Here is a 52,381-nt window from a genome sequence, read left to right as displayed (position 1 = left end):
CCCATCAGCCATCGCATCAAGAAATGCGCCTGGAACGACGACTATCTCATCAATGCCATCACTCATATGCGATAGCCCTGCCCTCGAGAGGGGGGAGATTTGCGCTCAGCCGCTTTCGCTAACAAAAAAGCCGCCAGGTTTCCCAGGCGGCCTTCGATGAATTTCTCGACGACGTCGCTTAATTCAGCTTCGACTTCAAATCCTGCAGCGAGGCGTTGAAAAGGTCGGCGCCGGCCTTGGCGTCGATCTTGCCGGCCAGCAGCGCGCGCGCGGCTTCGACCGCGATGTCGACGGCGCTGGCGCGCACTTCGCCGATCGCCTCGCGCTCGGCCTGGCCGATCTTCTGCTCTGCCAAGGCGGTACGCCGGGCGACATAATCCTCGGTCTTCTTGTGCGCCTCGGCGGCGAGCATGTCGGCTTCGCGCTTGGCGGCGGCGACGATGGCCGCGGCCTCCTGCTCGGCTTCCTTGCGCTTGCGCTGATATTGGCCGAGCAACTGCTGGGCCTCTTCGCGCAACCGGCGCGCTTCCTCGAGTTCGCTGCTGATCTTGTCGGCACGGGCATCGAGCGCCTTGGCGATCATGCCCGGCACCTTGATGTAGATGGCAATGCCGAGGAAGATTATGAGGGCAACGGTTGCCCAAAGCGTCGCGAGAGATGTGGCGTCCATGATGCGCTCCTCACCCGGCCACGGATTTGACCGCGGCCGCGATCTCGGCCTTGCTGGCCTTGCCGCCGACCAGCGCCTCGACGATGGCCGAAGCGGTGTCCTCGGCGATCGTGCCGACTTCCTTCATGGCATTGGCCTTGATGGAAGATATGCGCGCCTCGGCCTCGCCAAGCTTCTGGTCAAGCGCTGCCTCGATCGTCTTGCGGGCAGCCTCGGCTTCCGCCTTGGCCGCATCGTTGGCCTGCTGGCCGATCGCATTGGCCTTGCCCTTGGCTTCCGCCAATTCCTGCTCATAGGCGGCAACGGCGGCATCGGCCTCGCCTTTCAGCCGGGCAGCATGATCGAGATCCTGCGTGATGCGGTCGTTGCGCACGTCGATGATGCCGCCGACGCGCGGCATCACTACCCGCTTCAAGAAGAGGTAGAACAGCCCGAAAGTGATTGCCAGCCACAGCAGCTGTGACGGGTACGTCGCCGGATTGAATGGCGGGAACGTGCCGTGCGCCTCGGCAGGAACGCCGGTGGCGGCGTGCGTTTCGCCTTCCGTTGCGGCGGGCGCGGACTCTTGCGCAAAGGCAGATGTCACGAACATGGACTATCCCCGAAATTCAGACCCGCCGCAGGATCGCGGCCGGCCTGTTCAATTCTTCCCAATGTTCAGCCGAACAAGTATTCAGCCGAACAGGGCGAGAAGCGCGATGAGAAGCGAGAAAATACCCAGCGCTTCGGTCACGGCGAAGCCGAAAATCAGGCGGCCGAACTGGCCGTCGGCGGCCGACGGGTTGCGCAGCGCGCCCGCCAGATAGCTGCCGAATATGTTGCCGAGGCCAATGCCCGCGCCGCCCATGCCGAGGCATGCGATGCCGGCGCCGATGTACTTTGCTGCTTCTGCGTCCATTTGTTCAACTCCTTTGGATCTAAAATTCCGTTGCAAATTCGATCCGGCGGCAATGCCGGAAACCTTGTTAGTGCCCGGGATGCAGGGCGTCGTTGAGATACATGCAAGTCAGCACGGCAAAGACGTAGGCCTGCAGGAACGCGACCAGCAGCTCCAGCGCCGTCAGCGCCACGGCCATCGCCAGCGGCAGAACCGAGCCCGCCACGCCGACCGCGCCGAGCGCGCTCAGGCTGACGACAAAGCCCGAGAACACTTTCAGCGTGATGTGACCGGCAAGCATGTTGGCGAACAGACGAACCGAGAGGCTGACCGGACGCGAGACGAAGGAAATCACCTCGATCAGCACCACCAGCGGCAGCAGGTAGACCGGCACGCCATGCGGGACGAACAGCTTCAGGAAGCCAAAGCCGTGCTTGGTGAAGCCGTAGACGACGACCGTTCCGATCACCAGCGCAGCGAGGCCGAAGGTGACGATGATGTGACTGGTGATGGTGAAGAAATATGGGAACAGGCCAAGCAGGTTGGCGACAAGCACGAACATGAACAGCGAGAACACGAAGGGGAAGAACTTCATGCCTTGCGTGCCCGCGGCGTCCCTCAGCATATTGCCGACAAATTCATAGGCCATTTCCGAGACCGACTGAAGGCGGCCGGGAACGAGGCTGCGGCTCGACGTGCTGAGGTAGAGAAACGCCGATGCAACAGCAACCGTCGCAAGCATAAACAGAGCCGAATTGGTGAAAGACAGGTCGTAGCCGCCGATGTGAATCGGAATGATCGGCTGAATCTGGAACTGGTGGATCGGATCGACCTTGTCAGCAGCCACTTTAAATCCCCATCGAAGCCGCAGACGGCTTGAGTATCCTGTTCAATGCGCCGGCATGCGGCGCCTCAATTCATTCTTTCGGATCGCGCGGTTTGTCGCCCGTTCCGAATTCCGACACAAGCCCGGCTGAACGCAGGACATTGAGCACGCCGGCGCCAAAACCCAGCAACAGCCCGACTATCAGACCCCATGGCGATGTCCCCGCCACGCGATCGATAAACCAGCCGAGAGCCGCGCCGACCACTATCCCGGCGATGAACTCGCTGGACAGCTTGAGCGCCTGGCCGTACCCGGCCACACTGCCCGCTTTCGCGTCGTCTTTCCCCTCGAGCCGGTCCGGCCGCCTTGTCGCAAGCGATGCTTCAAGGTCGCGCCGACGGCGCTCAAGATCGTCGTCGCGGATGTCGGCTTCATGCTGCTTGCCGCGGCCGGTTTTTCCGGTTCCGTCTGGCCCATTCTTGTCGGCCACGCAACCCCCCTGCCCGGTCAGACCGTCACCGTCCGTCCGCTTCTTAAAGTCGCCGGCAACATAGTTAGAGGGTCCGCGCCCGTCAAGCCACGAGCGGACGTTCAAGCTCAAGTATTTTTTCGTTATAAATCAGCTACTTGCTTGGGTGCGACATCGTGCCCGACGCGGTCTCTGGCGGGCTGCGGCCGAATCCCCACGACGACGGGTCTTCGATCGGCCGCTCTCCCGCGAAAGATGCAAGGGCTGCCCGAGCACTCAGCTCCAGCCGCCGCCATAGGTGCGGTAGAAGATATGCAGGCCGATCCTGGTCATTTTCTTCATCGTCCTCGCCCAGCCCGGATGGACGTAGTTGGCGTAATAATGGGTCGACGAGCCGACTTCCGGAATGAATATCTTGCCGGCTGTGACGGCCATGGCGACATCCTGGGCGGTCTTGTAGGCGGCGGGATTGTCGATGCGCTTCTTCCTGCCGTCGCAGGCGAAGGAAAACTGGCAGCGGTTGAACCAGTTGTCGTTCTGGTAGACGACGCCGCAGATCGAGTTCGGATAGGCCGGGTTGCGGACGCGGTTGAGGATGACCTGGGCGACGGCGGCCTGGCCGCGCACGGATTCGCCGCGCGCCTCGAAATAGATGCCGTTGGCGAGACAGGCCTGCTCCGGTTTGGAAAAGACGCTCGCCGGCAGCGGCGTCTGCATCCAAGAATGATCGCCCTTGCTCAGCGGTGGAATGAAGCGGCCATCGTTCGGGTCCTCGTCCTGCAGCAAGGCCTCGAAAGGCGATGCCTTGGCATAGTCGGGAGCCGACGAGGCATAGGCGGTCGCCAGCACGTCGGGATGATCGTTGTTGACCAGCGCGGCAAGCATCGCCGGCACGCCGGGATCCGGCTTCTTGTCGACGCGCGTGTGGAAGGCGGCGGCGATCTGGATTTCCTTGCCTTTGATCTCGGGCTTGGCGAAAGCCATCCTCAGGCCGCTGTCCATGCTTGGGCGGAGCAGTGAGGAGGTGCGCTCGAAGATCGAGCCGGCGTTGAAGTTCTTCGGCGGCGAGACGGGCGAGACCTGGATGATGCGGCCCTTCTTGTCGGCACGCGTGATACGGTTCTCGTCCGGCGTCGTGCCGGCGATGCCGCCCTTGCCGCGAAACGAGACGGAGCCGATGCCGGGCAGTTGGACGCCGGAGCCGGAGAGCGAGCCGGTGCTGCTGGAATCGAGGAAGGGCATTTCGGCGGCGTGAACGGAGCCGGCGACGGACTTCTCGACATAGGCGTTCCAGCGGACGCTCGGCGCCTCAAGGCCGGAGACCAGGCTTGTCATGTCCTGATAGGCAGCGACCGTCGGAAAGCCGATCCAGATGCCAAGGCCAATAATAAACGGAGATAGGAAGGAACGTTTTTTGTCACCGGCGGCGGCGACAAGCCGCGTCAAAACACGTCGATGCACGGAACTCTCCAGAAACGCAACGGACCCCACTGGAGAGCTACAATGATGCATTAACCTTGATGGGGCGTTAACAGCTTAGAACGTTGTTTTCCCATCTCATGTCGAAGTCAGGCGCTTTTGCGGCCATCGCTTGACGGAAGAAAGATCGGCCAGGCGATCAGTGCGCAAATAGCCGCACCCAGCCAGACGCCTGCCCACGAGCAGAGCACGAGAAGTCCGGGGATGGCGATCGGCACCAGGAAGAAGGCAATGAAGACCAGGCTGTTGGCGAGGCCGAGCGCCGTTCCGGCCTGGCTCGCGCCGGCCAGCGTCGCAAGCTCGGTGTAGGCGACGCCATGCCAGGAGGAGACGCAAATGCCGGCCACGACCAGCATCGCGACGATCGCCGGCGACAGCATCGGCACTTGGCCTGACAAGAATTGGGCCGCCAACAAGACGAGCGCCGCAAGCACGGTGAAGGCGATCAGGCTCAACAGGCTGCACAGACGCAGGAACGACCGGCGGTTGCCGTGACGGTCGGTGTAGCGGCCGCTCCAGACGCGCATGACCATGGCGCCGACCTGCACGGCGGCGAGGCTGGCGCTGATCACGGCTGTTCCCATGCCGGCGAAATCATGCAGGAAGACGGAAGCAAAGGTGAGCACCGCCACCTGCGGAAAGCACAGCAGGCCGATGGCTGTTGCGATGCGCCAGACGGCCGGGTTGCGCAGCGGCGCCGGGCCGGCCGGCAATGCCGTGCTGCTCGAATTGGTATCGTCATGCACCGGTGGCTGATGCAGCCAGCGCCAGGCGAGAGAGGTCGAGACGGCGGATGCAGCCGCCAGAAGTCCGAAGACCGCCGTGAAGCCATGGGCCGAAGCGAGCGACGGCAGCACGAGCGCGCCAAGCCCGCCGCCAAGCGGCACCGCTGTCTGCCTGATGCTCATGGCAAAGCCGCGCTCGCCTTCGCCGAACCAGCCCATGATGGCACGGCCGCTGGAGCCGTTGACGCTGCCGCCGAGCAATCCGGTGACCAGCAGGGCAGCGGCGAGAAGCGCGATGCCAGGAATGTGGGCCGGTGACGGCACGATCAGCGCGGCCATGACAAGCAGCCAAACCGCGGTTGCGCCGAGCCCGGTCAGCAGCACGCGGCGGTCGCCCCAGCGATCGGTCAGCAGTCCCCACGGCAATTCGCTCAGCGCTACGCCCAGGCCGAGAAGACCAAGCGCCATGCCGAGTTCGCCATTGGAGAGATGATAGCCCGAGCGCAGGAACACCGCCGTCGCCGGAATGCCGGAGAAGGTCGCGGAAAAGCAGGCATTGGCGGCGACGCCGATGCCCAGCACCTTCCAGCGATGATTGGCTCGAAGTGCCGCCGCTTCCGACGGGGCGGCAACGGCGCCTGGGCGAAGCGGTTTGCAATCTGGTCCTGTGGCGACAGCAGACATGGTTCAGCTCCTGCATGGGCTGGTTGCGTTCGGTCTTGACGCGCTGTCTCTATCGCCATAGCTTCGTCCTGAATATCAGGAAGTTTTTGACGTAATGTCCCAAATATCAGGATTATTGCCATGCGACGCGTGACATTCGATCTCGACGTCCTGCGCAGCTTCGTCACCGGTATGGAGTTGGGCAGCTTCGCCAAGGCCGCCGACCGGCTCGGCCGCTCGACCTCGGCAATCGGCGCACAATTGAAGAAACTGGAGGAGCAGGCGGCGACGCCGATCTTCCGCAAGTCGGGGCGCAGCCTGGCGCTGACCGAGGCAGGCGAGACCATGCTGGGCTATGCGCGGCGGCTGATCGAGCTCAACGACGAGGCCGCGTCCGCCATCCACGACGTCGAGCTGGAGGGCTGGGTGCGGCTTGGATTGCAGGAGGATTTCGGCGAGGCGGTCCTGCCGGAGGTGCTCGGGCGCTTCGCCCGCGCCCATCCCAAGGTCAAGATCGAAGCCAGGATCGCACGCAGCCACGAGCTTGCCGAACGGATCATTTCGGGCAGCCTCGATATCGCGCTTGCCTGGCACAATGGCGCGACGCTGCCCTACAGCCGGCATGTCGCCGACGTCCAGATGCGCTGGATCGGCCCGGCAAAACAGATCGAGACCAGCCTGCGCGATGGCGAGCCTTTGCCGCTGGTGGCGCTCGAAGCGCCGTGCCTGCTCCGCAGCGTGGCGACCGAAACCCTGGACCGCGCCGGTCTGGCATGGCGGATGGCCTTCTCCAGCCCGAGCCTTGGCGGTATCTGGGCAGCCGTCGCCGCCGGGCTCGGACTGACGATCCGCACCGATATCGGCCTGCCGGCCACCGTCAGGGCGATGACGCCGGGGATCGCCGGGCTGCCCGCTTTGCCCAAGATGGCGCTGTTCCTGCATCGCAAGGAGGCCGAGCCCGACCCGGTGGCGGCGCGGCTTGGCGACATCCTGCTGCAGGCGGCGCTGGAAGCGTTGCCGCAGACGCAAACAGCGCCTGTCCTGCGCAACGTGGCGTAGAGGAGAAGTGGCGCTCAGCGGCGCTTCTTTGCCTTGCTGGCGAATGGGTTGTCCGAGGTGCGCAAGGCGATGCGGATCGGCACGCCGGGCATGTCGAAAGCCTCGCGCAGGCTGTTCGAGAGATAGCGGACATAGGATTGCGGCATCGCGTCGGGCCGTGAGCAGGAGACGACGAAGCCCGGCGGCCGCGTCTTGGCCTGCGTGACATATTTGATCTTCAGCCGGCGTCCGGCGACGGCGGGCGGCGGGTGATGCGCCAGGATGCCTTCCAGCCAGCGGTTGAGCTTGCCGGTCGACACGCGGCTGTTCCAAACGCGATGCGTCCTGATGACAGCATCCATCAGCTTGTCGAGGCCACGCCCGGTCTCGGCCGAGACCGGCACCGCCTGCATGCCGCGCGCCTGCGGCAACAGCCGCTCGGTTTTTTCGCGCAGCTCGGCCAGCAACTCCTGGGGATGGTCGACAAGGTCCCATTTGTTGAAGGCGATCACCGGGGCACGGCCCTCGCGGATGATCAGGTCGGCGATCTGCAGATCCTGCTTCTCGAAGGGAATAGTCGCGTCGAGCACGATGATGACGATCTCGGCAAAGCGGATGGCGCGCAAGCCGTCCTGCACCGACATCACTTCGAGCTTTTCGTGGATCCTGGCCTTGCGGCGCATGCCGGCGGTGTCGAACAGTTTTAAGCGGCGGCCATGCCAGTCCCAGTCGACCGAGATGGAATCGCGGGTGATGCCGGCCTCGGGGCCGGTCAACAGCCGTTCCTCGCCGATCAGCGCGTTGATCAGCGTCGACTTGCCGGCGTTGGGACGGCCGACGACGGCGATGCGCATCGGCTTGGTGTCGTCATAGCTCGGCTCTGCGTCCGGGTCGGTGATGTCTTCGCCGATCAGCACCTCGCTGGCGGCGACCTCCTCCTCACCGGCCTCTTCGTCCTCACCGAAGGCGCGCGCCTCGCCCAGTGCCGCGATCACCGCATCGCGCAGATCGGGCAGGCCCTGGCCGTGCTCGGCCGAGACCGGGATCGGTTCGCCAAGGCCGAGCTCCCAGGCCTCCAGCATGCCGCCCTGGGCGCCGCGCGCCTCGGCCTTGTTGGCAACGACGACAACCGGCTTGCCGGACTTGCGCACGATTTCGGCGAAGGTCTTGTCGTCGGGCATCAGCCCGGACTTGGCATCGATCGTGAAAAAGATCAGGTCGGCCTCGCGGATGGCGATCTCGGTCTGCGCGCGCATGCGGCCGGGCAGCGTCGAGGCGGCCGCATCCTCGAAGCCGGCGGTATCGATGACGTCGAAATGCAGATCGTAGAGTTTTGCGGCATGGACGCGTCGATCGCGGGTGACGCCCGGCGTATCGTCGACAAGCGCCAGCTTCCTTCCCACCAGCCGGTTGAAAAGGGTCGATTTGCCGACGTTAGGCCGGCCGATGATGGCGACTTTGAAAGTCATCCGGCCCTGCTATGCATGTCGTTGCCCCAAAACCGCTGCGCACTTTTGGGCGACATGCATTACGATACACCGCCCGAGCCGCGGATCAGCTCGGACATCAGTGTCGCCCGCTCGCGCGTGTTGCGCGGGGCGCCGTCATCGGCGGCGATCTGGTCGAACAGCTTCAATGCATCCGCCGCCTTGCCTTCCTTCCAGGCGGCAAGGCCAAGTGCTTCGCGCGCCGTATGGCGCAGCGTGTTGGTGTCGGCGGTAAGCGCCTCGACGCGGCTGGAGACATCGGCGAAAGAGCCATGGTCGACCAGAAGCAGCGCTGCCCTGAGGCGCGCCATGTCGCGAATGCCGGAGGGAATCTTGGTGTCGGCGGCGACCTCGTCGAAATCCTTGACGGCGGCATCGACGTCGCCCTTGTCCGCCTTGACGGTTGCCGCACGCATGCGGGCGAGCAGCGGATAGGCGCCGTAGCCGTCCTTCTCAAGCCCCTCCAGAGCGGCAAGCGCCTCGTCGTTCTTGCCCTCATTGGCAAGCTTTAGCGCTTGCGAGAAGGCATCCCCCGAGCGGTTGGCGCGGGTCTCGTCCCAATAGCGGTAGCCGACGACAGCAGCCGTGCCGAGCACCACCAGCACGGCCAGCACAAGCACGGCGGGACCGAAACGGTCCCACAGCGCATGCGCCTGATCGCGACGAATCTCTTCGTTGACTTCGCGGATAAAACTGTCGTCCGACATGGATCAAAACCATTCATGCCCCGGCCGGGGCGGTTGATGAGCCCGCGTTTTAGCGAAATTTTGCCGGCATGGAAGGGGTTCGGCAGGAAAATCGCCTATTCACGAGGCTGTCGCCGCCAACGGCGGCCGCACAGGTCGATCGTATCCGTGCCATATTTCACCGGTAGGCGGTGCTTCTACATTCCTTGATCCGGTCAGATGCCTTTGCCTCGTTTGTATCGCGCTGTTGCGTTTTCCATTGCCGCATTTGCTGCCGGCACGGCTTTTGCCGACCCGCCGGCGACGCCGGCAAAACCGAAGCAGATCGTCATCATCTCGTTCGACAGCGCCCGGGACATTTCGCAGTGGCAGCGCAGCCGGGCGCTGGCCCGGCGCACAGGCGCGCATTTCACCTATTTTGTCTCCTGCGTGTTCCTGCTCTCGCCCGAGACACGCAAGGAATATACCGCGCCAGGCAAGACAGAAGGCAAATCGAACATCGGCTTTGCCGCCTCCAAACAGGAAGTCGCGGCCCGGCTCGAGCAGATCAACCTTGCCGCCTCGGAAGGCCACGATATCGGCAGCCATGGCTGCGGCCATTTCGACGGCAAGGACTGGAGCAAGGCCGACTGGCTGAGCGAGTTCGGCTCGTTCAAGCATATTCTCGAAAACGCCTATTCGATCAACGGCATTGCTCCTGAACCGAAGGGCTGGCGCGATTTCGCCCGCCAGTCGGTGGTCGGGTTTCGCGCGCCCTACCTGTCGGCAAACAAGGCGCTTTACGAGGCGCTGCCCGCGGCCGGTTTCCTGCTCGACGCAAGCGGCGTCTCGCGTGGACCGGTCGAGCCGCCGACCGTCAACGGCATCACGCGCTTTTCGCTGCCGCAGATCCCGGAAGGGCCGAGCTCAAGGCGTGTGATCGCCATGGACTACAATCTCTATGTCAGGCATTCCGGCGGCTTCGAGCGGCCGAGCATGGCAGAAGAGTTCGCCGATCGGACCTATGCCGCGTTCCGCGCCGCCTTCGATGCGCAATACCAGGGCAAGCGCATTCCGCTTGAGCTCGGCTTCCACTTCACGCTGATGAACGACGGCGCCTACTGGAACGCGCTGGAACGCTTTGCCGGCGAAGTCTGCGTCAAAGCGGACGTCGGGTGCATTAGTTTTCGCGATTATGTTTCACGGCGTGGCGAAAGGCAGGCGGCGGTGGGCGGCTGAGCCCAAGTGACCGCCGCCCGCCATCATCAGCTTACCGGTTGATCCTCAGGGCGCAAGCCGGCTTGCTCACGTTCCAGATAGCGCTGGTCGATTTCAGGCAGCGGTTCCCCTTCCAGCGTCGCCTCGAAGGCGCGTAGGCGTTTGTGCACCGACTGCAATTCAACGATGGTCGACCAGGATGTGAGCAGGAACTGGAGCGATCCTGTTACTCGGCCGAACGCATTGGAAATCTGCTGGAAGGGTCCGAAAGTTATCCTGTGAGCCACGAAGGATGGCCCAAGGATCAGCATGGCGAAGATATTGTCGGCCTGCAGGTAGGTGTAACGCACCACATTGAAATAAATATAATGAAAGTACAGCCGGAAATAGTTGTGACGGACCTTGGAAAACAGCTCGGCAGTGGTTGCAGGCTGAGCCCTGTCCGCATGATCCTCGCCGTAGACGAGTTCCTTGCGATAAGCAGCCTCGACACGTTGGTTGCGAAATTGCAGCCCAGGCAGCTTCAAACCCGCAACCATAACCGAAATCGTTCCGAACAGGCACCAGGCAAGCGCGGCAACGACCAGTGGCTGCGGAATCGCACCGACGATTGGCAGTTCGCTGATATGGCTCTGCAACTGGATCATCACCGGCAGGAATGCGATCAAGGTCATGATCGACTGGACAAAGCTGGAACCCAGATCTTCCATGATCTGCGAGAACCGCATCGTATCCTCCTGAATGCGTTGTGAGGCGCCCTCGATGTGGCGGAGCCTGCTCCAGTTCTCTACAAAGTAATTGTTCATCGCGGTGCGCCAGCGGAATATCCAGTGACTTACGATGAAGGCATTGACGACCTGCACATTCATTCCTATCAGCGCGAGCCATGAAAAGCTGGCCAATCCGGCATAAAACTCTGCGTCGGTGGATTTAATAGTCCCCGACATCAATCCCTGGATATAGTCGAAGAAAGGCCCATACCAGGCGTTGACCGCGACACTGACCTGCACATTGAAGTAGATGAGGAACAGGATGACCGCGCTGATCAATATCGACCAGTTTTGCCACGGATGCGGTGCATACCAGCTCCAGAATGCATAGAAGACGGCGACGCAAAAAGCGAAATAGAGATAGAACCACAGAAACGGCTTCGACCAGAGTACGGCGATACCGATAATGGGCGGTGCATCAGCCGCAGCCGGCGGCAAGCCGAACACAGCGCCCAGCTGTCCGCCACCGAAAAACCAGAACAGGATAGCGGCAAGGCTCCAGACGGCCAGCGAACTGAAGAACAGCTTCGGCTGCGGGAAGAAGGATACAAACACTGTGGGGAAATCCTCGCTCGATGCGCAAATCAGCGGCGTTGTTCAGCGGGCATAAAGTCACACATTAGTGGGAAAGAAAATGCCCGTGCCCGACGCCCGGCGCCGAGCAAGACCATAATCATGGCGATTTTGGCGCAGCCGACCAAGCGATCGCACCCGAGGCCAGCAGGACGGCGGCGGCCACGATCGAGGCAAGGAAAAAGTTACCCGAGCCCTGCGCAAGCAGCCCGGCGACGAGCGGGCCGATGATCTGGCCAAGGCCGAAGGCGGCCGTCATCACCGCCAGCATCCGGCGTGGCGCTTGCGGAGCGAGCTGCCTGCCGGTCTGCAGGCCAAGCGCGGTGATGGCGATGAAGGTGCCGCCGACAAGAAGGCCGCCGAGCAGCGGCCCTGTGTGCCCGCCCATGATTACACTGGCGCTGACGCCGACCACCTCGACCAGGCACCCAAGGGCGTAGGTGGCATAGAGCCCGATTTTAGCCGCGAGCTTCTGCCACAGCCAGACCGAGGGAAAACCGGCAAGTCCGGTGACCATCCAGACCACAGCCTCGAAGACGCGGCCGCCGCCGCCCTGGCGGACGATGGCGACCAAGAACGTTGCCGTGACGATGTAGCCGAAGCCGAACAGGCCGTAGGCGACGATGATCTTCACCAGCGATCGGTTTTTCGGCAGTGCCGGCTCGCTCCCGGTGGTGCTGTTCGCGGCCGAGGTGCCGCCGGCCAGCAGGGCGACGGCGGCAAAGCCGCCGGCCGAAATCACCGCCGACCACAGCCAGCCCGCCGCCCAGCCGGCATGTTCGGTGACGAGGATTGCCAACAGCGCCGAGGACGCCGCGATGCCGACGCCGACGCCGCCGAAATACAGCGCCTGCAGGTCGCTTCGCCCGGCCGCGGCGAGATGACCGAAAACGATGCTGGTCATGAAGACCAGCACGAAGGCGCTGGCGAGGCCAGCAAGAAAGCGGATGAGGAGAAAGGCGGGCATGGTGCCGGTCAGGCCCATCAGCCCGGCGAGGATCGCAGTGGCGGCAAGGCCGGCCAGCATCAGGTGGCGCTCGCGGCCTTGCGCCCAGCCGCCGGTGGCGGCAAGCGCGCCGACGAGGTAGCCGAGATAATTGGCCGATGCGATCCAGCCGGCATCGGCCGGCGACAGGCCGAGCTCTTCCATCATTCCGGGCAGGATCGGCGTATAGACGAAGCGGCCGATGCCCATGGCGACGGCCAGGGCGATCATGCCGGCGATTGCCAGACGCAAGGGCGAAGCGATGTTCATCGCGGTGCACCATAGGTGCGCCTGCCAGTGAGACAATCCGCCTTTTATTGGGCCAGAAGTGTTCGCGGCCGCGTCGGCGGCTGGCTCGCCTGAAGTGCCAGCAAGTCCTTGTTTAGCCGCAGCAGGTCCTTGGCGGGGCCGTCTCAAAGTGAGTACGACCCGCAGTCAGCCTGAACGGCATGTCGGCGAGTTCGCGCTCCGACATGGTGTCGAGCACCGGATGCGACAGCGGATCGGTCACCCAGTTGGTGGCCTCGCTGTCATGCCGGTGTGGCTGCATTCCGATTGGGGAAAAGGCGCCGAGCCATGATAAAATCTTCATCGGATTTGCCTCCTCACTCTGAGTAACCCACCTAAAATCCGGCATTCGGCAGCGCCTGGCAATTGAGATTTCAGCCGTACGAGTTTAGAAAAACTGTATGGCTATGCTGAACCGTGTCCATCTCAACGGCTTGCGCGCCGTCGAAGCCGTCGCCCGCCTGGGCTCGCTCGCGGCGGCGGCCGGCGAGCTCAACGTCTCGGTCAGCGCCGTCAGCCAGCAGATCAACCGGACAGAAAAGCAGCTCGGCCGGGCGCTGTTCGAACGAACGCCAGCTGGCCTGGTGGCGACGGAATTCGGCACCGTCTTTACCGCGCGGCTCAGCGCAGGCTTCCGCGAGCTCGCACAGGCGATGGCGCTTGCCAATGAAAGCTCGGAGTGCACGCTGGTGGTTTCGGTGGCGCCGGCTTTCGCCTCGAAATGGCTGCTGCCGCGGCTGTCGCGGCATTTTGCCCGGCATCCGAACGTGCTCCTGCGCATCGACGCCTCGGTACGGCTTGCCGATCTCGATCGTTCGGACATCGATGTCGCTATCCGGCTCGGCGACGGCAAATGGCCGGGCGGGCGGGCCGAATTGCTGCTGGCGCAGGAGGTGTTTCCGGTCTGTGCACCGGCGATCGCCAGCAAGCTGAAATCGATCGAGGACCTTGCTTTGACCTGTGCGATCACCGACGAAAGGTCGATGATCAGCTGGGAGAGCTGGTTCGAAGCGGCCGGGGTAGAGCCGGTCACCTTCATGAAGGGCGCGCGCTTCACAGATCCGATGCTGTGCCTGGAATCTGCGATTGCCGGTCACGGCGTCATGCTCGGCTGGCAGTTGCTGGCCGCCGACGCGCTGGCCGACGGCCGGCTTGTCGCGCCGTTCGGCGTACGGGCGCAGAGCGGCCTCGGCTATTGGCTGGTGACTTCGGCCAGCAAGGGCGAAAGCCGCAAGGTCAGGGATTTCAAGACCTGGGTGCGCGAAGAGATCGAGGCGACGATGGCGCAGTTCAGGTCGCTCGAGAGCGCCAGCTAAACCTGCCGGCACATCACGGTGGAAAGGTCGGCAGCGCCGGTCTATGTAAGAAACAGTCCCCAATCACAGCAGGCAGGATCATGACCACACATTCGCGCGGCGTTTCCGCAACCATCGACCCGGTGAAGCTCGACAGGCTGGCGGAGGTCGCCGTCAAGGTCGGGCTGCAATTGCAACCGGGGCAGGATCTGGTGCTGACCTCCTCGATTGCAGCGCTGCCTTTGACGCGGCGGATCGTCGAGCATGCCTACAAGGCAGGTGCGGGCCTGGTCACGCCGATCTTCAATGACGACGAGATCACTCTGGCACGCTTCCGCTATGGCGCCGACGACGGCTTCGACCGCGCCGCCGGCTGGCTCTATGAAGGCATGGCAAAAGCCTTCGCCAACAATGCGGCCAGGCTTGCGGTGCGCGGCGAGGATCCCTCGCTGCTTTCTTCTCAGGACCCGGCAAAGGTCGCGCGTGCCAACAAGGCGAATTCGATGGCCTACCAGCCGGCGCTGGAGAAGATCACCGGCTTCGACATCAACTGGAACATCGTCGCCTATCCCGATCAGGCCTGGGCCAAGCAGGTATTCCCGGACGACGCCGAAGACGTCGCCGTGGCCAAGCTCGCCGACGCCATCTTTGCCGCCTCGCGGGTGGACGTCGAAGACCCGATCGCCAACTGGACGGCGCACAATGCGGCGTTGAAGAGCCGCACCGAATGGCTGAACGGCCACAATTTCCACGCACTGCATTTCACTGGTCCCGGCACCGACCTGACCGTCGGGCTGGCCGACGGCCACGAGTGGATGGGCGGCGCCTCGACGGCCAAGAACGGCATCACCTGCAACCCGAACATCCCAACCGAAGAGGTTTTCACCACGCCGCATGCAAGGCGCGTCGAGGGTCATGTCACCAGCACCAAGCCGCTGTCCTACCAGGGCACGCTGATCGACGGCATTGCGGTGCGTTTCGAGGCGGGGCGCATTGTCGAGGCCAAGGCCACGAAGGGCGAGGATGTGCTGCAAAAGGTGCTGGACACCGACGAAGGCTCGCGCCGTCTCGGCGAGGTGGCGCTGGTGCCGCATTCCTCGCCGATCGCCAAGAGCGGGCTGCTGTTTTTCAACACGCTGTTCGACGAGAACGCCGCCTGCCACATTGCGCTCGGCCAGTGCTACTCGAAGTGCTTCGTCGACGGCGCCTCGCTCAGCCAGGACGAGATCGCGGCGCGCGGCGGCAACAAGAGTTTCATCCACATCGACTGGATGATCGGCTCCGACAAGATCGACATAGACGGCATCCACAAGGACGGCAGCCGCGTGCCGGTGATGCGCAAGGGCGAGTGGGTTTAGGCCCGGGATCGCTAAGCGAAGGCCAGCAAGCATCGGCGCCTGCTGGCCCATGCGGAGTTGGCAATGGAGCTCGCGGTCAAGCGCATCTATGAGCCGCCGGCGCCCGATGACGGGCAGCGGGTGCTGGTGGATCGCATATGGCCGCGCGGGGTCCGCAAGGCAGACGCAGCGCTGACGCTCTGGCTGAAGGACATCGCGCCAAGCAATGCGTTGCGCAAATGGTTCGGCCATGTGCCGGCGCGCTGGGCGGAGTTCCAGCGGCGATACCGCGATGAGCTCGACCGGAACGGCGAGGCGGTCGGCCAGCTGCGCGCTCTGCTGGGCAGAGGCCGGGTGACGCTGCTCTACGGCGCGCATGACGAGGCGCATAACAATGCGGTGGCGCTGGCGAGCTATTTGCGTGAGTAGAAGCGCTCAATTCGGCATGCCGGCGGGACAGCACCCCTCTCTGTCCTGCCGGACATCTCCCCCTCAAGGGGGGAGATTGGCAGCTTCGCCGAAAGCGCCCTTCTTTGGAGACTAGCGAAAGCCGAAGTGACATCCAATCTCCCCACTAGAGAGGGAGATGTCCGGCAGGACAGAGGGGGGCGCGACGGATCGCGGCGGGTCGGTCCTACTTCCTACGGATCGCCGCTTGATAAACATCAGGCTTGAAGCCAACCAGTATGCGATCGCCAAGTTCCAGCACCGGTCGCTTTATCATCGTCGGTTTGGCCAGCATCAGCGCCTTGGCCTTCTTTTCATCCAGACCCATCCTGTCTTCGTCCGACAGTTCACGGAACGTTGTGCTCGCCTTGTTGAGCAGGATTTCCCAGCCGACCTTGCCTGACCAGCCGTTCAGCCGGTCCGCGTCAAGCCCGTCTGCCCTGTAGTCGTGAAAGCGATAGGCAACATCGTGGCTCGCCAGCCAGACACGCGCCTTCTTGACCGTATCGCAATTGGTGATGCCGTACATGGTGATCGTCAAAACGCGTCCTCGGACCAGTCGAATCTGACGGCACCCTAAAACCGCGCCTCTCACTTTTCCAGCGGCCTCGCCGGGCTCCGCGATTTTGGCGCTTGCCAATAGTAAGGACTTTCCCTAAGTGTTTTCTAAGCCAACTCTGGTCACGCGGAATGGCCGAGGCAAGGAAATGACCATGACGAGCCTGCAGACCGAAAGCCCCCCACCGATCGACGGCATTTTCCGGGCGCTCGCCGATCCGACCCGGCGGCGCGTGGTCGAGCGACTGAACCGAAGCCCCGCCTCGGTCAGCGAGCTTGCGCAGCCGTTCGAGATGGCCCTGCCATCCTTCATCGAGCATCTCCGGGTTTTGGAAGGCTGCGGGCTGGTGCATTCGGAGAAGGCAGGCCGCGTCAGGACCTACCGGCTCGCGCCGGAGCCGTTGAAGCTCGCGGAAAACTGGTTGGCCGACCAGCGGGCGCTGTGGGAGCGCCGTTTCGACCAGTTCGACGACTACGTGCTGAAACTCAAGGAGAAAGACAGATGAATATGGTCCCGTTGTTCCAACCCGATCCGAAGCTCGACCTCGTGCTCGAACGGACGATCGAGGCGCCGCGAGAACTGCTGTGGACGGCCCTGACGAGGCCCGAGCATGTCCGCCAATGGTTCACGCCGAAGCCGTGGATCATCACCGATTGCGAGATCGACCTGCGGCCCGGCGGTCTGTTCCGCACCCGCATGCAGTCGCCCGACGGCAAGGAGGTCAACGACAGGCGTTGCTGCTACCTCGAGATTGTTCAGAACGAGCGGCTGGTGTGGACCGATGCGCTGCTGCCCGGCTACCGGCCGTCAGGCGACCCATTCATCACAGCGGTCATATCGCTGCAATCGCAGGGCGAGGCGACGCGCTACACCGCGACCGCTATCCACCGCGACGAAGCCACGCGCAACAGCCACGAGGAGATGGGCTTTTACGACGGCTGGGGCACGGTGGCGGATCAGTTGGCCGGCTATCTCAAGACGATCTGAGGCGACCCTGCTTCGCACTCACATTGCGGCCACGGAATCGTCGTGGCCGTTCAACCGCCAGCGTCCGAGCTCTTCGTACCGGCCTTGCCGGATCAGACTGCGGATGAGCACAAAGTCACGTACGGTCCAGCTGATCGGTTCGATCGCCCGTTCTCGAACCCTTTGAACCCGCAATTTGTCACGAAGCAATGTAACATGAGGTTCAAAGGAGCTCCCCACAAAGGGCTTCAGCGGGCTGTCGGCGATCAGGGCGGTAAGATTGCGCCAGAACGCTTGCAGCGGCGGGACGCGTCGCTGCCACGCAGCACCAACGCACCGCCGCCGAAAGCCGACAACCGATCGAACGACACCTCAAACGGTTTCGCCTGGACCATCGAGGCGACGTGGCGGGCGATTTTGACCAATTCCTCCGGCAGTCCATCATAGTCGCCGATCCCAATAAGCGAGATGTGCAGGCGTTCCGCCGGAAACACTTGCCCTCGCAATCCCGATTCTCGCCGCCAGACGGCGGCCCGGCGTGCAAGCGGCACGGCGATCGTACTTTCAAGAAGAATGGCGAAGAACAGCCGGTCATTCCAGCGCCGATCCAGCTCCTGCCAGTTGAACACGGCTTGGCCGTTTTCGGTGATCCTGAATGCGGGCAGCTCATTCATGTTCATTGCTCCTCTCAAAGCCATTCCCGCCCAGCCAAGCAGAATAGAACAAAAAGGGAACAAATCAAACGAAAATGATACGAGCGCCGGTACTGGCAGCACCAACGCTCGCAACCACATTTCGGTCGGCCGTATGTTGATGGCTCAGGCGCCGTAGCCGATGATGCCCTTGATCTCGAGGAAATCGTGGATCGCCCGGTCGGCGTATTCGCGGCCGTTGCCTAGCTGGACAGCATAGGGCAGTTGGCGCCACGGCGCAGGCTGATATGCGCCACGTCGCCGACGCTGAATTGAAAACCCTCCGCCCGGCGCGGCGCGTCGATCACCACCTGTGTCCCCTGCCCCAGCTCCGCATGAAGGCGCAAGGTGCGGCCGTGGAAGACGATGCTGTTCACCCGCACCGGTACAGTGCCGGCCGCCGCTTCGGTCGTCGCCAAAAAATCCTCTGGACGCACGCCGATGGTGCGCACCGTGCCCTCGCCAGGCAGTTCGCCCGTCTCCGAAACCGCTTCCAGCGGCAGGGCGCCGGCGGCGAACCGCAAGCGCTCGCCGTCACGGCCGACGAAGCGCGACTGCAGAAGGTTCATCGTGCCGATGAAGCTGGCAACGAATTTGGTGGCGGGCCGGTCGTAGAGGGTCGCCGGCGGCGCAATCTGCTCGATGCGGCCTTTGTTCATGACGACGATGCGATCAGAGATCGACAGCGCCTCGGTCTGGTCGTGCGTGACCATGACGAAAGTGGTGCCGAGGCGCGACTGCAGTCGCTTCAATTCGACCTGCATCTGTTCGCGCAGATGCGCATCGAGCGCCGACAACGGCTCGTCGAGCAGCAGCACGCGCGGTTCGCAGACGATGGCGCGGGCAAGCGCGACGCGCTGGCGCTGGCCACCCGACAATTCGGACACGCGGGCGCCGAGCTTTTCAGCAAGGCCGACCATGTCGAGCGCTGCGCCGACGCGCTTTGCCTGTTCGGCACCGGAGAGCTTGCGCAGCGACAAGCCGAAGCCGACATTTTCGGCAACGTTCATGTGCGGGAACAGCGCGTAGTCCTGGAATACGGTATTGACCGGACGGTCGAAGGGCCTGAGCGCGCTGATGTCGCGGCCTTCAAGCAGAACCTTGCCGCTCGACGGGCTTTCGAAGCCGGCGATGACCCGCAGGCTGGTGGTCTTGCCGCAGCCGGATGGTCCGAGCAGGGTCAGGAACTCGCCGCGCGAAATATCGAGATCGACCGCGTCGAGCCCGACGATGCCGCCGGGGAATATCTTGGAGACCTTGTCCAGCCGGACGAGCGGATCAGGCGCCATCGCGAACCTCGGACGGCTTGGTCGTGTTGACCCACAGGATCTGGCAGCGCTCGCTGCCCGGATTGCGGAAAGCATGCAGCAAGGTGCTCTTGAAGGCGAAGCTGTCGCCGGCCTTCAGGCCGTATCTGGTCGAATCGACCACCAGCTCGACCTCGCCCGAAAGGACGAACCCGAATTCATGGCCTGCATGGGCGTAGGCTTCGGCGGTGCCGCCACCGGCCTCCACCGTCACCAGCATGCCGGTCAGCGCAGCGGCCGGCGGCGACAGCAGCGACTTGGCGATGCCTTCCGACTTGACCGGGATCTGACGCCGGCTGTTGGTGCGTACGCAATAGAGGTCGTTGCCGACATCATTGCCGTCGGCGATCAGCGCCGACGGCTCTATGTCGAGGGCGGCGGCGAGCGGCCAGATCACTCGCACTCGCAATGACGACATGCCGCGCTCGATCTGGCTCAGCGCTCCGATCGAGACGCCGGCTTTGGCTGCAAGTTCGGCCAGCGAGAGATTACGCTCCAGCCTGAGCGCCCGCACGCGCCGGCCGACCCTGACGTCGGCGTCGTCCTTCGGCTTCTCAGCCGCTTCGTCCAGCATGTCCATCCATTCGTCCTTTTTGCCAACGCTTTCCCTTCCCCTTGCGGGAGAAGGAAGAAGCAGGCTCAGCCGCCCGCCTTGACCTTCTCGAACATCTTGGCGAGTTCATCATTCTGTTTCATCGGCCCGGTGAAGATGGTGGTCTTCAGCATCACTTCCGGATCGGACGGCAGCTGCAATTTCTCCAGCTCCTCCTTCGGCACGGCAGCGAAAGCCGAGCTGGTCGAGCTGCCATAGCCATAGGCCTGGATCAGGTATTTGCCCGAGTCCGTTTCCAGCCGGCTGTTGATGAAGTCATAGGCGAGGTCGACGTTCTTGGCGTCCTTGAGCATGACGAAACCGCAAGCCCAGGTAAGCATGCCTTCCTTCGGCTTCATGAACTCGACAGGCACGCCTTGCTTCTTCAGCGACGTGGCCGAGGCATTCCAGGTCATGGCGGCGACCAGCTGGCCGCTGGCCAGCGCCTGTTCGACCGATGTCATGTCTGTGGTGTAGTTTGAGAGCAGCGGGCGCTGCTCGCGCAGTTTCTCCGCAACCTTGTCCATCTGTTCCGCCGTCATGTCGAATGGATTGACGCCGGCAAGAAGGGCCGCCACCACCGGAGTATCGTGGACGGCATCGATGGTCGCCATGCGCCCGGCATATTGCTTGTCCCAGAGCAGGTTCCAGCTCGCTTCCGGGTTCTTCACCAGATCGGTGCGGTAGAGAATCGAGGTGTTGCCCCAGTCCCACGGCACCATCCAGACCTTGCCGTCGCCGGCCTGCAGGTCGGGCAGGTTCTTGAAGACCGGGAAGATCGAATCCCAGTTCTTGATGCGCTTGGTGTCGATCGGCTGCAGCAGGCCTTCCTTGTTCCAGCGCGCCACCTTGTCATAGCATGGGTGCGCGACATCGGGGCGGAAGCCGGCCTTGACCTTGGTGAAAGCGTCATCGTCGTCGCCGAACATCGAGGCTTCGACACCATCCGGGTGCGCGGCGAGGAAGCTCTTGTTGAAGTCGGGCAGCTCATAGCCCGACCAGGTGAAATATTGCAGCTTGTCGCCGGCAAAAGCGACAGTCGACGCAAGCGCCAGCGCGAAGGCGGCCAGTCCGGTTTTCGCTGTCTTTGTCGTTATCGATTTCAGGTCGAATGCCATTGCAGTTCTCCTCTTTCGGTTTCTTCTGGTTTTGACAGGCTGGCGATCGCTGGCCGCTGAGCGGCGGCAAGCCCGCGATGGCGCAGGATTTCGGCGAGTGCGGCGGTGACGAAGGACACGGCCAAGATCGCCGTGCCCAGCGCCATGACGGTCGGCAGCGATTTCGGGAAGCGCAGCTGGCTCCAGATATAAAGCGGCAGCGTCGGCTCGGTACCGGCAAGGAAGAAGGCGACGATGAACTCGTCGAACGAGGTCAGGAAGGCCAGCATGAACGCCGAGATAATGGCGGGCAGGCTGAGTGGCAGCATCACCCGCCTGAAGGTCGTCCAGTCGGAGGCGCCGAGGTCGAGCGCTGCCTCACGGATGGTCTTCGGGATGGCGGCGAAGCGGCTGCGCATGACCACCACCGTCGCCGGCAGCGCCACCAATATGTGGCCGAGCACAATGGCAATGCGCGACGGCCCAAAGCCGGCGAGGTTGACCAGGATGAGCAGCGATATGCCGACGATGACGCCTGGGATCAGGATCGGCAGCCGGGCAATGGCGCTGATCGTGGCGGCCAGCGGCGAGCGGCCGTAGAGATCCATATAGGACACGGTGATGCCACAGAGCGTCGCGCCGGTGGCGGCGATGGTGCCGATGACGAGGCTGTTGGCAAGCGCGCCGGACAGCGCCGAATTGCCGACCAGCGTGCCGTACCATTCCAGCGTGAAGCCTTGCAGCGGAAATGCCGCCTGGACGGAATTGTTGAAGGAAAACAGCGGGATCAGCAATATCGGCAAATACAGGAACACCAGATAGGCAAGGACATAGGCACCGAGCCAGCCGCCGCCCTGCCTTGCATCGATACGCGCTGTGTTCATGTGCGGCTGCCGTATCGGCGGTCGGCGAAGCGCACCACCAGCACCACGGCGAGAATGACCAGCATGACGGCGACGGCGAGTGCGGCGCCGAACGGCCAGTCATTGGCCTTGCCGAACTCGGCCTGGATCAGTGTGCCGATCATGGTGCTGGCAGGGCCGCCGACCAGCGCCGGCGTGACGTAGTCGCCGACCGTCGGCACAAAAACGACGAGGGCCGCAGCCAGCACGCCAGGCATCGAATTGGGCAGCACGACGCGGCGGAAGCTGGTGAACGGTTTTGCGCCGAGATCGGAAGCGGCTTCGAGCAGCGATTTCGGGATCGTGTCCAGCGCCACGTAGATGGGCAGGATAGCGAATGGCGCATAAGCGTGGGCGAGCGTGACGACGACTGCTGCCGGCGTATTCAAGAACGCCAATGTCGGCTCCGACCAGATGCCGCTTTCAATCAGCGCCGAGTTCAGCACGCCATTATAGGCAAGCACGATCTTCCAGGCGAAGACGCGCAGGAGATAGCTGGTCCAGAACGGCAGGGTCAGCAGGAACAGCAGCAGCCCACGCCGCCGCCCGGCATGGAAAGCCAGATAATAGGCGACGGGATAGGCGGTGACGACGGTTGCGAGCGTGACCAGGCCGGCGATGCCCAGCGAGCGCAGCGTCACCGTCCAGTACAGCGGATCGGTGGCCACAGTGACGAAATTCGCAAGGGTAAAACCAGCCCCCAGCAGCGAGCCGTCATTGCCGCGGAAGGCAAGGAACAACACCAAGCCAAGGGCGAAAAGGATCAGCAGAAAGGTGACCAGCCCGCCGGGCAGCAGCATAGCGAAACGGAAGCCTGGCGAAGACCGGGTTTCCGGCAGCGGCTGCGTTGCGGCAATGGCCGACATTGACTGTCCGTCGAAATTTGAAATCGACTAAGCTTTTTTCATATTGGTGAAACTGTCAAGCTGTTTCACGCTTGGGAATGAAAGTCAGCGTTCGAACGCGTCCAGCATCCGGTACCAGGCGATGGTCGCGGCAACGCCGACCTGCCGAAACGCGTGAAAAGGGATCGGCCGGATCGGCGATATCGGGAACGGCAATTGCCTGGTGTCGCCGCTCGACAGATAGGAGGCGATGCGCTCGCCAAGCGCGGTCATCAGGCCGATGCCGCGGCCCTGGCAGCCGACGACCGCCAGCAGACCCTTCTCTGGCTCGTGGATATGCGGGAGATGGTCCGGCGTCATTGCCACCCGGCCGAACCACCGCTTTTCAATGGCAATGTCTGACAGCGCCGGATAAAGCCGCAGCAGCGCGCGTTCAAGATGCGCCCAGTCGGCCGGGCCGTTCGGCAAAGCCATGCGGCCGCGCCCGCCGAGCACCAGCCGGCCGTCGGCACTCTTGCGGTAATAGACGAGGATGCGGCGCGAATCCGAAACCGCCTGCCCTTCCGGCAGGATCGCCGCAGCGAGATTGGACGATAGCGGCGCTGTCGCGATCTGGAAGGAATGCAGCGGAACGATCGTCTCGGCGAGGCCGGGAAGCAGGCCGCCGGTATAGGCGTTGGTCGCCAGAACGACCGCCTTGGCCTTCAGTTCGGCGCCGCTTTCCGCCGAAACGTGCCAAATGCCAGCACCCTTGCTGATCTGCATCACGTTCTGGCGTTCGGCGATCTTCACGCCCGCCGCGGCAGCGACGCGCGCCAGTTCCGACGTGTAGGCGAGCGGATCGATGACACCGGCGCGGCGATCGAGCCAGCCGCCGAGATAGCCTTGCGCGCCGGTCATCGTCGCAATCTCCGTCGCGCTCAGCAGCCGGACATCGGCGCCGCGGGCGCGCCACTGCCGATCCCGGTTTGCCGCCGCTTTTAGCGCGGTCCCGGTATGCGCCGCCTGGATCCAGCCATTACGGACGAACGGCACCGCCAGTCCTTCGTCGCGGATCAATTCGAAGACGGTGTCAGCGGTCGAGGCGGCAAAGTTGACGAGCGCTTCGCCGCGCTCCAGACCAAAATGCTCCAGCAGCCAGTCCGGATCGTATTTCAGGCCGGGAATGACCTGACCGCCGTTCAGGCCGGATGCGCCATTGCCGATTTCGCCGGCGTCCAGCACCTGGACGGCAAGACCGAGCCGGGCGGCGTGCAAGGCCGTCGACAGCCCCATGATGCCGCCGCCGACGATGACGACATCGACGCGTCGGCCGGCTGGAAAAAGCGACTGGAACGCGGTTGCTGTCCGCGGCTTTTGCCAGATTGGATCGGAAAACCGTAAGCGCAAGCGTCACCTGGAGATTTCAGTAAGTGAAAACCCTAGCGACGGTTTCATTATTTTGAAAGAGCGTTTTCCATGGCCATTGGCGCACGTCAGGCTCGATCAAGGTCCAGCGATGCGAAGACCGCTGGAAAGAATTGACAAAGCTCACCCTGGAAGTGGGATAGACGTTTGGCGGGAATTTGTTGAAAGTGCCGCGGCCAAAGGACAAGACAACAGGAAACGTAAGTCATGACGAACGCCACACATTTGCCCGCCGAGGGCCTCTTCGTAGGCCGCGCCCGGACGAGCGATGCTTCCCATCCGCTGGTGGTCACGGTGCGCGACGGCACGGTCTTCGACATCACGTCAAATGTGGCACCGACCGTACGCGACATTTGCGAATTGCCGGATCCGGCAGGACACGTCCGCTCGGCCAAGGGGCGGCCGATCGGCCCGCTCGAAGCCATTGCCGCCAACAGTTTCGAGACAGCGCGCGATCCGGGAACGCCGTACCTGCTGTCCCCCGTCGACCTGCAGGCGATCAAGGCGTCTGGCGTTACCTTTGTCGTCAGCCTGCTCGAGCGCGTCATCGAGGAACAGGCGCGCGGCTCGGCGGAGAAGGCCGACGCCATTCGAGCCGACATCGCCGGGCTGATCGGCCACGATCTGTCGAAGCTCAAACCCGGCTCGCCGGAAGCGATGGAGATCAAGGCCAAGCTGATCGCGCGCGGCGCCTGGTCGCAATATCTGGAAGTCGGCATCGGGCCCGATGCCGAGATCTTCACCAAATGCCAGCCGATGGCCTCGGTCGGCTTCGGCGCCGATGTCGGCCTGCATCCGGTTTCGACATGGAACAATCCGGAGCCGGAGATCGCCATGATTGCCGCCAGCAGCGGCAGGATTGTCGGGGCGACGATCGGCAACGACGTCAATCTGCGCGACGTCGAGGGACGCTCGGCGCTCCTGCTCGGCAAAGCCAAGGACAACAACGCTTCGGCAGCACTTGGCCCCTTTATCCGGCTGTTCGACGAGACATTTTCCATCGGCGACGTGAAGAAGGCGGTCGTACGGCTGAAGGTCGAGGGCGAGGACGGGTTCTCGCTGGAGGGCGCCAGTTCGATGGCCGAGATCAGCCGTTCGCCGGAAGAACTGGTCGCCGCCGCGATGGGGCCGCACCACCAGTACCCGGACGGGCTCGCGCTCTATCTCGGCACGATGTTCGTGCCGTCGAAGGATCGCGGCGAAAAAGGCAAGGGTTTTACCCACAAGGTCGGCGACATCGTCACCATCTCGTCGGAGAAGTTCGGCGCCTTGGTCAACCGCGTGCGGCTGTCCCCCGACTGCCCGCACTGGACCTATGGCGCCAGCCATCTGATGCGCGACCTCGCCAGGGCCGACCTGATCTGAATAGAGAACGATCCAATTCGGCAGTACCCAAGCCGTGAACCGCCTCTATTTCGGGACGGGCAAGCAGGAGCCGCCGAGGATCAGATGGGTCGGAAAGGCGATGCGTTGCGCCGGCCGCTCGCTCTGGCCGCCGAGCCGCTCCAGCAGAAGCTGCGCTGCGGTGCGGCCGATCTCCTCGACGGCCCGGTCGATGAGCGTGATCGGGCAGGGATAAAGCAACGCGACGTCCGACCTGTCGCAGCCAATCAGCGAGATATCGCCCGGGACCGAAACGCCTTGCTGCTGGATGGCGCGCAGCACGCCGACCAGAATGCGGTTGCCGGCGGCGATGATGGCGGTTGGACGCTCCTTCATCTGCAACAGGGCGGTGGCCTCGCGGAAACCGAAGTCCACCGAGAGGCTTTGCGAGCGGATCAGGTCCTGCGTCACCGGCAGGCCGCTGCGCTGGAACGCCTCGACGAAGCGCGCACCCGTTCACGGCCCGGCCTGATGTCGCTGCCGGCCGTGATGATGGCAATGCGACGGTGCCCGAGTTCGATCAGATAGCTTGTCGCCTGCCGTAACCCGGTGGCGTGCTCGGTCAGCACCGCGTCGATCTCGAGCGGAACGTCGCGATCGAGCAGTACTGATGGAATCCGCAACTCCTTCAAGCGCTTGATGGTGCGCGCATCCTGTTCGTTGTTGATGGTCATGATCATGCCGTCGGCCCGCCCATGCTGCAGCATGCCGATCGCCGCCGCCTCCTCGGTGGCGCGGCCGTTGGTGCTCATCAGATAAAGCGAATAGCCGCGCTGGCGCATTTCCGCGTCCACCGCCTTGAAGCAACTGGCATGCCAGGGATTGGCAATGTCGTCGATGACGAAACCAACCGTCATGGTGTTTCGACGGCGCATGTTCTGGGCGCGCGAATCGGGCTGGAAGCCGAGCGACTGGATTGCCGCGCGTACCTTCCCCAACGTCTCCGGCCTGACAGTCTCAGGCGCGTTCAAGCTCCGTGAAACGGTTCCGACGGACACGCCGGAAACGCGCGCCACGTCGCGCATTGTCGCCGCCAGAATCCGGGTTTTCCATGTCGCGAAACTGAAAATCGAACGCGACATGATGAATGCTGGCGACTTCCGCGTCTCGCCGCTGGAAGTCGAGGCAGCGCTTGCGCCCTGCCCCGGCGTCGCCGAGATCGCCGTTGCCGAACACCGGGTGCGCGACGATGTCTCGGTCATCGCGGCCTATGTCGTGCGCAAGGCAGGCGTCAGCGTCAGCGCCGAAGATATCGTCGCCCTGGCGGGGCAAAGGCTCGCCGCCTACAAACGGCCGAAACAGGTGTTCTTCGTGCCGAGCCTGCCGCGCAGCGCCAACGGCAAATTGCTGCGCCGAAATCTCGCGCCGGACTGAAGTGGTTCAGGTCTTCTGCGTCGGCTTCTTTGCGGCTCCCCGACCCCCAGCGAAGCGGGCGAGCACCGCCTCGGTATCGGCGTCGAACGGACGGCCCTGATGACGCAGGCGGCCGGGTGTCTTCGACATGCCGGCAACGACATTCTGCATCACCACGCCGTCCACTTCGGCGATCATACCGCGGGCGCGGAAATGCTCGTCGTCAAAGATGTCCTTCATGTCGAGGACCTTGGCGATTGCCGCATCGACGCGGCGGAACTCGCGCAGCACCTCCTCGGATGGCCGGCCGGCGACCCAGGCGGCGACATAGGCCTCCAATGCCTCGCGGTTCTGGCTGCGGGCCTGGAAGCCGGCAAAGCGGGGATCGTCACCGTGACCGATCAAGGCCAGGACGCGGCGGGCGACTGAATCGGACGAGCTCGAAATCGCCACCCACACGCCATCGGCGCAGCGATAGGTGCCGCGCGGGACGGTGTAGGGGATGCCGGAGCCGAGCCGCGGCTGCAGATAGCCGAGATGGGCATAGGCGGACGGTAACGGCCCCATGATCTGGAACATCGAGTTGAGCAGATTGACGTCGACTGTCTGGCCTTCGCCTGTCCGCTCGGCATGACGCAGCGCCGCCAGTGCCGCAAAGGCGCCGACAAGGGCGGTGACTTCGTCGGTCATGGCGATCGGCGGCAGAAGCGGCGGGCCCCCGGCCTCGCCGAGGAGCCCGGAAAACCCACTCATCGCCTCGGCAATCGTGGCGAAGCCCGGATGCATGGCATAGGGACCATCCTGGCCGAAACCGGTGATGCGCAGGATCACCAGCCTGGGATTGCGGCGCAGCAGTTCGTCCGGCGCAAAACCCAGCGCCTCGAGCTTGCCCGGCCGCATGTTCTCGATCAGTACGTTGGCGTCGAGCAGCAGCGACCAGAGATTTTCCTTGCCGGTATCGGTCTTGAGGTCGAGCGCAATGACCTGCTTGTTGCGGTTGACCAGTTTCCAGAAATAGGAATCCGTTTCCCCCGGACCGGTCCACCCCATGCGGCGGGTCGGGTCGCCACCCGGCCCCTCGACCTTGATGACCTCCGCGCCGAAATCAGCAAGATAACGGCCGGCACCCGGCCCGGCTACGACGGTGGCCAGCTCGATGACGCGGACGCCGTCGAGCGGCCCCGACGCTTCGGCCTTCGGCACGGTCTTGGTCGCTGGCGGAGCCGGCTTGTCCATCACGCGTCCTTCCCGGGGCGCAGTGGCAGCAGGACCGAGCGCGTGAATGTGCAGACTTTGAGCCGGTCCTGGTTGAACCCATCCGTGCGAACGGTCAAAACCCCCTCGCCCTGCCTGGAGGCGGATGGACGCTGCGCCAGTATTTCGGTCTCGCCATAGAGCGTATCGCCATGGAACAACGGAGCGAGATGGCGCAGCTCGCTGAGGCCGAGATTGGCGACCGCGCGTCCGGAAATGTCGGGTACGCTCATGCCGAGAAGCAGCGAGTAGACATAGGTGCCGACGACGACATTGCGGCCTTGCGCCATTTCGGTCGCGGCGAAATGGCGGTCAATGTGGAGCGGGCTGGCCGCCATGGTCAGCAGGCAAAAAAGGTGGTCATCGGCCTCGGTAACGGTCTTGCCCGGCCAGTGCTTGAACACGTCGCCGATCTCGTAGTCGTCGAGATACGAGCCAAACCTTTCGTCGCGGGCCGAATGAACCCTCGGCATGTCAGACCTCGAGCACCAGGGTCGGGGCGCCGGTCCTCACGTCATCGCCGACAGCGATCAATATCTCGATGACGGTTCCGGCGAAGGGTGCGGGAACCTCGACCTGGGTTTTGTCGGTCTCCACCGTGAAGAGGGTTTGCCCCTCGGTGATCTTGGCACCGATGCTGGCCTGGATTTCGCTGATGACGACTTCATCGACGGCATCGCCGACCTTGGGCATCTTGAGTGTGGAACGCATCGTCAGTTCTCCGTCCGCAAGGCGAGGGTTGAAGGAAGTCCGCCGGCTGGCAGCCAGGCTTCGCGGCGGATGGGCGCTTGAAAACACCCACTTCTTCGTTGCCAGACGACAAGACCCCCGCCAAGATCGAGCGCAAAGACTTCGGTGAAATTCGAGGCGGCACGCGTTCTCATCACAGCGCCTTGCCCGTGGTGCCGTCGAAGAGATGCGCGCGGCTACCATCGATGACGAGTTCCAGCATCGTGTCGCGGCGCGGCACCTTGTCGGCGCTGACGCGAAGCACGATCAGGCGGGCATCCCGGCGCACCAGCTCGGCCGGATCGGCGGGAGTGCCGATCGAATAATCATCAGCGGTGCGGATGACGACCTGGGGATTGGCTGGAGCCACCGCGATGAAGGATTCAGGTTCGAGCTGTTCGACCAGCTCGACACGGGCGGCCAGACGGCTTGCTGCCCCCCCGCTGGCCGAAGCTTCGCCTGCAGGCCGCCATGACAGGTGCTCCGGCCGGAGGCCGACCAGCAATGTTCTGCCGGCCGGAAGGTCGTGGGCATCCGACTTCGGTGTCACAACCAGCCGACCGTCGCCGATGGACACGACCATCTTGCCGCGCCCGGCATCGACTACAGTTGCCTCAAGGAAATTCATCGCCGGGCTGCCGATGAAACCGGCAACGAAAATGTTGGACGGCGCGTGATAGAGCGCGTGCGGCGTGTCGTACTGCTGCAGCGCGCCGCGCGAAAAGACGGCGACGCGGCTGCCGAGCGTCATCGCTTCAACCTGGTCGTGGGTGACATGGATTGTGGTGACGCCGAGCCGCACATGCAGGCGGCTGAGCTCGGCGCGTAGCTGGACGCGCAATTTCGCGTCGAGATTGGAGAGCGGCTCGTCGAGCAAAAAGGCCTCCGGATCGCGCACAATGGCGCGGCCCATGGCGACACGCTGCCGCTGGCCGCCGGAGAGCTCGCGCGGCTTACGGTCAAGCAGATCGGCGAGGTCGAGAATTCGCGCCGCTTCGCTGACGCGGCGGTCGATCTCGGCCTTGGCAAATTTACGCAACTGCAGCGCGAAGGCGATGTTCTCGCGCACCGTCATTTGCGGATAGAGCGCATAGTTCTGGAAGACCATGGCAATGTCGCGATCGCGCGGCGACACCTCGTTCATCACCTTGCCATTGATGCTGATCTTGCCGGTGGTGATGGATTCCAGCCCAGCGATCATGCGCAACAATGTCGACTTGCCGCAGCCGGACGGGCCGACGAAGACGACGAACTCGCCGTCCTCGACCTCAAGGTCGACGCCATGGATCGCCGAAACGGCGCCATAGAGCTTGCCGACCTTCTGCAGGCTGATCGATCCCATCAACACCCCTTCCCTGCGCACCGGCCTGCAAGCAGCCAGGCGCGGGCGATGCAGGAGCGCATTTCGCACCGTTGGCGACTGCCGACAAAAGCGGTCCCGCACCAGAAATTGTGGCGCGAGACTAGGCAATTCGAGAATCTATGTCAATCGTTTGACCAGACCAGATCAATCGGTTGACCAAACCGCCTCGCGGGGCTATGGTTGCTCCGCTTTCCCGGGTCGGCCGGGGTCCTTGGGAGGGGATGGAATGCCTGGTCCTTCAACTATCGTCGATATCAGCGTCGCCGCCATACAGGGCCAATTGCCGGCGCCGGTGATCTTTGGCGACTGGGTGATGAAGCAAAGGGAATTCGTGGTCGTGCGGCTGCGCACGCAGTCCGGCCATGAGGGCTGGTCGTTCACGCTGACGCGGGATGGCGCCTGCGCCGAGCAGATCCGCAAGAGCATCGCCCCAGTTTATATCGGTACCGACGTTGGCGACCGCGTGAAGACCTTCAAGACAGCCAAGGGGCGCAGCTACGGTTCGCACAGCGCCGGTGTCGGCTTGCGCGCGCTGTCGCAGGTCGACCTCGCCGCATGGGACGCGGCAGCAAAGATAGCCGACAAGTCGATCGCCGAGTTCCTCGGCGGAACAACCGCGCCAATGCCGGCAACCGCGATCGTCGGCTACCCGCCGGCGCTGATGAACCCGCAGCAGATCGGCGAGCAGGTGAAAGGGCTCTATGCCGCGGGCTGGCGCCGGTTCAAGGCGCCAATGGGCGTCACGCTGGATGAATCCGAAGCGCGGCTGCGCGCCGCGCGCAGGAACGCGCCGGACGCCTGGCTCGGCACCGATCTGGTCTGGATGTTCTCGGACGTCGACGCGGCTGCCGCCTATGCCAACCGCCTCGCCGATCTCAATATGGGCTGCATCGAAGACATCTTCCCGCCGGGAAACGCCAGGAAGCTCGCCGAGCTGCGCAAACGCGTGCCAATGCCGATCTGGCAAGGCGACGAACAGGGCGGCTCTTACTATCCCGAAGCGCTGATCATGGCCGGCTCCGTCGACCGCGTGCGCGTCGACCTGACCTGCATGGGTGGGATTACCGGCGGCCGCGCCATTATCGACGAGTGCCTTGCCGCGGGCGTCGATTTCGGTCCGCACATGTTCGCGCATGTGCACAGCCAGGTGTTCAGCGCCTGGGGCTTTTCCGACAAGCCGGTCGAATGGGGCGTGCCGTGGAGCGGCGTCGACCCCTATGCGGACAGCCTGGTGCAACCGGAAATCATCAAGGGCGGGCTGATGAAGCCGCTTCCTGCCAAACCCGGCTTCGGCGACATGCTCAACCGGGAATGGGCGCTGAGCCAGCCGCACCAGGATCCCGACCACATTCTCAACTGACCAAAGCCGCCGCGGAGCGGCCTAGACACGGGCATAGCGATGACCGACGACCAGACCGTTCCCGCCAATTATGCAGCGGGCCTCTTCGACCTCTCCGGCCGCGTCGCCGTCGTGACCGGCGGCGGCAGCGGGCTGGGTGCCGCGATCGCGATCGGCTACGCGCAATTGGGCGTCACCGTCATCGTTGCCGACATCAACATGGCCGGCGCCGAAGCGACGCGCGCAACGATCGCCGAACAGGGTGGCAAAGCGGAGGTCGCCAGCCTCGATGTCACCAAGCGCGACCAGTGCTTCGCCTTGGCCGAGGCGGTCAAGCGCGACCACGGCCATATCGACATACTGGTCAACAGCGCCGGCTCGGCCTTCCGCAGCCCGGCCGAGGAGTTCCCCGAGGACAAATTCAACTTCATCCTCGACCTCAACCTGAAGGGCACGTATTTCTGCTGCCAGGCCTTTGGCGGAGTGATGCTCGGCCAGAACAAGGGCAGTATCATCAACATCGCCTCGATCGGCTCGTTCAACGCCTATCCCTGGGCGAGCGCCTATCTCGCGTCGAAGGGCGGCGTCCTGCAGGTCACCCGCGCACTGGCGCTCGAGTGGCGCGACCGCGGCGTCAGGGTCAACGGCATCGGGCCGACACTGATGGAATCGCCGCTGACCAGGGCGGCGGGAGCGACAAGCTCGATCACCGCCGATTTCATCAAGGCGCGCATGCCGCGGCCGCGACTCGGCTTGCCGCGCGAACTGATCGGCACGGCGGTGTTCCTCGCCAGCGACGCCTCGGAACTGGTCACCGGCCATGTCGTCATGTGCGACGACGGCTATCTGAACGCCTGATCAAAGGAGCGCAGACGGAATGGCCAGGATCACGAAAGCCCATCACATCGGCTTCACCGTGCGGTCGCTCGACCGCTCGATCGCGTTCTATCGCGACGTGCTCGGATTCGAGCTGGCGTTTCAATGGAACCCGCGCGCGCCCTATATCGGCGAATTGGTCGGCTATCCGGAAGTCGACCTGCATAGCGCCATCCTACGCCTGCCCGGTACCGACGTCTGCCTCGAGCTTCTGGAATACCGCAACATCGAGCAAGTTCCCGTCGACATGCATAACGGCAATGTCGGCAATGGCCACATCGCTTTCAACGTCGATGACCTCATGTCGTTCTACGAAAAACTGACGGCGATGGGCGTCCAATCCGTGTCGCCGCCGGTGACACCGACGATCGGGCCGAACAAGGGCGGCAAGGCGGTTTACCTGATCGACCCGGACGGCTTCCGCGTCGAGCTCATCGAAAGTGCCCAAGCCTTCGGCAGCTACAAACCGGAATGACGCCAGTGCCGATAAAACGTTTCCAAATCTTTTCCGCTGCGATGATTTCGCCGACGCTATCGACGATCTGAGCAGTGCATTGGGAGGTCTGAACCTTGGCTAAAATCTGGATACGGCAAGCGGTTCTGCGGGCGCTTGACGATGCAATGACGGATGACCCCAGCGTCATCGTCATGGGTGAAGACATCGCCGCCGCCGGCGGTCCGTTCAAGGTGACCGAGGGGCTGCTTGCCACGCATGGCCCCGAACGGGTGATCGACACACCGATTTCGGAAATGGCGTTCATGGGTGCCGCGGTCGGTGCTGCCGTCTGCGGCCTGAAGCCGGTGGTCGAGATGATGTTCATCGAATTCATCGGCGTCGCGCTCGACCAGTTGACGACGCAGGCGGCAACGATGCGCTATCTGTCGCGCGGCCGGCTGACGACGCCGCTCGTCGTGCGCGCGTCCGCCGGCGCCGGCCAGGGGTTTGGCTGCCAGCATTCGCAGATGCTCGACCACTGGTTCCGCGGCACGCCCGGCCTCAAGGTCGCGGTGACCAGCAATGCACGCACGACCTATGGCCTGCTGCGGTCGGCGATCGAAGATCCGGATCCGGTGGTGGTGCTCGAACCGCGTGTGCTTTACGCCGAGCGCGAGGAATACGAATTCGACCGCAACTACCGCATTCCGCTCGGCCAGGCCGAGATCGCGCGGCCCGGCACCGACGTGACGCTCGTCACCTGCGGCGCGATGCGGCGGGTGGCGCTCGCGGCAGCGGAAACCAGCCACGCCAATATCGAGGTCGTCGACCTTCTGACGCTGTGGCCATGGGACCGCCGGAGTGTTGCCGAATCGGTTGCGCGCACAGGCCGCCTGGTGACACTCGAGGAGGCGCCGGCCGGCAGCGGCTGGGGCGGCGATGTTGTCTCGTCGATCGCCATCGAGGCGTTCGGCCGGCTGAAGGCGCCGCCGCATCGTATCACGCTTCCCGAAGCGCCCGTACCTTATAGCGGCGCGCTGGAAGCCCGTTTCCTGCCGAGCCCGGCCTATGTGGCAGAGCAGATCGCGACGCTTGTCTCGACCAACAAGCCACCCGTGCCGTGGTGGAGGAACGCAGCATGACGCTCTCCAATTCGAATGTGCCGATCGTGCGGCGCGAGGCCTTGAAGAGCAGGCTGGAGCAGCTCACGCGCATGGTCGAGATCCGCGCGGTCGAGGAGCGCATCCAGAAACTCTTCGCCGAAGGGCACGTCCGCGGCAGCACACATCTTGCCAGCGGACAGGAGGCTGTCTCCGTCGGCATCGCGCGTTCGATCGATCCCGACGACATCGTCACCTGCACCTATCGCGGCCATGGCCATGCATTGGCGCTCGGCGTGTCGCCAACGGCGGTCATCGGCGAGATCTGCGGCCGCGTCATCGGTTGCGCCGGTGGCCTCGGCGGTTCCATGCATCTGGTCGAGCCGGAGGTCGGGCTGCTGCCGACCGCCGCCATCGTCGGCGCCGGCCTGCCGATCGCGTGCGGCGCGGCGATGGCGGCTCGCGCCCGCGGCAAGGACCGCATCGCCGTATCCATTTTCGGCGACGGCTCGGCCAATATCGGCGCCTTCCACGAGTCGCTCAATTTCGCGGCGATCCGCAAGCTGCCGGTGGTCTTCGTCTGCGAGAACAATCTCTACGGCGAATACACCCGTATCCAGCTGTCGACCCCGGTCGAGGACATCGCCATACGTGCCGCGAGCTACAACATGCCGGGCGTCGTCGCCGACGGGCAGGATGTCGACAAGGTGGCGGAGGCGATGGCGACCGCCGTCGCCCGCGCCCGCCGCGGCGGAGGGCCGACACTGATCGAAATGAAGACCTATCGCTATTCCGGCCATTCACGTTCGGACCCGGCGACCTATCGGCCGGCCGGCGAGCTCGATGCCTGGCTGAAGCGTGACCCTATCGACATCCTGGCAGAGCGGCTGGCCGGCGAAAAAATATTGGCGCCGGGCGGTCTCGACCAGCTTAAGGCCGACATAAGCGATGCCGTGGAGCGGGCGACAATGGAGGTGCTGGACTCACCGGCGCCGGATCTCGGCGAAATCCTGTCGCATGTCGGCGCCCATTCGGCTGGAGGGGACCAGAGATGGAATTTCTGGTCGAAATAGAGGTCAATTTCCCGCCCGACGGCGACCCCCGGCAAAAGGCGGAGCTGATCGCGGCAGAAGGCCGTCGCGCCAAGGAATTGGCCGCGGCCGGCATCGTGCGCCGGCTGTGGCGTCAGCCGGGCCGATGGGCGAATTTCGGCATCTGGGAGGCGCCCGACGCGACCGCGCTGCATGAGGCGATCGCGTCGCTGCCGTTCTACCCCTGGCTGAAGGTGGTGGTGCGGCCGCTGGCAGCGCATCCTTCTGATCCGGGCCGAAGCTGACGAAGGATCAGCAGCGTGAGCACGTCTCCACCCGCAATAGGCATCGACGGTCCGTTCTACGAGGATCTCCGCATCGGCGACCGCTTCGACGGAGCGCCGGTGATGCGGCTGAGCGACGGCCTTGCCGCTGCCCACCATACAATCGTCGGCGGCAGGCTAAGGCTGGCCTTCGATGCGGCACTGTCGGCATCCGTGACCGGACTAAAGCAGCCTTTTGCGGCGCCGGCGCTGGTCTGGGACGTGGCGATCGGCCAGTCGACGCTGGTGACGCAGCGGGCGATCGCCAACCTCTTCTACCGCGGTCTGATCTTTCGCCGGGCGCCGGCGATCGGCGACAGTTTGAAGACCGTTACCACCATCATCGGGCTGCGGTCCGCCGCCGCCAGGCCGGGGCGTGCGTCGCGCGGCCTGGTCACCATGCGGATCGCCACCAGCGATCAGGAGGACCGACCGGTACTCGATTTCTGCCGGTGCGCGCTACTACCGGCCAGACAGGCAGGGGATGGTGCCGCGCAGGGCGAAACCGATCCGCCGCGATCCGAGTTCACGGGAGCGCCGGCGGCGATCGGCGGATGGAACCTCGACGCTTACCGCAAGGCGGTGCCTGGCCCGCATTTCAACGATCTCAGCGCCGGCACCATCCATCGCCTTGCCGGCGGCGATGTGGTGAGCAGCGCGCCGGAGCTGGCGCGGCTGACGATGAACCTGGCGACGATCCACCATGACCGCACCCAGACGGGGCAGCGCCTCGTCTATGGCGGCCATACGATCGGGCTGGCAGCGGCACAGTTGACCCGTGCACTGCCGTCGCTGGTAACCATTTTGGGCTGGCAGGACTGCGATCATCTGGGGCCGGTGCACGAGGGCGACACGCTGCACTCCGAAATCGGCATCGGGCACTGCGAGCCTCTGCCCGGCGGCGGTGGGCTGGTGCATTTGCGCTCACTGGTGCGGGCGACCGCTTCCGATGGCGGGATTTCCGACGTGCTCGACTGGCGATCAGTGGGGCTGTTCGCATGAGCGGCGGCATTCTCGCCGGCCTTAGCATCGTCGAGGGCTCGGCCTTTGTGGCGGCACCGCTTGGCGGCATGACGCTGGCACAATTGGGGGCCGACGTGATCCGCTACGACCAGATCGGCGGTGGGCTCGACCATGGCCGGTGGCCAGTGGCGGACAACGGCCAGAGCCTGTTCTGGGCCGGCATGAACAAGGGCAAGCGTTCGATCCAGATCAACCTGCGGTCGCCCGAAGGGCAGGACGTCGTGGCCAGTCTGATCGCGAGACCGGGGCCGGGCAACGGCATCTTCCTGACCAATTTTGCGGCGCGCGGCGCCCTCTCCTACGAGGCCCTGAAGCACCGGCGCAACGACGTCATCATGATCGCGCTGACCGGCAACAATGATGGAACCAGCGAGGTCGACTATACCGTCAACGCGGCAACCGGCTTTGCCGAAATCACCGGCGCGCGCGGCGCCACGGAGCCTACCAATAGCGTGCTGCCGGCCTGGGACATCGCGATGGGCGAGATGGCGGCGGTGGGCGTGCTTGCCGCCGACCGCCACCGCAGCCGCACCGGCAACGGGTCATTGGTGAAACTGGCGCTATCGGACGTAGCGCTGGCCATGACCGGCAATCTCGGTCGGCTGGCGCAGGCCGAACTTGGAGGCAGTGCCGAAAAGGACGGCAACTATCTCTATGGTGCGTTCGGGCGGGATTTCCTCACCGCCGACGACCGCCGCGTCATGGTGATGGCGCTGACCGGCCGGCAATGGGCCGTACTGCTGCAGGCGACCGGGCTGGACACGGCAAAGCTCGCGGCAACAAGCGGCGCCGACCTCGACAGCGAAGGCGGGCGTTATGCGGCGCGCGAGGCGATCGCCGCCCTACTGGCGCCGTGGTTTTCGGCACGGAGCTTCGCCGACGTGCGGCGCATCTTCACGGCATCCGGCGTCTCGTGGGGGCCTTACCAGACATTCCGGCAATTGTTGGTCGAGGATCCGCGCTGCTCGACGGACAACCCGATGTTCGCAAAGGTCGATCACCCCGGTCTCGGATCGCTGCTGACGCCGACTTCGCCACTGGATTTCTCCTCGGTGGAACGGCTTCCTGCAGTCCGCGCGCCCGTACTTGGCGAGCACACCGACGAGATCCTGACCGAACTGGGGTTGAGCGACGGCGAGATCGGAAGCCTGCACGACCGCGGCATCGTCGCCGGTCCGGCGACGGCTTGAGCCGCGAAGGCTTTAGCGCAATTCCAGGAAAGGTGTGAAACGGTTTTCCGTCCGGAATTGCGTAGAAACAAAGAGATAGAGCGGTTCGGCGTTTCCGTGAAACGATGAACCGCTTTAGCGAGGCGGCGGCGCCACGGATTCGCGGTAAACCAGCTTCGGCGGGATATCGATGACGACATCCTGCGGTTCGCGCCCCTGGATCATGGCTTCGAGCTCGACGACGGCGCGCGCGCCCATTTCGGCGAGCGGGGTAATGATGGCGGTCAGCGGCGGCGCGGTAAAGATGGCGTCCTCGCCGTCGAGCGTGACCACCGAAAGATCGTCCGGCACGCGCACGCCGCGCACACGGGCCGCCGCCAGCGCACCGATGCCGACCAGCATGTTGAAGGCGAAGACGCCGGTCGGGCGTTGCGCCTCATCGAGCAGCCTGTGCAAGGCATCGTAGCCACCGCGGCGCGAGACCGGGCCGGCGATTTCGACGACGGCCGGCAGGCCGGCAGCCTGGCAGACTTCGACGAAGCCATGGCGCCGGCGTCGCGAGGTGTCGAGTTCGGGCAACGCGCCGATGAAGCCGAGGCGCCGATGGCCGGCCTCGATCAGGGTCTGCGCGGCAAGCCGTCCCGAAGCCTGGTCGTCGACGGTGACGCTGCGGCCGATGCTGGAACGGCGGTTGACGAAGACGTGCGGCACCGGATTGTTCTCGATGGCAGCGATCATCTCGCTGGTTTCGGCGCTGACGGCGATGATCAGCCCGTCGATGCGGCGTTCGCTGACCAACCGCATATAGGCGGCGGCGGAGGTGCGCTCGTCCGCAACCTCGGCAATGAGCATGACGTAGCCGGACCGTTCGGCCTGGCGCATCGCACCATGCACCGTCTCGGCATAGATTGGATTGGTGAGGTCGGGCAGCAGAATGCCGAGTGCGCCGGTGCGCTGGGTGCGCAGGTTGCGAGCAAGCGCATGTGGGCGATAGTTGACCCGGCTTGCCTCGTCGATGATTGCTTGGCGCGTCTGCGGCCGCACGCTGATGCCGCCGTCGTTGAGCACCTTGGAAACGGTGGAAACGTCGACGCCGACAGTGCGGGCAATGTCCTTCAGCGTGGCGCGCCCCGGCGGGCTGATTGGCTTCAAAGGCTTCAGCCCTTTCCGTACATGGCGAGCAGTTGCGCGTCGGGCGCATAGCGGTAGCAGCGCGAGGTCAAGCCGCCATCGACGGCCAGCGACTGGCCGGTGACGAACGAGGCCTCGGACGAAATCAGCCACGAGACGGCGGCCGCGATCTCCTCCGGCTCGCCGATGCGCTCGAGCGGATGCTGAATCGACATTTCCTTTTCAGCCACCGCGCTGTCGGGGCTGTCGCGGATCACGCGTTGCACCAGCGCCGTACGGACGGCGCCGGGCGCGACCGCATTGGCGCGGATGCCGATCGGCCCGTATTCGACCGCGATATAGCGGGTCAGCGCATCGATGCCGGCCTTGGCCACATCATAGGCCGCCCACATGTTGAAGGCCGAGCGGCCATGCACCGAGGAGACATTGACGATCGAACCGGTCGCCCGGTCTCGAACCCACGTCCGGATGGCTTCGGACGAGCCCCAGAAATGCGACATCAGGTTGACGGCGAACAAACGCTCGACCTCGGGCTCATTGGGTTCATGCAGATTGCCCATCAAGGCGATGCCGACATTGTTGACCCATCCGCGCAACGGCGCGAGTTGTTCCGCCGCCTCGCGGGCGGCTTTCAGCACCGAGCGGTCGGATGCGTCGCCGCACACCGCATGATGGCCGTTGCCAAGCGTCTTGCCAAGCGCCTCGGCTGCCGCCCGGTCAAGTTCGAGGCCGACGACATTCCAGCCGTCGGCGGCCAATCGGATCGCTATGGCGCGTCCTATGCCGTCGCCCGCACCTGTCACGACAACGCTTCCCAGGCTCATCGACGACCTCCCTGTCGGTTCGGGCTTCGGATGCGCTGGAAGGCCGCCATTCAGTCGCCTGGCACATTGTTGTTTGCCAGCGTGTAGAGGCCGTGCGCGACAGCTGTCAAGCGCCTGCGCCCGAGACAATTTTCACCCATAGAGCACGGCATCGATAACACGACGTGTTTGTTCAAGCAATCGTTTGAGCGATCATTAAGCAATCGATTGACTATTTAGATCGCCGGATGCAATCTGCCGTCCGGACCGATGCAGTCCCGTCGGCAGAACAAAGAAGAAACTGGGGAGTGAGACATGAGCGGAAAAGAGCAGACGGATCACCCGCGGCCCGGCGAAAACGCCGCCGTGGATACAGGCGGCCTGACGCGCCGCGACCTGATGCAGCGCGCCGGCATGCTGGGCCTGGCAACGGCGTTTGGAGGACTTGGCGGCACCGTGCCGCTCTACGCCGCCGGTTTCGACATGAAGAAGTTCGCCGGCACCAAAATCAACATCCTGATGACCGGCGATGAGAACGACCATCGCGCGCTCGCCGACATGCTGCCGAAATTCGTCGAGGAGACCGGCATGGAACTGGAGATCACCTCGCCGGCACTCGGCGCGCTGATCGAAAAGACATTGCAGAACCTCAAGGCAGACAAATCCTCGTTCGAATTGATCGAGTATCTTGGGTTCCTGACGACCCAGCAGGTCGGCGGCGGCTATTACGAGCAGCTCAACGCCTATATCGACGATCCCGCAAAAACGCCGCCGGACTGGGATTTCGCCGATCTCATCCCGGCGGCGATGAAGAATGTCGGCATTTTCGACATGGCCTCCGGCACGGTTGGCAAAGGCAAGGACGTCTACGGCATACCCGGCCTGCATTCCGGGTCGGTCATCTATTTCTATCGCAAGGACCTGTTCGACGCGGCAGGCCTGCAGCCGGCCAAGACCTGGGACGAGTTCAAGGCTGCCGCCGAGAAGCTCAACACCGACGACGTGGCCGGTTGCTCCTTCATCGGCGCCAACGATTTCTCGCTCGCCGCGGTCGACTGGTACACTCGCTTCATCACCACTGGCGGCGTGCTGATGACCGGCAGCGCCAAGGAGAAGAATTTTAAGCCGCAGGTCAATTCCAAGGAAGGCATCGGCGCCTTGCAGATGCTGATCGACCTGCTGCCCTATGCGCCGAAGAATGTGACCAAATACGGCTTTGCCGAAAACGTCGACGGCTTCTCCACCGGCAAGATCGCGCAGATGATCTTCTGGTCTACAATTGCCGGGCCGATCCTGAACAGCGAGAATTCCATGGTCGCCGAGACCACCGCGACCACCCCGGTTCCTTCCGGCGACGGCAAGTCGCCGCGGGCAATCCAAGGCGGCTGGGGGGTCGGCATCCCGAAGAATATCGACCCGGCGAAGAAGGACGCCGCCTGGCTGGCGCTGACCTGGATCACCAGCAAGGCGGTGAACCGCTATTCCATCGAGAAATACAACATCGATGCGAACCGCACCTCGGCTTTCACAGATCCCGAGCTGGTGGCGAAGTTCCCCTACCTCAAGGACGCGCTGACGGCGATCGAGACGGCCGACACCATACCGACGTCGCTGATCCCGGAATTCTTTCAACTCAACGATGTCATGAACGTCGAGTTCAACGCGGCGCTGATCGGCACGCAAGATGCCAAGACTGCCTGTGAAAAAGTGCAGACCCAGTGGGAGGCGATCTTGCGGAAGGCAGGCCACCTTGCCTGATCGGTGCCCGCGCGGATCGCTGTGGATGTGATTTTCGATGAGCCTTGCGACAACCGCCGCCACCCAGACGAAATTCGTCTTCGGCACACGTGACGAGCCGGGGAGAGCCGTGTGGCTGCTCCTCGGCCCGTGCCTGCTTTACCTGATCGTCTTCAGCATTTATCCGCTGTTCCACAGCCTGCGCCTGTCGCTTACAGATTTGACCGCCGCGACCGGCACCGGCAATTTCGTCGGCCTCGCCAATTACCGTGCCCTGCTGGTCGATCCGCTGTTTTGGAACGCCGCCATGAACAGCGCCATCATGGTGTTTTTCTCGGTTTCCATCCAGGTCGTGCTCGGCGTCGCACTGGCGATGTTCTTCAACCTGCAGCTGAAGGGCGCCTGGATCGTGCGCGGCATCCTGTTGCTGCCGATGCTGATGACGCCGATCATCGTCGGGGTGATGTGGCGCGCCCTGCTCAATCCGGACTGGGGGCTGGTCAACTGGGCGATAAAGCAGATCGGACTGACGCCACCCGACTGGCTGGGCTCGGTCGGCATGTCGATGGTCACGGTGATCCTCGTCGACTGCTGGCAATGGACGCCATTCGTCTTCATCATCGTCTTTGCGCGCCTGCAGGCGCTGTCGCAGGACGTCTTCGAAGCCGCCCAGGTCGACGGCGCCGGCCCATTCGTCACCTTCCGGCGCATCACGCTGCCGATGCTGACGCCGGCCATCGTCTTCGCCGCCGTGTTCCGCGCCGTCGATGCTTTCCGTTCGTTCGACCTGATCTACGGGCTGAGCTATGGCGGGCCAGCGCGCAGCACGACGACGCTGTCCTTTTTCTCGTTCCAGAACGGCTTCCAGTTCCAGAATTACGGCTATGCCGCGGCGGTCGCCTACATGATGCTTCTGATCCTCGCCGTCGGCACGACAGTGATGCTCAGATACGTCCAGATCCGGCCCGGGAACTCGCGATGAGTATCCGCCCGGGCCGGGTCATCGCCTACCTCTTCCTCATTGTGCTCGGCATCTTCGGCGCCGCGCCCTTCCTCTATCTGGCGGTGCTGTCTACCAAGAAGCGCATCGAGATCCTGGCGCAGGTGCCACCGACGCTCAACCTCAACTGGACGCAGATCGTCAAGAACTACAATGAGGTGCTGTTCAGCCAGGGGATGCTGGCCTTCACCCTCAACTCCATCATCGTGGTCGGCATCGCAACCGCAGCCGCGATTCTGATCGGCACGCCGGCGGCCTATGCGTTTTCAAGGCTGCGCTTCAAGCGTAGCGAGCAGCTGGCAAGCACCATCCTGTCGATGCGCTTCATGCCGCCGATCGCGGTCGCCATTCCGCTGTTTCTGATGGTCAAGACGGCCGGCCTGCAGGACAGTTATCCGGGCCTGATCCTGCCCTATATCGCCTTTTCGCTGCCGCTCGTGGTGTGGATCATGATCGGCTTCTTCGACGAAATCCCGAGCGAGATCGATGAAGCGGCGATGATCGACGGCTGCACGCGCGTCGGTGTGCTGTGGCACGTCATGCTGCCGATCGTGCGGCCGGGCCTGGTGACGGCAGCGCTGTTCGGCGCGCTGTTCATCTGGAACGAGTTCCTGGTCGCACTCTACGTCATCGACAGCCGTGCCTTCCAGACCATATCGCTGGGTGCCGCGACCCTGGTCAGCGCGCAGCGACCGATCGACTGGAACATCGCCGCGACGGTCGGCGTCGTCACCGTCATCCCGATCCTCCTCTTCTCGCTTTTCGTCCAGCGCTACATCGTGCGCGGACTAACCGCAGGGGCCGTGAAATGAAGAACGATCTTTCGCCGGAACTGGTGACGGACAATCTCGGATGGCCGGAAGGGCCGACCGTGATGCCGGACGGCAGCCTGGTCTTCGTCGAAAGCTACCGCAGCCAGCTGACCATCGTTGGCAAGGACGACAAGGCAAGGCAATTCGCCTATGTCACCGGCGCGCCGAACTCCTGCGTGCTTGGCTCCGACGGCGCGCTCTATGTCTGCCAGAACGGCGGCACCGTCGGTCCGTGGCGCGCGCCTGAGATGACCGTGCCATCGATCCAGCGGGTGCGGCCGGGCGCCGGGCCGGAAATTCTGGTGACCGAGGTCGAGGGCGTCAAACTCAATGGCCCGAACGATCTGGTCTTTGCGCCGGATGGTACGCTGGTCTGGACCGACCCCGGCACCTATAATCCCGCCAGTCCCGACCCGAGCTACATTTTTGCGCTGGCGCCGGACGGCAAGGCGACAATCAAGGTGGCCTTCCCAGAACCGGTGTTTCCGAACGGCATCGTCGTCGAGGCCGACGGCTCGATCGTCTGGGACGAATCTTACACCGGCCGTGTCAGGCGACTGAAGGGCGACGGCAGCATCGAGGATCTCGGCCGCATGCCGGGGGATAACCCGATCCTCGACGGCATGACGATCGCCGCCGACGGTTCGCTGCTGGTCACGGATCTGGTCGGCGGCGGCATCCATGTCGTCGCCCGCGACGGCGCCATCAAGGGCTTCATCAAGTGCGGCGGCGCGCCGACCAATCTCGCCTTCGATGGCGAGACGCTGTGGGTGACCGACGCCAGCGTGCTGGCATCGAGCGACAAACCGTCCTATGCCGGGCGCCTGTGGCGGCTGAAAGTGCCGGGCGGCGGCGCCCCGACCTACAAAGGCACGATCAAAATGGCAGCGGAGGCCGGCGCATGAGCCCGCGCGAACCGTTTCCCGGACTTTCCTATCAAGGCAAGGTCGCCTTCATCACCGGCGGCGGCTCGGGCATAGGCCGCGAGACGGCGCTGACACTGGCCGATCTCGGCGCCGATGTCGCGATCCTCGACTGGACCGCGGGCGCTGCTGCAGACACCGCCAGGCAGGTCAAGCACATCGGTCGGAAAGCGATCGCCTTCGAAGGCGATGCCGGTCATGAGAAGACCGTCGCCGATGCCTTTGCGGCGACGCGCAAGCAGCTTGGCGAAATCGATGTCGCCGTGGCCTGTGCCGGCGTGCTCGGCGCCGGCGGGCCGGTGTTCGAGACCTCGGTCGAGGATTTCGAGCAGGTGATGGGCGTCAACGTGCGAGGCTCATTCCTGGTGGTGCGCGAGGCGGCCAAGGGCATGCGCAAGCAAAAGAGCGGCGCCATCGTGCTGCTCTCCAGCCTCGATGGACTGCAGGCCGAGCACGGCATGTTCTCCTACTGCGTGTCGAAGGGAGCGCTGCTCAACCTTGCCCGCGCGGCGGCGCTCGACCTGGCGCGGGACCGGGTCACGGTCAATTGCGTCTGCCCGAGCGTGACCCATACGCCGCTGCTGGCCGGACGGCTGGCAGCGCTGCCGAATGGCGACGAGATCCTCGCCTCCTACGCCGAGCGGCATCCGCTCGGCCGGGTGCTGACACCGCGTGACATAGCAGCGGCGATTGCGTTCGTTGCCTCGCCCATAGCCAATGGCATTACAGGCGCTGCCATTCCGGTCGATGCAGGCATCGGTGCCACATGGGACAATTTTCGCGACCCCGCCTGGATCAAGGGCTGATCTTGACACCCGGAACCTGAGGTCTTCGGTATCAAACGGGCCCGCAGCGCCCACGACAAAGGACGTCATGGTCATTTGGAGTAGATGGGCGCCGGGAGCAATCCGGCCGACGCAGTCCAGGAATCGCCTGCCTGGAAAATATCACGCAAACTGATGCAATCTGATGGTAGGGCTGATGGCGCCTGCGGATGCGCCAACTACCACTGGCAGATGAAGGCTTGCCATCGATCGAAAAAGGGAATGCTCTAATGCACCCAGGTCGACGCTGGCAGAATACGATCACGGTTTGTGCCGCGCACGGTTTTTCGCCGCGATCGTCGTGGGAGGAGGAGTTCGGTTCAAATGGGAGGAAATCAAATGCTGACGAGGCTAAGACTGCTTGTACTTGGCTTGGTGGTGGCGCTGGCCATTCCGGCCGCGGCACAGGCCAAGACATTCTACTGGATTTCGCATGGCGGCCCGGCCGATCCGGTCTGGACCTACTTCCTTGCCGGCGCCAAGCAATGGGCGACGGACACCGGCAATACCGTCAACACCTCGTTCCACAATGGTGACGTGGCGTCGCAGCAGGAAGCCGTTCGCGCCGCAATCGCCGCCAAGGCCGACGGCATCACCACCACCAGCCCCGATCCGGGCAGCCTTGTCGAGATCGTCAAGGAAGCGCGGGCGGCGAACATCCCGATCATCAACTTCAACACGCCCGACCCGAAGGCGGATTTCAACGCCTATGTGGGCGGCGACAACGTCACCTTCGGCAAGCATTGGGCGCAGTATCTGGTCGACAAGGGCCTGGTGAAGAAGGGCGACTTCGTCTGGATGCCGGTCGAAATTCCCGGCGCCACCTATGGCGTCCAGGAAGAGGAAGGCATCAAGAGCGTCTTCGAGCCGCTCGGCATCACCTATGAAATCACCGAAGCGACGCTCGACCAGGCCGAAGTGATCAACCGCATGGTCGATTACCTCACCGCCAACAGGGCCAAGGTCAAGGCGGTCATCGGTCTCGGCGACCTTGTCACCGGTTCGATCAAGCGAGTGTTCGACCAGGTCGGCGTCAAGCCGGGCGAAATCCCGGTTGTCGGCTGGGGCAACTCGCTCGATACCACCCAGGAAGTGCTGAACGGCTACGTCAATGCCGGCCAGTGGCAGGATCCGCAGGCGACCAGCTACGTCGCGCTCTCGCTCGCCAACATGGCGGCGAGCGGCATTCCGCCCGGCTTCGACGTGATCACCGGCGCGCTCTACGAGAAGGACACCGCGGCAGTCTACGACAAGATCCTGTCCGGCAAATAAATCCGCGATCGAGTTGGTCACGGCCGCTCCGGCGGCCGTGACTGTCTCATCATTCCGCCGAAGCCGGTTGCCGTCTCGGCCAGTTCCAATCCTATCGCGGGTCCAAGGTGGAAAATCGTTCCCTTATCCAACGCTCGATCGCGCGGCCAGAGTTCGGGCCTTTCGTGCTGCTTGTCGTCGAGATTGCCGTGTTCTGGGGCATCAATCACGACTTCCTGTCGCCGCAGAACATCTCGAACACGCTGGCCTTCACGGTCGAACTCGGGCTGATCGCGCTGGCGATGACACTGCTGATGACATCAGGCGAATTCGACCTCTCGGTCGGCTCGGTGTTCGGCTTCTCGCCGGTCCTGATGTGGACGCTGTTCAACAGCGGTCTCACCTCGCTTGAAGCCGCCTTCGCCGTTGCCCTGGTGGTTGCCGCCTTCATCGGGCTGGTCAATGGCTGGTTCGTGACGCAGCTCAAGATCCCGTCCTTCCTGGTGACGCTGGGCATGCTGCTGGTGGTGCGCGGCACCGCTTTGTTCGTCACCAACGGGTTTCCGCAGCGGACCTGGAGCGCCGAGGGCAGCTGGCTTGCGGAAGCGCTGGTCGGCGATTTCTTCATCGGGCCGTTCCGTATCTATATGTCGCTGTTCTGGTTCATCGCGGCCGCAGTCGCGCTCGGCTACGTGCTGACGCAGAGCCGGACCGGCAACTGGATCCAGGCGGCCGGCGGCAACCCAAGCGCTGCAAGGGCGCGCGGCGTCAATGTCAGCGGCGTCAAGATCGGCCTGTTCATCCTGTCGTCGATCCTGGCCTCGCTTGCCGGCGTCATCAGCTCGCTGCGCACCTCGGCGGCCAACCCCAACAGCGGCACCGGCTACGAGCTCGAAGTCATCGCCATGGTGGTGATCGGCGGCACGGCGCTGACCGGCGGGCGCGGCACCATCATCGGCACGGTGCTCGGCATCCTGATCCTGCGCGTGATGCGCAATGGCATCGTGCTGATCGGCGTGCCGGGCCTTGCCTACAACATCTTCATCGGCGCCATCATCCTCGGCATGATGGCGCTCCACTCATGGCTGGAACGCCGGCATCAGGCAGGGACTTGAGACGATGGCCGAGCCACTGATCCGCATGACGAACATCCGCAAGTCCTATGGCCGCGTGCAGGCGCTTGTGGATGCCAATTTCCATGTGAACGAAAGGGAGATCGTCGGACTGCTCGGCGACAATGGCGCCGGCAAGTCGACGCTGATCAAGGTGCTGTCGGGCGCGGTCCCGCTGACCAGCGGCGACATCTTCATCCGCGGCAAGAGGGTAAATTTGCGCAGCACCAGCGACGCCATCGCCCACGGCATCGAGACGATCTACCAGGACTCGGCGCTGGTGACGCAACTGTCGATCGCCCGCAACCTGTTCCTTGGACGCGAGCCGATCAAGCCGCCGCGTTTCCTCAACCGCATGGACCAGGAGGCGATGAACGTGGTTGCCCGCGACCTGCTCAAGCAGGTCGGCATCTCGAAGAACATTCCGCCGACGACGCCGATCGGCTCGCTCTCCGGCGGCGAGCGGCAGGCGGTGGCGATTGCACGCGCCATGCATTTCGACAGCGACCTCATCATCCTCGACGAGCCGACCAACAATCTCGGCGTCGCCGAAACGCAAGGCGTTCTAAGCTTCGTGCGCAGCGCCCGCGATTCCGGCCATTCCTGCATCTTCATCGCCCACAACATCCACCACGTCTTCCAGGTGGTCGACCGCATCGTCGTCATGCGCCGCGGCAAGGTGGTCGCCGACGATATCGACCCGAAGAAGACCAGCGTCGCCGAAGTCGAACGCGTCATCACCGGCATGTCGGACAAGGAGATCCACGACGCGCTGGTCGAGCGCACAAAGCGGCACGACTGACCGCCGGCTGACCGCCGAGGCACTGGATCGCATCGCCACATGGTTGCGAGATGAAAGCCACCGTTTCGGATCTTGCCAGGAGCTGCGGCCTGTCGACCGCGACGGTCGACCGTGTGCTCAACAACCGGCCGGGGGCGAGTGCCGCCAACCGGCAGCGCGTAATGGAGGCGGCCAAGCAGCTCGGCTATCTGCCGGTTGTCGACCAGGTCGCGTTGCCCTCGCGGCCGGCGCATCTCGAATTCTTCCTGCCGATCGGCAGCAATGCCTTCATGGCCGATCTGGCCAGGCACATCGAGGATTATGCGGCGCGCCTGCCGCTGGTCGCCTCCTGCCGCATCCATAAGCTCACCGGCATTTCGCCGAGCGCCTTACAGACAGCCGTCGAAAACCTCTCCCTCAAGGCGAACGGGGTCGGCGTCATTGCCGTCGATCATCCAAGGACGCGCAACATCTTGCGCGAGATCGTCGAGGCCGGCATCCGCCTAGTCACGCTGGTGTCCGACGTTCCGGGCGCGCCCCGCTCGGCCTATGTCGGTATCGACAACCGGGTGGCGGGCCGCACCGCGGCGCTGCTGATGGGACGGTTCCTCGGCGGCCGCAAAGGCCATCTGGCGATGGTGGTCGGCTCACGTTCCTATCGCGGCCACGAGGAACGCGAAATGGGCTTTCGCTCCGTGCTCGGCGAGGAGTTCCCCAATCTGACCGTCACCAGTGCCGTCGAGATCAACGACGAGCCGGAGGTCAGTTACACCGCGACCATGAAGGCGCTGCACAACGAGCCGGAGCTGCTCGGCATCTACTGTATCGGCGCCGGACGATCAGGCGTGGCGAAAGCGTTGCTCGAAGCCAGACCGCAGAAAAAGCCGGTGTTCATCTGCCATGATCTGACGCGCGAAACGCGCGGCTATCTCGTCGACGATCTGCTCGACGTCGTCATCGACCAGAATGCCAGGCTGATCGCCGAACAGTCGGTCATTCGCCTGCTCGGCTCGATCGCCTCGTCGGCGCCCTATCTGACGCGGAAATTCATCGAGCCGCGCCTGATCTTCAAGGAAAATGTCCCGGTGCAGTGATGCCGCGCGAGGGCGGTGTTCGCTCGGCCTCGATCGTTAAAATTCGGTTGATACCGCAAATCTGCACATCAGCTATGCAACTTTTGTGGTTGCCGAATCATTGGGCAACCAGTAAGTTCATAAGCGTCGGCCATCTACTCCTCCCAGATGCGATGCCGACGTTGAATTCGGTGCACCTCCTCCCGCACCGCATTCGAAAATCAAGCCCGCTGCCACCTCCTCCCGGCAGCGGGCTTTTTTCGTTCCGGCTCTGAGGTATCGGCCAAGGCTGGGGCCATGACTATCACCTGGACGAGTATCGATCCGCGAATCGATGGGCCTTCGCTGAGATCGCCACGGCATTTCCGGGCGGAATCCTGTCACACTTGTCACTCTCACCAATTCGCTGCCGGCGCTATCTTGCCCTCACAACCAACAAGCAATACGCCGCGCAAGGAATGGCGCGGCGGCAGACGGAGAAGTGTGGTGACGACACATCCGAATGGGACGAAAGAGCGCTCGGCGGCGCGGCTCGTAACCGACGAGCTGTCAATGGTTTCGCCGCTTGCGAGACTATCTGGCCCTGAAAGAAGTGATCAGGCCTTCCGCCATGCGGACGAACTGCGCGCTCGGGCCTTCGGCGCCGACGCTTTGCAGGCTGACACGGGCGCCCTCGAGCAGAAGCGACAGCGTGTCGGCGAGAAGTTCGGCCTGGCCGATGCCGGCATCGCGACACAGCGAGACCAGCCGCTCGCGCTGCGCTTCCTTGAGTTCCTTGATCACTTGCCTCGCCGGATGATCGGTCTCGCTCAGCTCGATGGCGGCGTTGGCCATGTCGCAACCGCGACGATCCGACATCAGGCAATCGGCCGCCATCCGGACCCAGGCGTGCAGTTGCGCCAGTTTGTCGCCCGGATTCTCGGCCTCGAACTTTTCCCACATCGCGTTGGCGCTGCAGGCGGTCGCCCGCAGACATTCGATGATCAGGTCGTCCTTGGACTCGAAATGCCGGTAGAGCGTCATCTTGTTGGTACCGGCGGCCTCGGTGATGGCGTCGATGCCGACGCCGCGAATGCCATGCTTGTGAAACATGTCCCGTGCCGTCTCCAGGATCCTGTCCCGGGGGCGAACACGCTCCACAACACCGTCTGTCATCAAAACCTCCGTGATTGCGTTTCCCGAAATTCCCTCGGTGCACCTCTTGACTAGGGTGTTACCGGTCTGTAACGTTAGAGATGTTACTTACCTGTAACACCCGCATTGCATCATGTCAAACTCGCAAGTGCCGGCCATCAGCCCCGCCCAATCGGCAAGGGGACGAACCGCACCTTACGGCCTCGGCCGGCGAGCAAGAGAACACCCGATCCGCGGCCTGCCGCGGATCGCCAAAAACCAGGAGCCGCTTCGATGTCGCAGCGCAATGATCTGACGATCGATGAAGTCGTCAAGGATCCGATGATCCGCATGCTGATGAAGGCCGACCGCGTCGACCCGCGGTCTTTCGAGGCGATGCTGCGTGCGCTGGCGGACGAGCAGGCCGAGCGCCGCAACGCGCCGCGTCGCCCGCTGCAAGATTTCGGCTTTCTCGAAGATTCCGGCTCAACGCGCAGCCGGCGACTGTCCAGGGTGGCCAGGGCCTTTGGCCGGGCCAGAGCATCGGGCGAGGCGTGCATCTCATGGTAAACTTCTTCATTCATCGTCCGATCTTTGCGTCGGCGATCGCCATCATCATGGTGCTCGCCGGGGGGATTTGTTATTTTCTGCTGCCCGTCTCGCAGTTTCCCGACATCACGCCGCCCCAGGTCGTGGTCAGCGCCCACTACCCGGGCGCCAGCGCGCAGGTTGTCGCCGACACGGTGACGACGCCGCTCGAACAGCAGATCAACGGCGTCCAGGGCATGACCTATATGTCGTCGTCGAGCTCCAATGACGGCTCCTCGACGATCACCATCACTTTCGAGGTCGGCTATTCCCTGAGCACCGCCGCCGTCGACGTCCAGAACCGCGTTTCGCAGGCGGCTTCCTCGTTGCCGGCCATCGTCAACCAGGGCGGCGTGACGATCAAGAAACAGAACCCGAACTTCGTCCTGATCGTCGACCTCACCTCCCCGGACGGCTCCGTCAACCCGGTCACTTTGAGCAACCTAGCCTACCTGCAGGTGGTCGATCCGCTGAAGCGCCTGCCTGGCGTCGGCGACGTGCAGATCTTCGGCGAGCGGCGCTATTCGATGCGCGTTTGGCTCGATCCCGACAAGCTCGCCAATCTCGGCATCACCGCCGTCGACGTGCAGAACGCCGTCGCCGAGCAGAACGTCCAGGTGGCGGCCGGCAAGATCGGGCAATCGCCGGCTCCGGCCGGCACCGCTTTCGAGATGCAGGTCAACGCCGTCGGCAGGCTGAGCGATCCCAAGGAGTTCGGCGACATCGTCGTGCGGGCCAATACCGCCAACGGCTCGTTGGTGCGGCTACGCGACGTTGCGCGCATCGAGCTAGGCGCGCTGCAATATTCGTCGTCGGCCTTCTTCGGCAAGGACCCGACGGTGGTGCTCGCGGTCTACCAGATGCCGGGCTCAAACGCGCTCGATCTGCAGCAGCGCGTCAAGGACAAGATGCAGGAGCTGTCGGCCCGCTTCCCGAAGGGCGTCAGTTACGCCATGCATTACGATACGACACGTTTCGTTTCGGCCTCGATGCACGATGTGCTGATCACTCTCGGCGAGGCGCTGGTCCTGGTCGTCGCGGTGGTGTTCATCTTCCTGCAAAGCTGGCGCACCACGATCATCCCGACGATCGCGATTCCGGTGTCGCTGGTGTCGACATTAGTCGTCATGTACATGTTCGGCTTCTCCCTGAACATGCTCAGCCTGCTCGGCATGGTGCTGGCGATCGGCCTCGTCGTCGACGACGCGATCGTCGTCGTCGAGAACGTCGAACGCCAGCTCGAGGCCGGCCTCAAACCGCTGGCTGCCACGCGCACGGCGATGGCCGAGGTCACCGGCCCGATCATCGCCACGACCGCCGTACTGATGGCGGTGTTTGTGCCGGTTGCCTTCATCCCTGGCGTTTCCGGCCGGCTCTACAACCAGTTTGCCCTGACGGTCGCGATCTCCTTCGGCATCTCGGCCTTTGTCTCGCTCACGCTTACTCCGGCGCTCAGCGCGGCGTTCCTGCGCCACCGGCCTGAAACGCAGTTCGTGCTGTTCCGCTGGTTCAACATGGGCTTCGAACGGCTGTCGCACGCCTATGCGAATGGCGTGCGCATTCTCATCCGCCTGCGCTGGATCATGCTTGGCCTATTCGCGGCCGGACTTGTCGCGACTTATTTCGTCTGGCAGCGCCTGCCCTCGACCTTCCTTCCGGTCGAGGACCAGGGCTA

57 protein-coding genes and 1 pseudogene (1 of these 58 running past the window's edge) are annotated in these 52,381 nt (G+C 63.7%); 28 read left to right on the top strand and 30 right to left on the bottom strand.

The features are described 5' to 3' along the window. Positions 1-178 precede the first annotated feature (178 nt). From NKG95_RS25350 to NKG95_RS25320, 7 genes are all read right to left on the bottom strand, one after another. The gene (locus NKG95_RS25350) at positions 179-670 is read right to left on the bottom strand and encodes a F0F1 ATP synthase subunit B (RefSeq protein WP_023716855.1); all 492 of its coding nucleotides are present in this window, start codon (positions 668-670) and stop codon (positions 179-181) included. Positions 671-680: 10 nt separating this feature from the next. Beyond that, complete coding sequence (locus tag NKG95_RS25345) at positions 681-1,262, bottom strand: F0F1 ATP synthase subunit B (protein WP_023716854.1); 582 nt, start codon at positions 1,260-1,262, stop codon at positions 681-683. A gap of 81 nt (positions 1,263-1,343) precedes the next feature. Then, positions 1,344-1,568 (bottom strand): F0F1 ATP synthase subunit C, encoded by a 225-nt coding sequence (locus NKG95_RS25340; RefSeq protein WP_006206606.1) that lies wholly within the window; start codon positions 1,566-1,568, stop codon positions 1,344-1,346. 67 nt (positions 1,569-1,635) lie between these two features. Next, positions 1,636-2,394 carry a F0F1 ATP synthase subunit A gene (locus NKG95_RS25335; protein WP_023716853.1) on the bottom strand — a complete coding sequence of 253 codons (759 nt, stop codon included), beginning with the start codon at positions 2,392-2,394 and terminating at the stop codon, positions 1,636-1,638. A 70-nt stretch (positions 2,395-2,464) separates the two neighbouring features. Next, positions 2,465-2,863: an AtpZ/AtpI family protein gene (locus NKG95_RS25330; protein WP_023716852.1), complete on the bottom strand. Its 399-nt coding sequence runs from the start codon at positions 2,861-2,863 to the stop codon at positions 2,465-2,467. Between the two features lie 255 nt (positions 2,864-3,118). Continuing rightward, complete coding sequence (locus NKG95_RS25325) at positions 3,119-4,303, bottom strand: cell wall hydrolase (RefSeq protein WP_023716851.1); 1,185 nt, start codon at positions 4,301-4,303, stop codon at positions 3,119-3,121. 107 nt (positions 4,304-4,410) lie between these two features. Beyond that, a complete protein-coding gene (locus NKG95_RS25320) occupies positions 4,411-5,730 on the bottom strand; it encodes an MFS transporter (protein WP_353042849.1) in 1,320 nt (439 codons plus the stop codon). A 120-nt stretch (positions 5,731-5,850) separates the two neighbouring features. Here NKG95_RS25320 and NKG95_RS25315 point away from each other — a divergent pair, with 120 nt between their 5' ends. After that, a complete protein-coding gene (locus NKG95_RS25315; protein ID WP_353042848.1) occupies positions 5,851-6,768 on the top strand; it encodes a LysR substrate-binding domain-containing protein in 918 nt (305 codons plus the stop codon). 14 nt (positions 6,769-6,782) lie between these two features. On the opposite strand, the gene der is transcribed toward NKG95_RS25315, so the two are convergent. Further along, a complete protein-coding gene (gene der, locus NKG95_RS25310; RefSeq protein WP_353042847.1) occupies positions 6,783-8,216 on the bottom strand; it encodes a ribosome biogenesis GTPase Der in 1,434 nt (477 codons plus the stop codon). A gap of 59 nt (positions 8,217-8,275) precedes the next feature. Further along, positions 8,276-8,941: a tetratricopeptide repeat protein gene (locus NKG95_RS25305; RefSeq protein WP_352548679.1), complete on the bottom strand. Its 666-nt coding sequence runs from the start codon at positions 8,939-8,941 to the stop codon at positions 8,276-8,278. Positions 8,942-9,139: 198 nt separating this feature from the next. Between NKG95_RS25305 and NKG95_RS25300 the strand changes: the two genes are divergently transcribed. After that, the gene (locus tag NKG95_RS25300) at positions 9,140-10,138 is read left to right on the top strand and encodes a polysaccharide deacetylase family protein (protein WP_502913986.1); all 999 of its coding nucleotides are present in this window, start codon (positions 9,140-9,142) and stop codon (positions 10,136-10,138) included. 26 nt (positions 10,139-10,164) lie between these two features. Here NKG95_RS25300 and sbmA read toward each other — a convergent pair whose 3' ends face one another. The 3 genes from sbmA to NKG95_RS25285 all read right to left on the bottom strand — a co-directional run bounded on the left by sbmA (position 10,165) and on the right by NKG95_RS25285 (position 13,037). Further along, positions 10,165-11,442 (bottom strand): peptide antibiotic transporter SbmA, encoded by a 1,278-nt coding sequence (sbmA, locus tag NKG95_RS25295; protein ID WP_352588966.1) that lies wholly within the window; start codon positions 11,440-11,442, stop codon positions 10,165-10,167. Positions 11,443-11,560: 118 nt separating this feature from the next. Continuing rightward, positions 11,561-12,715, bottom strand: a complete 1,155-nt coding sequence (locus NKG95_RS25290) for a YbfB/YjiJ family MFS transporter (RefSeq protein ID WP_353042846.1) — start codon at positions 12,713-12,715, stop codon at positions 11,561-11,563. A gap of 112 nt (positions 12,716-12,827) precedes the next feature. Then, complete coding sequence (locus NKG95_RS25285) at positions 12,828-13,037, bottom strand: hypothetical protein (RefSeq protein WP_352496674.1); 210 nt, start codon at positions 13,035-13,037, stop codon at positions 12,828-12,830. Between the two features lie 97 nt (positions 13,038-13,134). Between NKG95_RS25285 and NKG95_RS25280 the strand changes: the two genes are divergently transcribed. The 3 genes from NKG95_RS25280 (at position 13,135) to NKG95_RS25270 (ending at position 15,794) form a co-directional block, all read left to right on the top strand. Further along, the gene (locus tag NKG95_RS25280; RefSeq protein ID WP_353042845.1) at positions 13,135-14,049 is read left to right on the top strand and encodes a LysR substrate-binding domain-containing protein; all 915 of its coding nucleotides are present in this window, start codon (positions 13,135-13,137) and stop codon (positions 14,047-14,049) included. 80 nt (positions 14,050-14,129) lie between these two features. Beyond that, positions 14,130-15,386 (top strand): aminopeptidase, encoded by a 1,257-nt coding sequence (locus tag NKG95_RS25275; protein ID WP_353042844.1) that lies wholly within the window; start codon positions 14,130-14,132, stop codon positions 15,384-15,386. A gap of 57 nt (positions 15,387-15,443) precedes the next feature. Next, positions 15,444-15,794: a DUF488 domain-containing protein gene (locus NKG95_RS25270; protein WP_353042843.1), complete on the top strand. Its 351-nt coding sequence runs from the start codon at positions 15,444-15,446 to the stop codon at positions 15,792-15,794. A 205-nt stretch (positions 15,795-15,999) separates the two neighbouring features. Here NKG95_RS25270 and NKG95_RS25265 read toward each other — a convergent pair whose 3' ends face one another. Beyond that, positions 16,000-16,353 (bottom strand): ArsC family reductase, encoded by a 354-nt coding sequence (locus tag NKG95_RS25265; protein ID WP_352861758.1) that lies wholly within the window; start codon positions 16,351-16,353, stop codon positions 16,000-16,002. A gap of 172 nt (positions 16,354-16,525) precedes the next feature. On the opposite strand from NKG95_RS25265, the gene NKG95_RS25260 reads away from it, so the two are divergent. Further along, positions 16,526-16,876 carry an ArsR/SmtB family transcription factor gene (locus NKG95_RS25260; protein WP_353042842.1) on the top strand — a complete coding sequence of 117 codons (351 nt, stop codon included), beginning with the start codon at positions 16,526-16,528 and terminating at the stop codon, positions 16,874-16,876. Continuing rightward, positions 16,873-17,358, top strand: a complete 486-nt coding sequence (locus NKG95_RS25255) for an SRPBCC family protein (RefSeq protein WP_502913985.1) — start codon at positions 16,873-16,875, stop codon at positions 17,356-17,358. The genes NKG95_RS25260 and NKG95_RS25255 overlap by 4 nt, the downstream gene beginning before the upstream one ends. Positions 17,359-17,603: 245 nt before the next feature. On the opposite strand, the gene NKG95_RS25250 is transcribed toward NKG95_RS25255, so the two are convergent. The 7 genes from NKG95_RS25250 to NKG95_RS25220 form a co-directional block, all read right to left on the bottom strand. Then, positions 17,604-18,011, bottom strand: a complete 408-nt coding sequence (locus NKG95_RS25250; RefSeq protein WP_353042841.1) for a 2'-5' RNA ligase family protein — start codon at positions 18,009-18,011, stop codon at positions 17,604-17,606. 221 nt (positions 18,012-18,232) lie between these two features. Beyond that, positions 18,233-19,318: an ABC transporter ATP-binding protein gene (locus tag NKG95_RS25245; protein WP_353042840.1), complete on the bottom strand. Its 1,086-nt coding sequence runs from the start codon at positions 19,316-19,318 to the stop codon at positions 18,233-18,235. Then, positions 19,308-19,916 (bottom strand): cupin domain-containing protein, encoded by a 609-nt coding sequence (locus NKG95_RS25240; RefSeq protein ID WP_353042839.1) that lies wholly within the window; start codon positions 19,914-19,916, stop codon positions 19,308-19,310. Before NKG95_RS25240 ends, NKG95_RS25245 begins: the two co-directional genes overlap by 11 nt. Before the next feature lie 59 nt (positions 19,917-19,975). Continuing rightward, a complete protein-coding gene (locus NKG95_RS25235; RefSeq protein ID WP_352484080.1) occupies positions 19,976-21,046 on the bottom strand; it encodes an ABC transporter substrate-binding protein in 1,071 nt (356 codons plus the stop codon). Continuing rightward, entirely contained in the window at positions 21,031-21,909 is an 879-nt protein-coding gene (locus NKG95_RS25230; RefSeq protein ID WP_353042838.1) for an ABC transporter permease, read from the bottom strand. The genes NKG95_RS25235 and NKG95_RS25230 overlap by 16 nt, the downstream gene beginning before the upstream one ends. Next, entirely contained in the window at positions 21,906-22,793 is an 888-nt protein-coding gene (locus NKG95_RS25225; protein ID WP_353042837.1) for an ABC transporter permease, read from the bottom strand. The genes NKG95_RS25230 and NKG95_RS25225 overlap by 4 nt, the downstream gene beginning before the upstream one ends. Positions 22,794-22,877: 84 nt before the next feature. Further along, on the bottom strand, positions 22,878-24,161 hold the full coding sequence (locus NKG95_RS25220) for an NAD(P)/FAD-dependent oxidoreductase (protein ID WP_353010790.1): 1,284 nt from the start codon (positions 24,159-24,161) through the stop codon (positions 22,878-22,880). 225 nt (positions 24,162-24,386) lie between these two features. Between NKG95_RS25220 and NKG95_RS25215 the strand changes: the two genes are divergently transcribed. Next, on the top strand, positions 24,387-25,544 hold the full coding sequence (locus NKG95_RS25215) for a fumarylacetoacetate hydrolase family protein (RefSeq protein ID WP_023716830.1): 1,158 nt from the start codon (positions 24,387-24,389) through the stop codon (positions 25,542-25,544). 45 nt (positions 25,545-25,589) lie between these two features. On the opposite strand, the gene NKG95_RS25210 is transcribed toward NKG95_RS25215, so the two are convergent. The 3 genes and pseudogenes from NKG95_RS25210 to NKG95_RS25200 all read right to left on the bottom strand — a co-directional run. Then, positions 25,590-25,973: a substrate-binding domain-containing protein gene (locus NKG95_RS25210; protein WP_023716829.1), complete on the bottom strand. Its 384-nt coding sequence runs from the start codon at positions 25,971-25,973 to the stop codon at positions 25,590-25,592. Beyond that, positions 25,970-26,419 (bottom strand): type 1 periplasmic-binding domain-containing protein, encoded by a 450-nt coding sequence (locus tag NKG95_RS25205; RefSeq protein WP_352789930.1) that lies wholly within the window; start codon positions 26,417-26,419, stop codon positions 25,970-25,972. The genes NKG95_RS25210 and NKG95_RS25205 overlap by 4 nt, the downstream gene beginning before the upstream one ends. Before the next feature lie 93 nt (positions 26,420-26,512). After that, a pseudogene (locus NKG95_RS25200) lies at positions 26,513-26,587 on the bottom strand (LacI family DNA-binding transcriptional regulator); the annotation flags it as partial. Between the two features lie 55 nt (positions 26,588-26,642). Here NKG95_RS25200 and NKG95_RS25195 point away from each other — a divergent pair. Beyond that, entirely contained in the window at positions 26,643-26,936 is a 294-nt protein-coding gene (locus NKG95_RS25195; RefSeq protein ID WP_352494032.1) for an AMP-binding enzyme, read from the top strand. Between the two features lie 6 nt (positions 26,937-26,942). Here the strand turns inward: NKG95_RS25195 and NKG95_RS25190 are convergent, their stop codons facing one another. From NKG95_RS25190 to NKG95_RS25175, 4 genes are all read right to left on the bottom strand, one after another. Beyond that, positions 26,943-28,151, bottom strand: a complete 1,209-nt coding sequence (locus tag NKG95_RS25190) for a CaiB/BaiF CoA transferase family protein (RefSeq protein ID WP_352588938.1) — start codon at positions 28,149-28,151, stop codon at positions 26,943-26,945. Further along, positions 28,151-28,642, bottom strand: coding sequence for a MaoC family dehydratase (locus tag NKG95_RS25185; RefSeq protein ID WP_353042836.1), 492 nt, complete (start codon positions 28,640-28,642; stop codon positions 28,151-28,153). The genes NKG95_RS25190 and NKG95_RS25185 overlap by 1 nt, the downstream gene beginning before the upstream one ends. A gap of 1 nt (position 28,643) precedes the next feature. Then, the gene (locus tag NKG95_RS25180; protein WP_023716824.1) at positions 28,644-28,880 is read right to left on the bottom strand and encodes a biotin/lipoyl-containing protein; all 237 of its coding nucleotides are present in this window, start codon (positions 28,878-28,880) and stop codon (positions 28,644-28,646) included. Between the two features lie 172 nt (positions 28,881-29,052). Continuing rightward, the gene (locus NKG95_RS25175; protein ID WP_353042835.1) at positions 29,053-30,240 is read right to left on the bottom strand and encodes an ABC transporter ATP-binding protein; all 1,188 of its coding nucleotides are present in this window, start codon (positions 30,238-30,240) and stop codon (positions 29,053-29,055) included. 247 nt (positions 30,241-30,487) lie between these two features. On the opposite strand from NKG95_RS25175, the gene NKG95_RS25170 reads away from it, so the two are divergent. From NKG95_RS25170 to NKG95_RS25135, 8 genes are all read left to right on the top strand, one after another. Then, a complete protein-coding gene (locus NKG95_RS25170) occupies positions 30,488-31,621 on the top strand; it encodes an enolase C-terminal domain-like protein (RefSeq protein ID WP_352715759.1) in 1,134 nt (377 codons plus the stop codon). Positions 31,622-31,660: 39 nt separating this feature from the next. Beyond that, positions 31,661-32,458 carry an SDR family NAD(P)-dependent oxidoreductase gene (locus NKG95_RS25165; protein ID WP_352789876.1) on the top strand — a complete coding sequence of 266 codons (798 nt, stop codon included), beginning with the start codon at positions 31,661-31,663 and terminating at the stop codon, positions 32,456-32,458. Between the two features lie 19 nt (positions 32,459-32,477). After that, a complete protein-coding gene (locus NKG95_RS25160; RefSeq protein ID WP_352850393.1) occupies positions 32,478-32,951 on the top strand; it encodes a VOC family protein in 474 nt (157 codons plus the stop codon). A gap of 95 nt (positions 32,952-33,046) precedes the next feature. After that, on the top strand, positions 33,047-34,054 hold the full coding sequence (locus tag NKG95_RS25155; RefSeq protein WP_352850395.1) for an alpha-ketoacid dehydrogenase subunit beta: 1,008 nt from the start codon (positions 33,047-33,049) through the stop codon (positions 34,052-34,054). Continuing rightward, positions 34,051-35,085 carry a thiamine pyrophosphate-dependent dehydrogenase E1 component subunit alpha gene (locus tag NKG95_RS25150; RefSeq protein WP_353042834.1) on the top strand — a complete coding sequence of 345 codons (1,035 nt, stop codon included), beginning with the start codon at positions 34,051-34,053 and terminating at the stop codon, positions 35,083-35,085. The genes NKG95_RS25155 and NKG95_RS25150 overlap by 4 nt, the downstream gene beginning before the upstream one ends. Further along, positions 35,064-35,348, top strand: coding sequence for a muconolactone Delta-isomerase family protein (locus NKG95_RS25145; RefSeq protein WP_023716817.1), 285 nt, complete (start codon positions 35,064-35,066; stop codon positions 35,346-35,348). Before NKG95_RS25150 ends, NKG95_RS25145 begins: the two co-directional genes overlap by 22 nt. A gap of 15 nt (positions 35,349-35,363) precedes the next feature. Continuing rightward, positions 35,364-36,368 (top strand): MaoC family dehydratase, encoded by a 1,005-nt coding sequence (locus tag NKG95_RS25140; protein ID WP_352639063.1) that lies wholly within the window; start codon positions 35,364-35,366, stop codon positions 36,366-36,368. Continuing rightward, complete coding sequence (locus NKG95_RS25135; protein ID WP_353042833.1) at positions 36,365-37,579, top strand: CoA transferase; 1,215 nt, start codon at positions 36,365-36,367, stop codon at positions 37,577-37,579. Before NKG95_RS25140 ends, NKG95_RS25135 begins: the two co-directional genes overlap by 4 nt. Positions 37,580-37,693: 114 nt before the next feature. Here the strand turns inward: NKG95_RS25135 and NKG95_RS25130 are convergent, their stop codons facing one another. Both NKG95_RS25130 and NKG95_RS25125 read right to left on the bottom strand, forming a co-directional pair. Continuing rightward, on the bottom strand, positions 37,694-38,710 hold the full coding sequence (locus tag NKG95_RS25130; protein ID WP_352484090.1) for a LacI family DNA-binding transcriptional regulator: 1,017 nt from the start codon (positions 38,708-38,710) through the stop codon (positions 37,694-37,696). A 5-nt stretch (positions 38,711-38,715) separates the two neighbouring features. After that, positions 38,716-39,513 (bottom strand): SDR family NAD(P)-dependent oxidoreductase, encoded by a 798-nt coding sequence (locus NKG95_RS25125; RefSeq protein WP_023716813.1) that lies wholly within the window; start codon positions 39,511-39,513, stop codon positions 38,716-38,718. Between the two features lie 294 nt (positions 39,514-39,807). Between NKG95_RS25125 and NKG95_RS25120 the strand changes: the two genes are divergently transcribed. From NKG95_RS25120 to NKG95_RS25080, 9 genes are all read left to right on the top strand, one after another. After that, complete coding sequence (locus NKG95_RS25120; RefSeq protein ID WP_352494002.1) at positions 39,808-41,250, top strand: extracellular solute-binding protein; 1,443 nt, start codon at positions 39,808-39,810, stop codon at positions 41,248-41,250. A 37-nt stretch (positions 41,251-41,287) separates the two neighbouring features. Further along, the gene (locus NKG95_RS25115; protein ID WP_352484091.1) at positions 41,288-42,211 is read left to right on the top strand and encodes a carbohydrate ABC transporter permease; all 924 of its coding nucleotides are present in this window, start codon (positions 41,288-41,290) and stop codon (positions 42,209-42,211) included. After that, positions 42,208-43,041, top strand: coding sequence for a carbohydrate ABC transporter permease (locus NKG95_RS25110; protein ID WP_352850407.1), 834 nt, complete (start codon positions 42,208-42,210; stop codon positions 43,039-43,041). Before NKG95_RS25115 ends, NKG95_RS25110 begins: the two co-directional genes overlap by 4 nt. Then, entirely contained in the window at positions 43,038-43,946 is a 909-nt protein-coding gene (locus NKG95_RS25105; protein WP_352515634.1) for an SMP-30/gluconolactonase/LRE family protein, read from the top strand. The genes NKG95_RS25110 and NKG95_RS25105 overlap by 4 nt, the downstream gene beginning before the upstream one ends. Next, positions 43,943-44,770 (top strand): SDR family NAD(P)-dependent oxidoreductase, encoded by an 828-nt coding sequence (locus tag NKG95_RS25100; RefSeq protein WP_352484093.1) that lies wholly within the window; start codon positions 43,943-43,945, stop codon positions 44,768-44,770. The genes NKG95_RS25105 and NKG95_RS25100 overlap by 4 nt, the downstream gene beginning before the upstream one ends. Before the next feature lie 357 nt (positions 44,771-45,127). Next, positions 45,128-46,060 (top strand): substrate-binding domain-containing protein, encoded by a 933-nt coding sequence (locus NKG95_RS25095; RefSeq protein ID WP_023716807.1) that lies wholly within the window; start codon positions 45,128-45,130, stop codon positions 46,058-46,060. A gap of 107 nt (positions 46,061-46,167) precedes the next feature. Then, positions 46,168-47,154, top strand: a complete 987-nt coding sequence (locus NKG95_RS25090; RefSeq protein WP_023716806.1) for an ABC transporter permease — start codon at positions 46,168-46,170, stop codon at positions 47,152-47,154. A gap of 4 nt (positions 47,155-47,158) precedes the next feature. Beyond that, positions 47,159-47,953 carry an ATP-binding cassette domain-containing protein gene (locus NKG95_RS25085; RefSeq protein WP_353042832.1) on the top strand — a complete coding sequence of 265 codons (795 nt, stop codon included), beginning with the start codon at positions 47,159-47,161 and terminating at the stop codon, positions 47,951-47,953. 50 nt (positions 47,954-48,003) lie between these two features. Further along, a complete protein-coding gene (locus NKG95_RS25080; RefSeq protein WP_353042831.1) occupies positions 48,004-49,026 on the top strand; it encodes a LacI family DNA-binding transcriptional regulator in 1,023 nt (340 codons plus the stop codon). A gap of 552 nt (positions 49,027-49,578) precedes the next feature. Here the strand turns inward: NKG95_RS25080 and NKG95_RS25075 are convergent. Beyond that, positions 49,579-50,160, bottom strand: coding sequence for a TetR/AcrR family transcriptional regulator (locus tag NKG95_RS25075; protein WP_023716803.1), 582 nt, complete (start codon positions 50,158-50,160; stop codon positions 49,579-49,581). 252 nt (positions 50,161-50,412) lie between these two features. Here NKG95_RS25075 and NKG95_RS25070 point away from each other — a divergent pair, with 252 nt between their 5' ends. Then, the gene (locus tag NKG95_RS25070; RefSeq protein ID WP_023716802.1) at positions 50,413-50,688 is read left to right on the top strand and encodes a hypothetical protein; all 276 of its coding nucleotides are present in this window, start codon (positions 50,413-50,415) and stop codon (positions 50,686-50,688) included. Continuing rightward, positions 50,682-52,381: the 5' portion of an efflux RND transporter permease subunit gene (locus NKG95_RS25065; protein WP_023716801.1), read on the top strand. Its footprint extends 1,480 nt past the window's final position; only the first 1,700 of its 3,180 coding nucleotides appear in the window; its start codon is at positions 50,682-50,684; its stop codon lies beyond the right edge, outside the window. Before NKG95_RS25070 ends, NKG95_RS25065 begins: the two co-directional genes overlap by 7 nt.

Origin of the sequence: Mesorhizobium sp. M1423 (assembly GCF_040317575.1) — a bacterium.
Lineage (GTDB): Bacteria > Pseudomonadota > Alphaproteobacteria > Rhizobiales > Rhizobiaceae > Mesorhizobium.
Note: the sequence above shows the minus strand (reverse complement) of the source record. Positions and strands in the feature narration are given on the sequence as shown.

What these genes read in the sequence shown, in the direction of transcription:
- NKG95_RS25350 (WP_023716855.1), bottom strand. Translation starts at nt 670, where the DNA reads ATGGACGCCACATCTCTCGCGACGCTTTGGGCAACCGTTGCCCTCATA.
- NKG95_RS25345 (WP_023716854.1), bottom strand. Translation starts at nt 1,262, where the DNA reads ATGTTCGTGACATCTGCCTTTGCGCAAGAGTCCGCGCCCGCCGCAACG.
- NKG95_RS25340 (WP_006206606.1), bottom strand. Translation starts at nt 1,568, where the DNA reads ATGGACGCAGAAGCAGCAAAGTACATCGGCGCCGGCATCGCATGCCTC.
- NKG95_RS25320 (WP_353042849.1), bottom strand. Translation starts at nt 5,730, where the DNA reads ATGTCTGCTGTCGCCACAGGACCAGATTGCAAACCGCTTCGCCCAGGC.
- NKG95_RS25315 (WP_353042848.1), top strand. Translation starts at nt 5,851, where the DNA reads ATGCGACGCGTGACATTCGATCTCGACGTCCTGCGCAGCTTCGTCACC.
- der (WP_353042847.1), bottom strand. Translation starts at nt 8,216, where the DNA reads ATGACTTTCAAAGTCGCCATCATCGGCCGGCCTAACGTCGGCAAATCG.
- NKG95_RS25305 (WP_352548679.1), bottom strand. Translation starts at nt 8,941, where the DNA reads ATGTCGGACGACAGTTTTATCCGCGAAGTCAACGAAGAGATTCGTCGC.
- NKG95_RS25300 (WP_502913986.1), top strand. Translation starts at nt 9,140, where the DNA reads ATGCCTTTGCCTCGTTTGTATCGCGCTGTTGCGTTTTCCATTGCCGCA.
- NKG95_RS25290 (WP_353042846.1), bottom strand. Translation starts at nt 12,715, where the DNA reads ATGAACATCGCTTCGCCCTTGCGTCTGGCAATCGCCGGCATGATCGCC.
- NKG95_RS25285 (WP_352496674.1), bottom strand. Translation starts at nt 13,037, where the DNA reads ATGAAGATTTTATCATGGCTCGGCGCCTTTTCCCCAATCGGAATGCAG.
- NKG95_RS25280 (WP_353042845.1), top strand. Translation starts at nt 13,135, where the DNA reads ATGGCTATGCTGAACCGTGTCCATCTCAACGGCTTGCGCGCCGTCGAA.
- NKG95_RS25275 (WP_353042844.1), top strand. Translation starts at nt 14,130, where the DNA reads ATGACCACACATTCGCGCGGCGTTTCCGCAACCATCGACCCGGTGAAG.
- NKG95_RS25260 (WP_353042842.1), top strand. Translation starts at nt 16,526, where the DNA reads ATGACGAGCCTGCAGACCGAAAGCCCCCCACCGATCGACGGCATTTTC.
- NKG95_RS25255 (WP_502913985.1), top strand. Translation starts at nt 16,873, where the DNA reads ATGAATATGGTCCCGTTGTTCCAACCCGATCCGAAGCTCGACCTCGTG.
- NKG95_RS25250 (WP_353042841.1), bottom strand. Translation starts at nt 18,011, where the DNA reads ATGAATGAGCTGCCCGCATTCAGGATCACCGAAAACGGCCAAGCCGTG.
- NKG95_RS25245 (WP_353042840.1), bottom strand. Translation starts at nt 19,318, where the DNA reads ATGGCGCCTGATCCGCTCGTCCGGCTGGACAAGGTCTCCAAGATATTC.
- NKG95_RS25240 (WP_353042839.1), bottom strand. Translation starts at nt 19,916, where the DNA reads ATGGACATGCTGGACGAAGCGGCTGAGAAGCCGAAGGACGACGCCGAC.
- NKG95_RS25235 (WP_352484080.1), bottom strand. Translation starts at nt 21,046, where the DNA reads ATGGCATTCGACCTGAAATCGATAACGACAAAGACAGCGAAAACCGGA.
- NKG95_RS25230 (WP_353042838.1), bottom strand. Translation starts at nt 21,909, where the DNA reads ATGAACACAGCGCGTATCGATGCAAGGCAGGGCGGCGGCTGGCTCGGT.
- NKG95_RS25225 (WP_353042837.1), bottom strand. Translation starts at nt 22,793, where the DNA reads ATGTCGGCCATTGCCGCAACGCAGCCGCTGCCGGAAACCCGGTCTTCG.
- NKG95_RS25215 (WP_023716830.1), top strand. Translation starts at nt 24,387, where the DNA reads ATGACGAACGCCACACATTTGCCCGCCGAGGGCCTCTTCGTAGGCCGC.
- NKG95_RS25205 (WP_352789930.1), bottom strand. Translation starts at nt 26,419, where the DNA reads ATGACGGTTGGTTTCGTCATCGACGACATTGCCAATCCCTGGCATGCC.
- NKG95_RS25195 (WP_352494032.1), top strand. Translation starts at nt 26,643, where the DNA reads ATGATGAATGCTGGCGACTTCCGCGTCTCGCCGCTGGAAGTCGAGGCA.
- NKG95_RS25190 (WP_352588938.1), bottom strand. Translation starts at nt 28,151, where the DNA reads ATGGACAAGCCGGCTCCGCCAGCGACCAAGACCGTGCCGAAGGCCGAA.
- NKG95_RS25185 (WP_353042836.1), bottom strand. Translation starts at nt 28,642, where the DNA reads ATGCCGAGGGTTCATTCGGCCCGCGACGAAAGGTTTGGCTCGTATCTC.
- NKG95_RS25180 (WP_023716824.1), bottom strand. Translation starts at nt 28,880, where the DNA reads ATGCGTTCCACACTCAAGATGCCCAAGGTCGGCGATGCCGTCGATGAA.
- NKG95_RS25175 (WP_353042835.1), bottom strand. Translation starts at nt 30,240, where the DNA reads ATGGGATCGATCAGCCTGCAGAAGGTCGGCAAGCTCTATGGCGCCGTT.
- NKG95_RS25170 (WP_352715759.1), top strand. Translation starts at nt 30,488, where the DNA reads ATGCCTGGTCCTTCAACTATCGTCGATATCAGCGTCGCCGCCATACAG.
- NKG95_RS25165 (WP_352789876.1), top strand. Translation starts at nt 31,661, where the DNA reads ATGACCGACGACCAGACCGTTCCCGCCAATTATGCAGCGGGCCTCTTC.
- NKG95_RS25160 (WP_352850393.1), top strand. Translation starts at nt 32,478, where the DNA reads ATGGCCAGGATCACGAAAGCCCATCACATCGGCTTCACCGTGCGGTCG.
- NKG95_RS25150 (WP_353042834.1), top strand. Translation starts at nt 34,051, where the DNA reads ATGACGCTCTCCAATTCGAATGTGCCGATCGTGCGGCGCGAGGCCTTG.
- NKG95_RS25145 (WP_023716817.1), top strand. Translation starts at nt 35,064, where the DNA reads ATGGAATTTCTGGTCGAAATAGAGGTCAATTTCCCGCCCGACGGCGAC.
- NKG95_RS25135 (WP_353042833.1), top strand. Translation starts at nt 36,365, where the DNA reads ATGAGCGGCGGCATTCTCGCCGGCCTTAGCATCGTCGAGGGCTCGGCC.
- NKG95_RS25125 (WP_023716813.1), bottom strand. Translation starts at nt 39,513, where the DNA reads ATGAGCCTGGGAAGCGTTGTCGTGACAGGTGCGGGCGACGGCATAGGA.
- NKG95_RS25120 (WP_352494002.1), top strand. Translation starts at nt 39,808, where the DNA reads ATGAGCGGAAAAGAGCAGACGGATCACCCGCGGCCCGGCGAAAACGCC.
- NKG95_RS25115 (WP_352484091.1), top strand. Translation starts at nt 41,288, where the DNA reads ATGAGCCTTGCGACAACCGCCGCCACCCAGACGAAATTCGTCTTCGGC.
- NKG95_RS25110 (WP_352850407.1), top strand. Translation starts at nt 42,208, where the DNA reads ATGAGTATCCGCCCGGGCCGGGTCATCGCCTACCTCTTCCTCATTGTG.
- NKG95_RS25105 (WP_352515634.1), top strand. Translation starts at nt 43,038, where the DNA reads ATGAAGAACGATCTTTCGCCGGAACTGGTGACGGACAATCTCGGATGG.
- NKG95_RS25100 (WP_352484093.1), top strand. Translation starts at nt 43,943, where the DNA reads ATGAGCCCGCGCGAACCGTTTCCCGGACTTTCCTATCAAGGCAAGGTC.
- NKG95_RS25095 (WP_023716807.1), top strand. Translation starts at nt 45,128, where the DNA reads ATGCTGACGAGGCTAAGACTGCTTGTACTTGGCTTGGTGGTGGCGCTG.
- NKG95_RS25085 (WP_353042832.1), top strand. Translation starts at nt 47,159, where the DNA reads ATGGCCGAGCCACTGATCCGCATGACGAACATCCGCAAGTCCTATGGC.
- NKG95_RS25080 (WP_353042831.1), top strand. Translation starts at nt 48,004, where the DNA reads ATGAAAGCCACCGTTTCGGATCTTGCCAGGAGCTGCGGCCTGTCGACC.
- NKG95_RS25075 (WP_023716803.1), bottom strand. Translation starts at nt 50,160, where the DNA reads ATGACAGACGGTGTTGTGGAGCGTGTTCGCCCCCGGGACAGGATCCTG.
- NKG95_RS25070 (WP_023716802.1), top strand. Translation starts at nt 50,413, where the DNA reads ATGTCGCAGCGCAATGATCTGACGATCGATGAAGTCGTCAAGGATCCG.